Source organism: Mucilaginibacter dorajii, assembly GCF_024808255.1.
Classification (GTDB): domain Bacteria; phylum Bacteroidota; class Bacteroidia; order Sphingobacteriales; family Sphingobacteriaceae; genus Mucilaginibacter; species Mucilaginibacter dorajii.
Genome location: NZ_JANTYS010000021.1, coordinates 57,672 through 115,342, shown reverse-complemented (window position 1 = coordinate 115,342; position 57,671 = coordinate 57,672). Strand labels below are relative to the sequence as shown.

Below are 57,671 nucleotides of genomic sequence, written 5' to 3'. Positions count from 1 at the left end.
AACTCTGGTCACCCTACCCTTATCGAACATAAGGACGAGTTCAATAAAATAGTTGACGACTTTTTTCAACAACCGTTTAATAAACGGTAATTGACCCAACAGTTTATCAGCCTATAAGCTGATAAATATTTAATTTTATAAGTCTATAGTATTAAATAAATTTGCTTATTTAAGACTATAGACTTATTTTTGTTTATAATTATCAATAAGAACATGAAAAACAGGAAGCAACAGTTGGTTATAGAGCAGATGGATAAAAAGCTTAACGTTTTTCAATCTGTTGAAAATGTTATTGTACCATCAAAGGGATGGTTGAATGCTGTACGGGTATCGCTTAAAATGACTTTACAGCAATTAGGGAACCGTTTAAATATTACTCCCCAAAGTGCAAACGACCTGGAAATGCGGGAAGCTATGGGTACCATTACGCTAAACCGTTTGCGGGAGGCCGCAAATGCCTTAGATATGAAACTGGTGTATGGAATAATTCCTAAGGATGGCTCTATCGAATTAATGATTGAAAAACGGGCTAAAGAGCTTGCCAAAAAAATTGTGTTACGAACATCTAACTCAATGAAACTGGAAGACCAGGAAAACTCGGGCGAGAGAATAGAAAAAGCAATACAGGAAAAAACGGAAGAGATCAAAGCCGAGCTGCCAAAATACCTATGGGAGTAAACTTTGAATACCAGGATGGGCAAACCCCTTTAGATGAAGAGGAAAAAGAGGGTTTGCTTATTACTACCATTACTACACGTGCAGAATTGGATGAGTTTGAACAACTCAATATTCAAAAAGCCATTGAGTGGACTTTAACAAGAAAATTTAACCCCGGCAGAATACTAACCGAAAAATTTGTAAAGGAACTGCATCGCCGTATGTTTGGTGATACCTGGGCCTGGGCTGGCAAATTCAGAAACACCAATAAAAATATTGGCGTAGATCGTTTCCACGTGAGTATAGAATTAAGGACGTTATTAGATGACACCCAATTTTGGATCAAAAATGCCATTTATCCTCCCAACGAAATCGCCATTCGCTTTAAACATCGCATAGTTAAAATCCATTGTTTCGCTAACGGCAATGGCCGTCACTCCAGGTTGATAGCCGATATTTTAATTGAACATATTTTTAATGAGCCCGTATACTCATGGGGAAGCTCAAACCTCATTAAAGCCGATGAAGCGCGCGAACAATATCTAAGGGCAATTCGTAAGGCTGATAATGGTGATATCGGATTATTGATGTTATTTGCCCGATCTTAAAACCAATCCAATCGGTTATGCCATTGCACCTGTAAAACCGCTATGTACAGCGCGAGACGGAAAATATTGCGTCTTTACACAAAACAGTTCCCCGAACCTCACCACCCACTCCCCGAACCTCATCCCCCCAAATTCATGACAGACAAGGATAGTTCCTTAATTTATATCTCCTAAATTAGCTTTACCAATATATAAACCAATTAAGAGTATGCAAGTAATTTTTGGAGTGTTCTTCCATTTCATCGGCGGTTTTGCCTCGGGGAGTTTTTACATCCCCTACAAAAAAATTAAAGGATGGGCCTGGGAAAGCTACTGGATAGTAGGTGGCATTTTTTCGTGGTTCATTGTACCCCCGCTGGCTGCATGGTTAACTATCCCGGGCTTTGCAGATATTATTAGCCACACCAATGCATCCATCATCGGGTGGACGTACCTAATGGGCTTGCTTTGGGGTATAGGGGGCCTTACTTATGGTTTGGGGGTGCGATATTTAGGGGTATCATTGGGCAGCACTATTATACTGGGATTATGCTCCGTATTTGGCGCATTGATCCCATCGGTATATTATGATCTTTTCCCTAAAGTGGGCAAGGATACCTTAAGCATGATGCTACATAACCAATGGGGCCAGTTTGTATTAGTAGGTTTGCTGTTATGTGTTGCGGGAATCGTGATCTGCGGCAGGGCCGGCATGCTTAAGGAAAAGGAGCTATCAGCAGATAAAACCATAGCCCAGGAAAATAAAGATTACAAATTTGGCCTGGGTATCCTGGTGGCTGTAGTATCGGGCATATTAAGCGCCTGTTTCAACTTCGGCATTGAAGCCGGTAAATCAATGGCCGATACCGCCAATCAAATTTGGCAAGCCGGGCACCCGGGGCAGGGAAACTTTCTGTTTCAAAACAATGTTACCTATATTATTATACTATGGGGTGGTTTAACAACCAACTTTATATGGTGTATGGTGCTAAATGCACGCAACAAAACGTTTAGTAACTATACCGATAAAAAAACGCCATTGCTTAAAAACTACATTTTTGCAGCATTGGCAGGCACCACCTGGTTTTTGCAGTTCTTTTTTTATGGCATGGGTGAAAGTAAAATGGGTAATGGTGCCAGCTCCTGGATTTTGCACATGGCCTTTATTATCCTGGTAGCAAACACCTGGGGCTTGGTATTAAAAGAGTGGAAAGGCGTAAGCAAAAAAGCGTTTACCACTGTAATAGCGGGTATAGCTGTAATTGTACTATCAGTTTTGGTAGTAGGTTATGGTAACTCGCTAAAATAATTATTGAATTATTGATTGACTGAATTATTGATTGAGCTTCAATAGTTTTATCAATAATTGCATTCAGTAATTCAAAAAATAAATAATTCACTAACTCAATAATTCAGTAATTCAATAATTAAATATGTCACAATTTAAGCATGTAAGCTACCTGTGGGACGATGCAAAAGCGGCCGAACTCGCGGGCGATGAAGTTGCATTATTAATATATAGATCAAACTTATTAGGTGCCGATTTACGGTTAACCAACTATGGCGGGGGCAATACCTCCTGCAAAGTAATGAGCAAAGATCCGCTTACCGGTTCCGAAGTGGAAGTAATGTGGATCAAAGGATCGGGGGGCGACATTGGCACCTTGAAAAAAAGCGGTTTGGCTGCCCTTTACGTTGATCGCCTGCGCAGCCTTAAAAATGTTTATCGCGGCGTGGAGCATGAGGATGAAATGGTTGAACTGTTTAACCACTGTATTTATGACCTGGCATCCAAAGCTCCATCAATAGATACCCCACTTCACGGCTTTTTACCTTTCGCGCATATTGATCACCTGCACCCCGATGCGGCCATTGCTATCGCGGCAGCAAAAGATGGTAAAAAAATAACCCAGGAATTGTTTGGCGGCACCATTGGTTGGGTGGAGTGGAAAAAACCGGGCTTTGAATTAGGCCTGCAATTAAAACAATGCCTGGATGAAAACCCCGGCATCCGTGGCATTATGCTGGGCTCGCACGGCTTGTTTACCTGGGGCGATACGGCTTACGAAAGCTATATCAACACTTTAGAGGTTATTGAAAAATGTGCCGAATACCTGGAAGAAAATTACGGCAAAAAAGCCCCCGTTTTTGGCGGACAGAAAATTGAAAGCCTTGATGAGGCCGGTCGCAAAAAACAGGCTGCAGCAATTGCCCCTATCCTGCGCGGTTTTTGCTCAAGCCAAAAACACATGGTTGGTCATTTTACTGATGATGCCCGTGTACTGGAATTTATCAACTCCAACGATCTTGATCGCCTGGCCCCTTTGGGTACCAGTTGCCCGGATCACTTTTTGAGAACAAAGATCAGTCCCCTGGTATTGGATCTGCAACCCGGCGAAGACCTAAGTGATGTAAAAGCATTACAGGAACGCCTTACCCCTGCATTTGAGGCTTACCGCCAAATGTATACTGATTATTACAATACCTGCAAACACGATAACAGCCCGGCCATACGTGATACCAACCCGGTTATCATTTTATATCCCGGCGTAGGCTTGTTCTCTTTTTCAAAAGATAAACAAACCGCCCGCGTTGCTGCCGAGTTTTATACTAACGCTATCAATGTGATGAAGGGTGCGGAAGCCATATCAGAATACACTTCATTACCCCGCCAGGAGGCATTTGATATCGAGTACTGGTTATTGGAAGAGGCTAAACTACAGCGTATGCCAAAACCAAAAGCTTTATCGGGCAAAATAGCACTGATCACCGGTAGCGCAGGTGGCATAGGTAAAGCTATTGCCAAAAAGTTTGTTGATGAAGGAGCTGTTGTGATCCTTAACGATATGAACACCGAGCGTTTAGATGCTGCCGGCGAAGAGTTTAAAGCACTATATGGCAAAGATTCATACGCCACCGCGGTGCTTGATGTTACCAACAGCGAGCAAATTAGTGCTGCTTTAGATACTGCTGCCCTGGCTTTTGGCGGGGTGGATATTGTGATCAATAACGCCGGACTTTCTATCTCTAAATCTATAGGTGATCATACCGAGAAAGATTGGGACCTGTTATACGACGTGTTGGTAAAAGGCCAGTTTTTTATTACCCAGGCGGCCGTAGGTATCATGCAAAAACAGGCTATTGGTGGCGATATCATCAACATTGTAAGTAAAAACGCCTTAGTAAGCGGACCAAACAATGCCGGTTACGGATCTGCAAAAGCGGCGCAATTACACCTGAGCCGTTTAAATGCTGCCGAGTTAGGTGCCGATCATATCCGCGTAAATGTGGTGAACCCGGATGCAGTGATCAGCGACAGCAACATCTGGGCTGGCGGCTGGGCCGAAGGTAGGGCTAAGGCCTACGGTATTACCGTGGCCGAACTGCCTGCTTATTACGCCAAACGTACTTTGTTGAACGAGGTAATATTACCGGCCGATATTGCCAACGCCTGCTTCGCCTTTACCGGCGGCCTGCTCAACAAATCAACCGGCAACGTGTTGAATGTTGATGGCGGTGTGGCAATGGCGTTTGTAAGGTAGGGGCCCCCTCTAAATCTCCCCCTGAAGGGGGAGACTTTTATATAATGAAAACTTTTAGTTGTCCTTTTTAAGCCCTCCCCTTCAGGGGAGGGTTTGGGTGGGGCTTAAATTTTAAAACATGCAATTAGAGAAGAGCATAATCGAAGAAGCTAACCATCAGCAACAAGCTGCGCACCAGCGTAAGTATGATTTTGTTGCCGGGGATATAAACGGGTTGGATACCATCCTGAAAAAATTAGGTGATTTTAATATAGCTATACCAAGCTGGGCTTTGGGCACGGGTGGTACACGTTTTGGTCGTTTTTCTGGTGGTGGCGAGCCACGCAGCCTGGAAGAGAAGATTGACGATGTGGGGTTGATCCAGGCTTTAAACCGCAGCAGCAATTCTATCTCGCTACACATCCCCTGGGATATCCCTAAAAATGCGGATGTGATCAAAGCACATGCAGCTGCGCTGGGCCTGCATTTTGACGCGGTTAACTCCAACACCTTCCAGGACCAAGCCTCGCAAGAGTTGAGCTACAAGTTTGGCTCACTACACCATGTTGATAAAGCCGTACGCAAGCAAGCCATTGCTCACAATATCGAAGTAATAAAATATGGAGTAGCGTTGGATTCAAAAGCATTATCAGTTTGGTTATCTGATGGATCGAACTTTCCGGGTCAGCTAAATATGCGCGGCGCATTTGAGCGTACGTTGGAAAGCCTGCAGGAAATTTACGAAGCCCTGCCTGCCGATTGGAAAGTTTGGGTAGAGTACAAGCCATATGAACCAAACTTTTACTCAACCACTATTGGCGATTGGGGACAATCATACCTGTTATCATCTAAATTAGGTGACAAGGCACAAACATTGGTCGATCTGGGACACCATTTACAGGGGGCTAATATTGAACAGATAGTTTCTTTATTGCTGATGGAAGGCAAACTGGCCGGTTTCCACTTCAATGATTCTAAATATGGCGATGATGATTTAACCGTTGGCAGTATCAACCCATATCAGTTATTCCTGATATTTAATGAACTGGTTGAGGGTATGGATGCCCGCGGCATGAACCACGCAACAGGCATCGGCTGGATGATTGATGCATCCCACAACATCAAAGATCCAATTGAAGACCTTATTCAATCTGTAGAGGCTATCAAAATAGCATACACCCAGGCCTTATTGGTTGATGTAACCGCTTTAAAGCAAGCCCAGCAGTACAATGACGTAGTATTTGCCCAGGAAATTTTACAGCACGCTTACCGTACAGATGTACGCCCATTATTGGCCGAAGCAAGGCTGAGAGCAGGCGGCGCGTTAAACCCGCTGGCCTTATATCGTGCCCAAGCTGTACGTAACCAATTGATAAAAGAACGCGGGGCAAAGGCAGTATCAACCGGATTATAATATGGCGCAAATACCTGTTATAGCTGTTTTTGATGTGGGTAAAACCAACAAGAAGCTGTTTCTGTTCGATGAGAACTACAAGATAGTTTTTGAACGGACAGCACGCTTTATGGAAACCCACGATGAAGATGGCGATCCTTGTGAAAACCTCGACAGCCTGCGCCTATCCGTATTTGATTCGCTGCGCGAGATTTTCAAGCATAAAGAATTTGATTTAAAGGCGGTTAACTTTTCAACCTACGGCGCAAGCTTTGTTTATGTTGATGAAGATGGTACGCCGTTAACCCCGCTTTACAATTATCTTAAACCATATCCAACAGAATTGGGCAGGCAGTTTTACGATACTTATGGCGATGAAGCCAAATTTGCACGTGAAACCGCTTCGCCGGTTTTGGGTAATTTGAATTCGGGTTTACAGGTGTACCGACTTAAATACCAGCAGCCCGAGATTTTTAAAAAGCTCAAATACGCCTTGCACCTGCCGCAATACATGAGCTACCTGTTAAGCGGGCAAATGGTGAGCGATTTAACCAGCATAGGCTGCCATACCGCCCTTTGGGATTTTGGCAAAAATGATTATCACCAATGGTTAGCTGCTGAGGCTATCCTACCCAAAATGGCGCCGTTAAAGGCATCCGATAGCGTGCTGTCATCGGTTTTCCCCGGCACTACTTTTTGCGTTGGTGCGGGGCTTCATGATAGCTCTGCCGCGCTTATCCCCTATTTGGTAAGCTTTCATATGCCTTTTGTGTTGATCTCAACCGGTACATGGTCTATCAGCTTAAACCCATTTAATCAAACACCGCTTACAGCCGATGAGCTGAAGAATGATTGCCTTAATTACCTGCAATATAAAGGCAGCCCTGTCAAAGCATCGCGTTTATTTACCGGTTACGAGTACGAGCAGCAGGTAAAACGCATAGCAGCTCATTTTAACCAGGATGTGATCAGGTATCGCACCATTAATTACGATCCAGTGTTAGCAGCTAAACTAAGCACACAAACCGCGCTGCATAGCCAAAAGCAGGATGGCGAACTGCAGAAATCGGCTTTTGAACAACGGGATCTGAATGATTTCAGCAATGATACAGAAGCTTACCACCAGTTGATGATAGATATTGTTAACCAGCAAACCATATCAACCAATTACGTATTGGAGGGCTGTAAAGTGCAGCGCATTTTTGTGGACGGCGGCTTTAGCAAAAACAGTGTTTTTATGCATTTACTTGCGCTGGCGTTTCCGCAATTAGAGGTATTTGCGGCTTCTATGGCACAGGCCACAGCAGTAGGCACAGCCCTGGCCATTCACCAGGCCTGGAACAGCAAAACGCTGCCGCATGATTTGATCGAGCTGAAATATTATTCGGGCGTGAAAGAGAAGCAGGAGCTATAAGGGACTAACGTCTATAAACTTTTTAAGTTTAGGGATATATAATTTGTCATTGCCAATTATAAAATCCGGGGACTCTGAAGGTGGAAATGACAATAAAAAACTATGTCATTGCGAGGCACGAAGCAATCGCGAACTATGCAGATCCGCCCTGTAGAGTACGAGATTGCTTCGTGTCTACCCATGACGTATTGTACTTTACACAAACATTGGCTTTGAACGCCGGCAAAGACTCACCCGGCGAGGCTACGCCCGCCCCCCTCTCTTCACCTGCGGTGGAAAGAGGGGGTTTGATTGTTAATCAATTGATTACAAGCGATATAAATACAAAAATCTTCAAATCCCTCTTTCCGGCGAAGCCGAAGAGAGGGTGCCGCGCGTAGCGCTGGCGGGTGAGTCTTCGCCGCCATGCGATCTACGTCATTCCCACCTTCACTGTCCGCCGGATTTTAAAACTCGCAATGACATGGTGAACTTGTCACGGGTAAGCACGAAGCAATCTCGTAACCAAACTAATTCGCTCTGTAGAGCTACGAGATTGCCGCGCTACGCTCGCAATGACATAATACTACAGGGCAGATTAGGATTAAATCGCACTTACCAACTTCACAATATCCGCCACAACGCCTGCATCCTTAATAATGCGTTCGTGCCCAAGGCCTGTGTATTCCTTAATGATTATATCCGGATGCAACGCCAAAAACTCCTCAAGAAACGGGTAAGGCGCAATCTTATCCTCCCTATCAAAAGCCAGCCAATGTTTATTGGTAGCACCATTTTTATACAAATCGATCAAATTAAAACCGGATGCCTGCATTTCAAATAGCTCTTCAAACGTTTCAAAGAATTTATCCTGTGCCGGTTTAGGAATGGCAACCATATCCATAGTAGCTATAAAGTTTTCTTTAAGCTTTACAAGCGGCGCTATGCTAATTTGTAAAGCGGGCTTGATACCGGTTTCATTAATGGCGATAACATTGGCCATAGCCCCTAACGAGTGCCCTATCAATACATCCGGCGCGCCGTACTTTGTAATAATTGCCTGTGCTGCCTTAGCAAACAGCAAAAGATTAGATAATTCCCCGTCCGAACTGCCGTTCCCCGGCGCGTCAAAGGCGATGATCTGAATATCTTCAATTGTTTTCAGCGCGGTTATCACCTCATCAAAATCAATGGCCTTTGAACCCCAGCCATGGGTAATGAGTACTTTCCTGCTGCCATCGCCCCAAATAAAACCGTTGAATGTTAAGGCAGATTTAGCAAAATGTGGATCATCTACCTCGATGGTAAACTTCGTTGCCTCATCCAATAACTGCTGTTGCTGCAACCTTGGCGACATTTTGGGCGAATAGCAGATCAAATCCCACAGGGTATCTGCCAGGTCTAAACTATCTTTATTTTCTAAAGCGATGAGGTGACGGTGCAGCAATTTTAATTTTTTCATGAAGCCGACGGTAGTTACGGTCGCTAAGGTAGTAAATGACCTTTGCGATAAAATCATTTACTACCTAAAAACTTACGAAGTTTTGAAAACTTCGTAAGTTAAAGAAACCGTCGACTTTACTTCTTTCCCCTCCCCAACCAAAGCAGCGCGTTAATAAACAATTGGTTTTGAGTGTCACTACCAAAGGTAGATGACAATGTACGATTGGTACCGCCATCATAATCCATATCATTGTGCCCCATATTAAAGTAAACCATGCGGTACTTTTTGTTTGTCCAAACTACCGGGTAATAGCCGCTATGCCAGATCTCGTAAAGCTTTGGCCCGTTGCCCAACGGAAAACTGGTTGAATCAACAGCTAACAAAATATCGATATCCGGATTTTTGCGCAGATCATGCTCCCAGCGGTACCATTCGTTAGGTTGTGTTTTAAAGGTTGTGGGCAAGCCTTTGGTTACCTGGTGTTTGGCATCCTCCACATGTAAAATAGCCGAAGTGGGGTGCCAGGTATTACTCACATACTGGCCGGAACCCAAAAACTCGTTATGGTACCAATCCCAGTTTTGAGGAAAGTCCGACGGGGTAAGTGCAAAGGCCGAAAAATGGAAACCCATCCATCCACCTCCGTTTTTCATATATTGTTCGAAAGCTGCACGTTGGGCAGGATCATCTGGCCGGGTATCTAAAAAGAGTACCACCTGGTACCTGGCTAAAAAAGCGGGGTTCATATTACTCCAGTTGCTGGTAGAGTCGTAAGTAAAATTGTACTTTTTGCCCATCTCCGGGAAGCGTTTATTGGCCTCATGCATAAAGCTAATATGCGCCTTATCATTACGGCCCGTGTAAAAGGCTATTACTTTAAACGGTTTACCAGCCTGTGCCCTGGCTGTATAAAAGCAAAAACAAATAATAAAAAGCGTTATTATCGTGGCGGCGACTCTGAAAATTCGGGTATTCATAATTAGTGGGTTGATGATTGTATGATAAAACTAATTCATTTTTAATAAAAGTGAATATCATCACAGCCCTTGAGTGGTAATGTAGGGGAAAGACAGATTAAGGATAGAAGGATTAAGGAACAAGGACAGGAAATGAAACGCTTGTGTATGTTACTAAATAGTCCAAATTCAACTCAGAAAAATTATCCCTACCAACAACATCACCATAAATCGGTGAAATCATTCCCCATCAGTGAAATCAATTAAAATCGGTAAAATCAAAAAAACAAAAAACAGCCGTTACATTGCTGTAAACGGCTGCCGCTAAGTTATTGTCCCTGATTACATAACCTATTGGTCAAATGTACAGCTGAAAAGCAGTTTTGGTTACAGTGATATTACCCGATAGGCATTCGGAATTTACTGTTTTTTTTTGCGGATTTTACGCAACCCGCCTGCAAATAAAAATGCCCGGCGTAAAAAACAACCAGGCATAGGGGTATTAAATATAGGTATATAAGTTGGGGGAGGACAAATATATATTTACTTGCAGGCCATGTTCAAGGGGCCATACTATTCTATAAACTAAGTTTCACATTACCGCTACTGTTTTTTTGCTGCTTTTGAGCATACCAGAGACCTACAGTACAAATAAATTCGCTAAGTAATAAAAAAAACTCGATGTAAATATGGTCATCTGGAATCTGCCTGTGTGGAGATACCAGCAACAACGAAAGGTCTGGCAGCAATAGTCCAAATAATGGGAAAGCGGCAAAAATTCTAAAAATCAGTAATTCTTCCATTCTTAATTATTTGATTAGTCCAATTTAAAACTTTTAGGAATACAATCCAAGAAGTTTATCTAAAAAGTAAAAAAATATTTCAATAAAGTTAAAATATGAATAAATGCGGGGCAGATTTTAATTAATAAAAAATAGCTATAAACCTAAATATTCATCAATGCTCAGCCCAATTTGTTGTACCGGAATCTGGTGGTTACCAAAGCGGTGCTCAATTACCTCCCAGTAGCCAGAATTAATTTTCACAATGGTGTGAAATGACGAATGATTAAAAACATTATAGGTACTGTTACCTCCTGTTGTTTTTACTACTTTATAATTTTTGTCGTCAACTTTTAACTCAAATGCTTCCATTGTAATTGTTGTACAAAACTATTATGTAGCGGTATTATATGCAAGCCAAAAACACCCCGTGTTTTAACCCATAGTAAATACCGTGTTTTAACGGATTGAAGATTAGAAAGGCATGGCCTTTACCAACGCAACACTACTTTGGCGTACACCGGGATCGTTGTCAATAATTTGGCACAGTTCTGCATCTAATGATACATGGACAATAATAAAATTACTTGCGCGGTTCCAAAAAAACTCCCAGTCAGGAGCCTACTGTGTGCACACATCTTTTGGAATCGTATCACTAAACAAAAACGTTGTCATTTCGAACCCTCGGAGGGAAGGATTTTGCAAGGCAAGGGTGAGAAACTATCTCTTGAGCGCAGCGAAAAATCTTATACAACAGGCTACGTTTGCTTGTCGCTCGTAGAAGATTTCTCTTTCGCGCCCTCCTCGTCCCACTCCCTCACTCTATCGAAATGACATTTTTCTTTTTTCGAAAGATGTGTACACAGTAGCTCAAGAGCAGGGAAATCGCTGTCATGTTTCATCAAAAAAAGCCTTATTTTGGAGACATGAATATTCTTCGCTCGTTCGCTGTTTTTATACTTGCCGGTTTATGCGAAATTGGTGGTGGCTATCTTATTTGGTTATGGCTTAAAAACGATAAACCTTTGTGGTTTGGCATACTTGGCGCGGTGATCCTGGCCTTTTACGGTGTTGTGGCAACGTGGCAATCGGCAGGTTTTGGGCGTGTTTACGCTGCCTATGGCGGCATTTTTATATTAATGGCTTTAATATGGGCCTGGCGAATTGATGGCTTTAAACCCGACAAATACGATGTGATAGGTGCGCTCATAGCAATCATAGGTGCCTGCATCATTATTTTTACTCCCAGGAATAAATAAATACGCCTCACTAACCAGCTTTCTCTTTATTTTTTTACCATAATGGCAATTCCTGTCAGAAACTTGCCCAGGCTATTAGCATTTCTTCAAAACTTAAAAAAAAGTAACCGTTAAGCAAACAATCTATTATATAGTTTGTATTACAATCGGAGTTTAACTTTTATTTAAATTATAAGAAAATAATTACTATCTTAGCATTATCATACTAAATGTTAATAATTATGGAGAAATTAATAATATTAAGAATGTTTTTTTACTTCCCTCTCTTTGGGTTGTTATTGCCAGACGCAGGTGTTCTGTTAGCCAGAGCCCCTGGTAGTGTACCATTAATCCACGTTGGCATCGAAATTGGTCTTATCTTTTGCATCCTTATTTGCACAGCAGCTATCGCCATTATGAAAAAGCGCAATTCACATACAGGCGATCGAACAAATGAGGCATTGTACTCGTAAAAAGCGCAGTATTGGTTATCCGTATCAAAAACTGATGATCAATAGGCCCATATAATAATGTGTGCGTTTGGGGTTTTTATGCCCCAAATTTCCTGCAAGATTTATTTCAACGGGCATTTTAACTTAAATTCAATACACTAACTTATGGTATGGCCTTTGCTATGGTCATTATTGGTTTTTATTGATATTTAATTAACCGCTATTTGCTAAATGAAAAAAATCTTACTCCTGTTCCTTTTACCAATATCTGCATTTGCTCAAACGGCCGGCACCTATATCCAAAATGGAAATGCAAGGGCCACTGAAAAGGATTATAAAGGAGCTATTCAAAACTTCAATAAAGCAATAGAACTTAACGATAAAAATGGGGATGCATACTTTTACCGTGCAAATGCCAGCGGCAACCTCAAAGACTATAAGTCGGCAATTGAAGATTACAGCAAAACCATAGCACTAAAACCCGATTTCGCAACTGCATATTACTATAAGGCCAATGCCGAAAGCAATTTGCAAAATTACCAGGCTGCCATTGATGATTTTAACAGAGCTATCGCCATAGGGCCTAAAACCGGCGAAATGTTCCTCTATCGCGGTAATGCAAAATCAAACCTTAATGATAATGCAGGTGCCATTGCCGATTTTACCATAGCCTTGCAGTATGCACCCAACAACGCCGAAATTTATGAATACAGAGGTTTAGCCAAAAACAACAGAGGGAATTATGCCGCTGCGGTTGATGATTACAACATAGCAATTAAGCTAAACCCCAAAAAAGACGCACTTTACCAGTATCGCGCCGGTTCAAAAGCCAGCATGGGCGATCACCAGGGTGCTATAGTTGATTACACAGCTGCCCTCACTATAAATCCTCAAAATGCTGAAGCTTATTTTTACAGGGGCAACAACAAAAGTGATCAGCAGGATTATAAAGGGGCCATTGAAGATTATAAAAAAGCAGCAGCGATAAACCCACAGCTTAAAAACCTTTTCCTTTACCTGGCCAATGCCGAAAGCAACACGGGCGACAATAAAGGCGCCCTTGACTATTTTAACAGCGCCATCAATCAGCGTCCGCAGCTTGGCGAATTATATATTTACAGAGGTATTGTTGAAAGCAATATGAAGGACTATGGGAACGCCATGACCGATTTCAATAAAGGAATTGCCCTTGGCAACCGTACTTCAGAAGCTTATCAAAGCCGCGCTTACGCAAAACTATCAACCAAAGATGCTCCGGGTGCTAAATTAGATGCAGATACCGCAATATCACTCGATCCGCATAGTTTAAACGCCTACATCAGTCGTAGCAAAGCCAAACTGGCTATGAAAGATACCAGCGGTGTAATGGCCGATCTGGCCCTGGCTATATCCATCAATAACAAAAGCGACGAAGCTTACCTGGTACGAGGTGATACGCATCGCGACCTGGGTGATATGACTGCCGCCATTACTGATTACACCAAAGCCATACAAATAAACCCAAACTATACTTATGCCTACTTAAACCGCGGTATTGAAAAGGATAAGATGAATGATAAAGCCGGCGCGGTAAAGGATTTTGAAAAGCTGATATCCATATCGCCGAAGCGCGAGGATGCCTATACACGCCTTGGTAAAATTGATAACTTTTATAAATATACACCCAATGGTGTAAAATTATTTACCGCGGCCATTGCCCTAAATCCGGCTAATTCAAACTTTTATCTCTACCGCGGCGAAGCCAAAGCCGCCGCAGGCGATATCAAAGGCGCTATGCTTGATTACGACGCCGGACTTGTAAAAAACCCGAAAAACACATCAATACTTTTAAAACAGGGCATTGCCGAAGCAAGTATAGGCGACTATGCGGGTGCTCTTGAGGATTATAACGCATCCATAAAAATTGATTCGACATCTGATGCTTCGGCACTTTCGTTTCAATATCGTGGTTATTTGCAATATAAGCTTGGTAACTACAAAGCAGCCATGAAAGATTTGGATAAAGCTGTTTCTATATTTTCAAACGATGAAACGTTTTTATTCAGGGGGGATGTTAAACTGGCACTAAAAGATTATGCAGGGGCTACTGATGATTATCATAACGCTGTTTACTTAAACCCGACATTTGCAAGGGCCTTAGCACATAGCGGAATAGCCAAAAGCTACCTCAATGATGCACAAGGTGTTAATGACGATTTTGCAGCCGCGCTTAAAGCCGACCCGACAAGTGCCGACACTTATATTGACCGCGCCGCCGCTAAAGTGAATTTAAAAGATGCCGCAGGTGCCGTAGCCGATTGTAACCAGGCCATAAAACTAAGTCCTAAAAACTCAAGAGCTTATTTGCAACGTGGTCTTGCAAAATTTGCGCTTAATGACAAAACCGGAGCCTGTACCGATATGAAAACCGCTGTTAACAGCGGTTCAAAAGAAGCTCCAGCTATTTTGGCGAAATACTGTAATTAGGACTGCGGAACTTTTGGACAATGGGACTTTTGGATAAAGGCTATTGGAAATCTAATAAACAAAAAGAGGTTGGGCCTAATGCCCAACCTCTTTTTGTTTATATTTCTTATATTTAGCAGTTCAGTCTGTAATTGTAAAGCATTTCAAGTTTTATAAATCCAAAAGTCCGCCAGTCCCCAAAAGTCCTAAACAGCTTTCTTTTCCGCACTCCCTAAATGCGCTCTTAATTCTTTTAATTCTATTTCATAGGCGCGCATACGGGCTTGTAAAATATCTACTTCGGTACGCATCATTTGTATTTCGGTGATCAACTTGGCCGATTCGGGTTTGTTAATTTGTTTTTCACCGGTACCCAGGATTAGCCACTCTGGCGAATATTTAAGCTGAAAGCAAAGTTTACGGATAAGGTAATAACTGATATCCTGCTTTTTATTGATCACCTTGCTTATAAAACCCTGATCAACACCAATAGCTCCGGCCAAACCCAACTGGCCGCCGTGCTCCTTCACAATTACTTTTAACCGTTTTATTATTGCTTCGTCAGACATATTGCGCTGCAATAATAAACAAATTGTTTATTGGTTCATTAGTTCACTGGTTTATTTGTTCATTAGTTACTAAATAGTGGTCGCATAAATGAAAATAGCGGTACCGATACACGTGTACCCAATCAACAAGGATTCTAACTCACTCATCAGAAAAGACTAATGAACCAGTGAACTAATGAACCTTAAATTAATGAACAAAGGAACTACGGAGATGCTCTTCGGTCATGTGTAAAAGCTGGTTAAGATGCCTGTTATAGGTATCCATATTGATTTTGCCCGATTTATAATCGGCTGTAGATTTTTGGAGTTGGGCTTCAATTTTAGGTACAGACCCGGCCTGTTTAATGGCTTTATTTAACTTCTCAAGCTTTTGGCTCATGCTCTGCATCATCAGCAAGGGTTCAACATCATTGGTTTGCACCAATGTTTTCTTTACTTTACGACGTTGCTGAGTATCAAAGTAAATAATAAGCACCACGACAACGGATCCGAGGATAGCAAAAAAATAAAAAGAGTCCATATAGCTTAATGATAGCAGTTTATAATACAGCCTATTACGGATTGTTTAAATTATTGTTACGTCGGGTTTCAACATATGGGGTCATTTATTTTAGCACAATTAACCTATCTGTATATCAATCCCATCACAATATAATTTGTAAGCAATACTTTTAAATTGCGTCTAAAAAGCGGTACTTTGTATTGAGTTAAATTGATGTGAAACAAAACATCTGTTTAAAATGCTATAACTATGAAACCAGGAGATAAGGTAATTTGCATTAACGATAAAATTGATCCCGAAAAAAGCGAAGAGATAAGACGTGATTTTGAGATCTGGATTACCCGCGACAAAGAATATACTATTCGCGAGATACTGGATAACAATGGCATTGTTACCGGGGTATTATTGGAGGAGGTACACAACTTCCCCAAATTTTTCAAGTTGATAAACCGTTTCCAGGAGCCGGCCTTTGCACAATGGCGTTTCCGCAAACTTAATTATGCCAGTAAGCCTGCAGAAGCGATTAGCGAGGTAGAAGAGCTGGTAGAGCAATTGGAACAGGAACAACAACAGGTAAAAGTTAAGTAGAGTTGCCCCTGCGTTAAAATAAGTTAAACAGTTGCATAAATAATTCAGGTAGCAGATATTTATATAAATATCTGCTACCTGAATGAAAAACCTATCTATCCTGCTACCCTTATTGGCGATCTCCTTGTTGCCGGCATGTAATAACACTGCAAAAAACACAGCCGCTTTACCCATTAAAATTCAAAACAACGGCGTTAACATTGCTTATACAGACACGGGCAAAAGCGACACCACCCTATTGTTCGTTCACGGTTGGTGTATCAATAAAAGCTATTTTACTGATCAGAGCACTTACTTTGGCAAACGTTACCGTGTAGTCACTATAGATCTGCCGGGCTACGGTCAATCGGGCAAAAACCGCGCCTCGTGGACAGTTAATGATTTTGGAAAAGATGTTGCTGCGGTGGTTACCCAGCTCAACCTAAAAAACGTAATACTGATAGGGCATTCTATGGCAGGTGCAATTATTGTACAGGCCAAAATAGATGTGCCTGGTAAAGTGATAGGCCTTGTGGGCATCGATAATTTTAAAGACTACAACGCTGCCCAGGATACCGCCAAGCCCGATCCTGAATTTGCCAAGGTTATTACTATGCTGAAAAAGAACTTTAAGACAGTAGCAACCGGCTTTTTTAATCAATACCTGTTTTATAAAACTACCGATACGCTGGTCCGTAAGCGTATCTTAAATGATGTTACTCACGCAGATAGCGCAATAGCCATTGCCAGTATGGAAGATAATAGCTTTAAAACCGGGCCAAAACTTAAAGCGGCCAACATGAAACTCCACCTGGTAAATAGTGATTATTTCCCTAATGATACCACAGGATTTATAAAAGCTGGTATCCCCTACCAATTATTGGTGATTCATGCCACCGGCCATTTCCCAATGGTTGAAAAGCCAAAGGAATTTAATGTATTACTTCAAAAAGCTATTGACGATATAGGTAAACATTAAACCCCAAAACTACCTTGTTTGATGCTTTTGACACACTTACATAAATATGAACAAAATGCCATTTAGCATACATAAAATCCGGCGAAAAAGTTTATTCATAATCTCCTGCGGCCTCGGTTTCAACCAATTGGGTAAGTACGGCTTTTAAAGTTGCTTCACGGGCCCATTGTTGCTCATTTATAGATGCATCTTCCTGGTACCATTTAATAGGTGTGTTTATTTCAATGCGTGCCCTATAAACAAAGTTTTTGGTTGGGTGCATTTTACTCCCCTCATAGCTATTGAGGTTCTCGCCTTTTATTATCTTGGCAAAGTCGCGTACTTTGATATCAAGCTGCAGGCATTCGTCGAGTGAATTTTTAAAATCCTGTTTATCCTCAAGCCAAAGCGTAAGTATTTCATCGGTAAGATCATGGTCGGCAATACAAATGCGACTGTAATCATAATCAACGGAGATAATCATCCACCAAAGCTGATCTCTTAATTTTTGTGAGATTTTCATTTTGTTAGTTTATTGGTTCATTTGTTCATTAGTCTTTTGCGGCGGCCTATTGCAAACCCACAACTGCCTACTGGCAACTGCAGACTGCTATCTGAAAGCAGGCATCCAGCCAGGGATGTATTTTTGGATGGCGGCAATTTCATGGCTTAACTTTTTGCAGGCAGCCTGGTAAGCCTGGTAGCGTAGCAAAGGTTCAGGCATTTCAGAGTTAGGCCCGGTGGCTAAGTCGTCAGCGTGGTTTGTTGTGGGTATTTGCTTAAGGGCTGAGTAAGCGATGTACATATAATTATTTAATGGTTAATAGTTCTGTATTTAAAATTCTGTATATTCTTGATATTTATATTTGTTACTATCAAAATTTGTAGTACATTAGCGTAAATCAACGGAACAAATATAAAGAAATATCTTTATTTAAATCAAGAATAATCTTTAATTTATTTTCACAATGGATAACGAACTAAAACCCAGTAAGATAAAAACAATCAGGCCAGAAACCCTGGAGTTTATCATACTTTACAGTCAATTAAAAGGAAAAGCCTTTACCGGAAATGCGCAGCTGGCTGAGGTATTGGGATTTAATTCGCCAAGTTCTATTACAGAAATAGTAAAGAGCAGGCAGAATATTGATCCAGAAAAGCTTCGCATCTTTAAAGAAAGATATAAAGATTACATTGAAGGCAATAGACCCGCACAAAATCAAGAAAATACTGTAACAAGAAAAATTGAGGAGGGGATTCCGATGTATGAAATTATAGCTACCGCATCGGGCGTAGAAGTGTATAATGATATTAATGATTCGCAGCCGGTTGGGCGTATGAACTTTCCGGGGATAGAAGATTGCGATTTTGCTTTGCCAGTTTGGGGACACTCCATGTACCCTTATCTGGAGAATGGCTGCTGGGTAGCCCTCAAAGTGATTCATGATAAAAAAATCCTACCCGGCGAGGTTTATTATATTGAATGGGGCGACTACAGGATGTACAAACGCCTGCTGGCCGGCGATAACGCCGATGAAGTGATAGCCCACTCTGATAATACCACCGAAATGGTTGGAAACAGGCTTAAATACGCTCCCTTCCCTATTAATATTACAGACATCAAAAAACTTTGCCTGGTTAAAGACATCCATAAAAAACACAATCATTAGGCAGATGTGCAAATTTCAGATATGCAGATTTCAGATGCACAGGTAAGGAAAATAAATGCACACACTCCAGGTGTGCAGATTTATGAAAGATAGATGTACAAATTCCAATCTACGGATGAAAACAAATAAGCCGACCTGTTAACGCAAGTCGGCTTATTTGTTATAAAGTGTCTGATAATCTTAGTCACAAACATCTGCGCATTTAAAATCTGCACATCCGTACATCTCATTCCTTGGGCGGATCTATTTTAAATATTATACAATCGAGGTCGGTTTTGAGGTTTTCAATGAGTTCCTGCAATTCCTCCTTATTAAGATCATCCCTAAAATCATCGCGCTTTGTTTTACCAATATATTGTAAATACGGAGCAATCATTAAATTATGCTTTTTATTAAGACGCTCGCCGTTATATGCAATTATTTCAAACAGCAGATTGAGGTGTTTATAGTAATTACGCTTACTTAAGTGTTCAATATCAATTGATTCCCTTTTTATTTGTTTCAAAAATTCTTCGAGAATCATAATTAATTATTTATATTTAACACCCGCTATTTATGTACCCTCGTAAATATATAAAGAATGCGGGCAATACCCCCGTTAATACCCAGATGATTTAGAAATTAACGGCGCGACCTAAAATAAAATTATTTAAATATCCCTAAAGGTTTTAAAACAGTTTATTAGTATCGTTGTTAGATCACTAAATATTCACAGCAGATGGTAGTCAAAGCCCTACATTTTGTTACACAACAACTAAGCGTTGGCAATGCATTCCAAAACATCGCTTTTTACGGCTTGATGACCTGTATGGTTTGTTTAATAATTGCGCAACTTCAAACCAAGCCCTCCCTTGCAAAGCGCAGGTCATTCGTCAAATAAAGCTTTCCTGGCGCCTATCACGCTGCTATATTAGCCGGATGTTATTTTATATTAATTTATGAACATCAGACTTGGTACTTTAACCGATATTTCGCAGATTATGCAGCTTATTGCCCAGGCTGTGCCCATCATGATTGCGTCGGGCAATAATTTACAATGGGATAGCACCTACCCTAACACTACGGTTTTTGAAAACGCCATTACACTAAACCAGCTTTGATTAGTCGATATTGACGGTACATTGCAAGAGTTGCTGCCATAACTACCCGCCAGGAGGCCGAGTATTCAGAAGTGGTGAGATATTACCCAGGCTGCAATTGTTGCCCACCCGCCTGCGGTTAGTCGAGGAAACGGCATCGCTGGTTTACTACCACAATAAACCGAACTGGAAGCCATACACCGGGATATAAAAATATTGCATATAAACAATACCAACAACGGGGCTACACAAAAACCATTTCCAAAATCAGGTTACATATTTGCGGAGAAATAGCCTTGAGTTTCAAACGTAGACTACGATTTTATTGTTATGAAAAAAGACTTCATTAATACTCGTTAACTACAAGGAAAATAGCATACAAAACAGCCGCTCAAAGCGGTAAAACCCTGCAAAGAAACACATCTGCAAGCTATAGATTATTAACAAGGCCACTTTTGCTTAATAGTTATCAACATTTGAGCATTTTCCTAACAATACGAAAAATATTTCCGTATAACACCCTATATTTATTACAACCAATACCGCGGTAAACACCCCCACTACCGCGCAAAAGAATTGTAAAACGCTGAAGAAAGAATAAGATGGACCCTGTAATGACGCTTGTAATTGCCGCTATTGTAGCCGCTATTATTTTGGTTTTTTTTAATAAACAACAAGCCAATAAGGTAAACAACAACATGTACGTTGATGATGTACAGCACCTTTATTTACTTACCACCGCCGAGTACAAGATTAAAGCCCTTGAAAACCAGCAATACCTGGCTATCGATAACGAATTAGCCCGCCTAACCGCCAATTACCGTATGGGTGAAATTCAATTAAACGAACTTAATAACAGGCTTGACTATTTATTAGCCGAGTTTAAAATAAACGCTACCGAATTGGCAGAGGCTATTTAAAATCTCCAACTAAATAGTTATTATTTATTGGCAGGCTTTACTTATATGGAAACTTACGGTATTGTAAGGGCATAATCCTAAAGTTAGCACCATCTACAAGCAAAAATATCTCTTGTATCATTATTAGTGCCGCAATTAGCCGCAAATGCACTTGAGATCGCTACGGCCACAATTACGCAACCTATTTGTGGTTAAGACTTATAGCTATGCTTATTTAACAAATAAGCATTCATTTTGAATGAACGCAATTGAAATACCCGGTAATTATTTCATTCAATAAAAAAGCCGGACTATGCCGGCTCATATTCAAAAAGAATAATTTTTTATTATTTGTTAGTTACGTCTAAAACCGCCTTTACCACCGCCGTTGTTGCCACCGCCGTTAAAACCTGGCCCTTTGTCTTCGGCAATATTTACCGTAATTCTGCGACCGTAATAACTTGCGCCATTCATACACCTTATCGCTTCCTTCGCTTCGTTATCGTTCACCATTTCCACAAACCCAAAACCCTTACTCTCTTTTGTTTCGCGGTCTTTAATGATTCTGAGCGATTTAACCGGCCCAAAATCTCCAAACACAGCTGTTAATTCGGCCTCATCTACTTCTAAAGGAAGCCCTGCAATAAATACTTTCATCAATGTCTTTAAAATTTGCATAAAGGTACTAAAAATTAAGGGCATTTAGGCGAATGGCGTGCTAATTGCCCTTGCATAACGGCATTTTTACCTTTCAATTACGCAACACCATAGGGTATTTGTATAATTGGAATTTAGAATACAGGAGTGGCTATTTATTATTTAAGCTGGAGTTCAAAACTACCTTCAACGCGATAAAATGGAGAGTTTTCTTTATCGTCTTTAGCCAAAAAGGTAAAGAATGTTCCTTTGGCTATCATGTTATCTTTGTTGTATTGTTCAATGGTAATTTTACCGGTATCATCCTTGCCAACAAATTTGGTGAGCGTGTACTGCAGCAAAGGCTTTTTCTCGTCAACAGTAAAAAGAAACTGGCCACCGGCTACCTTGCTATTAACTTTAGCTGCTGCAAACCCTTCTGAACTGATGCCAAAACTCATGGTGTGGGCCTTATTTATAGCTGTAATACCGTAATATTTATTGTCTCCATTATGTACGTTGATAAACGCTATAGAATCTGTAGCAGCATCAAATGTATAGGTTGAGTCCCCGATTGTTATTTTCAGGGAACCTTTACCTGCTAAGAAGTTTCCTGGGGTATTGATAATATTAAGAGCGGCACTATCTACGGCTGGCTTAGCGGTTTCCATAGCCTTTACGCTATCATCTTTCTGGCAGGATGAAATTGCCACCGAAATGATTAAAGTGCAAAAGATAAACCATTTAGTTAACCGGATACTGTTCATAGGTAAATTGATGGTTAAAGCTAACAATAAAAAATTTAAAAGTTTATTACTACATTAAATTTAATAAATAAATTAATGCTTTTTAACTTACGTATGATAAACCGAGCTGATACCTGCTCCTTACTGTTATTTAAAAAATACTATCAAAATATTATTGATAGTACCACTTTTCCAATCTAACCATTAACAGCAACCTGAATGCAGTAAATAGTATTGCTACTACTATTTAAAAAACCTCCCCAACGTTGATGAACAAGCCCTTTGAACCTTGTTTACCAAATCCATAATCAATAGCGATATTGGTTTTGGATACTTTATTAAGCTTAATGCGCAAACCAGGCCCATAGCCCGGCTGCGCCGCCTGCAAACCGGTGCCCGGCGCGGCCGAAAAAGATTGACCGTTTACAAACACCACACCACCTAATAAGCCGTTACTGGTTATTTTAAAGCGGTATTCGCTTTCTAAGTAAATCATCTGGGCGCCTCTAAACCGTCCCTGAATATAACCACGCCCAGTTGTAAAATTCAGATCGTTACCGGTAGCAGGCAAATCGAGGTAAGCAGGGCGGCCATTAAGTACCAGCCAATCGTACGACCAAAAGGCCAGGATGTTGTCAGAACTTGCCGGAAAACGATAATATTTGCGCACATCAATAATCAATGATCGCCAGGGTGCTGTACTGCCCAAAAACCTGAAATTATCACGGTAGGTAACAGAGCTGTAAAAACCTTTAGATGGATTGATAGAATTATCCCTGCTATCAAAAAGTGTATTAAAAGTTAAACCTGTGGATATGGCGCGCGTTACCGGCCCGTAGCGTTCATAATCAGATACCCTTCCATTTAACTGCCCTTTTTCTGACATATTCCACCTATCGTCAAAAATATAACCAAGGCCTACAAAAAAATCACCGTCAACATTCCTGAGCGCAGTTTCGTTAATGCGTACAAAAGAATATACCAAAGGGTTTTCATTAGCTATATCTGATTTCGACCCCAAACCAAAACTACTTTGCGGGTATTTGTAAAACCGCAAATCGCCAATGAAGGTGTACTTATCATCTTTAGTCCAGATGTTTGACTGTAGCGGGATGATTACCTGTTTTTTTTGAGTGTACGCCGGATTTACCGTGATGGTAGAAATACGGGCTTTAGGCCCGGTGCGGAAGGCGATATTACCAGATATCGTAGCGGCCAAAGCTGTTTGCAAGGTATAACCCACTGCGGGTAAAATAGATATTACCGGCTTTGAAGTTATAGAGTCGACTGTTTTTTTAGGTTTGGCTTTGGTGAAAATGGAGGATATTGCATCGAAGATATCCTTTTCATAAGCAGTATCGGCCGGGGCAGCAATAACGGTATCTTTAAGTTTCGACCGGCCTATAGGAATATACCTCTTATCCTGCGCATGCAGTTTAGTATAACTGGATAACAACACAAGGAAAGCAAAACCAAAAAGGACTATTTTTTTGCCCGGCATTATAACTATGCAATTAAATATAAGGTTATCTAAAATTGCAAGTATAAAATAATTAATCAACTTACGGAGCAACATCCGCTTAAATACAACCCTTTATTGCGCTTTTAAACGGGGATCAAAGGTAAACTTGCTAACGCTTGTTATTTTTATTTTATCGTAATCGGGATGGGCCGGGTTAAGCAGGTAATTATATTCCATGTCGATAATGGCCGATGGCACTTTTAAAACCGCTGTTTCCGCTTTTTGCAACCAGGTATCGCCCAATTGCTGGGTATAAGGATAATTGATAACCTTATGCCAGTTTTCGTCAAGCTTTACTAATTGCTTAAGGGTGATTTCTTTAATAGCCACATTGTCGGGAATGTCAATAATAACCACCGAAAAATTACCTGTATATAAAGATGTACCTACACTATGCACCACCTTCTCCAGGCATGATAATGCCAGCGACCCGCCCGTATAAATAACATATTGCCCAAGCGAATTCCAGCGCCCGTCAATGCCCGAACCTTTGCGGTCATACGCGTATTTTGTTTGGCTGATGCGGTATACTTTCAATTAATTATTGAATTAATGATTTATTGAATTAGTGATTTTTATCGGAGCCGGGTGAATTGACCTGAGTTATTAAAGATCGATATAGCATTAATACAGGGTTTAATTCATTAAATCAATAATTCAATAACTCAATAATTCCTATCACCTTAAGCAAGTACACCATAATCAATACGGATAAGCTGGGTTAATACAATGCTGATGCCGGTAAGGGTATCGAGCAGATCAAATGGAATGGCATCAATACCAGGGTTATAGTGCTTTAACCAGCTTTTAAACTCATCAAGGGAGCCAAAGGTATCAAGGCCTTTATCAAAAAGCTCAAATAATTGTATGATGTGCTCACTTAAGCCCTGGTTTAACTCCCGTGAACCCTGGATATGTTTACGCAAAGTTGGCTCGGTAATATCAAGCCATTTGGCAATATCAACCTGGGTGGCACCTGTAACACGCAAAAGATCTGTGAGGGCACCAGCCTGCAAGCCCTGTTTTATAGCGCCTAACTTAGCCAAGGGCGACTTAAAATAGGTTTCATAGGGTACCAGTAAATCATTTACCATAAATGTTGCGGTACTTTCATAAACATATGGCTTTACAGGTGCCGGGGTACTTCCCCGTGACGCTACATGGCCTTTAATTGATTTGCTCATATACAAATGTAAATATTTTCTATTTAAAACAAAAATAATTTGCTAAACTGTTCATTAGTTCATTGGTGAAGAGTTCAATAGCTTGTATGTCCAACCAAACTCGCCAACATATCGCTTTGCTAACATAACCCTGCAAAAACAACAGACAAGACCAATAAACTAATGAACCAGTGAACTAATGAACTAAATTATTTGCCAAAAAAATTAGCATATTCAAAATATATTTCTTACATTTGATCTCACTCTATGCCAATCGGCATTTTAAACATAAACATGAAAACTTCACTCAAATTTAAAACTGCTCCGCAGCTGGTGCAGTTAATCGATGCCTATTTCTCACATATCAAGGGAGAATATAAACTTAAAACAACAAAATCAACTACCGAAACCACCAGTCGTAAAGTTTGGACCCGTGATCCGGAACAACCTACATCCTCCAGCCTGGCGCTTTTTCTCGGGTTTGATAGCATGGAGAATTTTAGGATATATGAACAAAAATTGAGATATCTAAAACCCTTCAAATACGCCAGGCTTCGCATAGAAGCCGCTTATGAGCAACTCTTGTTTGAGAAGCCCACAGGTGCCATTTTTGCGTTAAAGGCTATGGGTTGGAAAGAGAAGCCAGATACCAACATATCGGCTACTGAAAATAAAACTTTTAAAGTTGAAATCAACAGCACAGGCCCTACCCCGGCAGGAAACGAAAAGGAGGTAAAAATGTGACCTTTTGATTTAAGGATTTGAAAATTTAAAAACGCCCTTTCCTGTTGCCTATTCCCCAAGGCAACTTTCAATTGCACAACACACTTACTAAATGGCAGTAATGCGAAATGACTTAATGACGCGAAGCAAATGACCCAATGACAAATGAATAATGACCAATCACCCACCCCAAAATTCGAGGTATCAATCCTTTTTGGGCAAAATTATAATACAGAGGCCCATGTTATCGTCAACCAGGGCGGTACAAGCTCGGGAAAGACGTTTGCGATAGAGCAAGTGTTATTCTGCCTGGCTTGTGAAAATCCTAAACAGATAATAACTATAGTGGGTCAGGATATACCTAACCTTAAAGCCGGCGCCCTTCGCGATGCGCAAAAGATCTACAGTGAATCGGCAGTATTAAAAACCCGCGTAAAAAACTTTAACAAAACCGATAGGGTTTTTGAGTTTTATAATGGCAGCCTTATTGAATTTAAAAGCTACACCGATGCACAGGACGCCAAGTCGGGCAAACGCGATTATTTGTTCATCAATGAAGCCAATGGCATAAGCTATGCCATTTACAGCGAATTGGCCTTGCGTACCCGTAAGCGCATTTATATTGACTACAACCCTAATAATACCTTTTGGGTACATGAGCAGGTTTTGGGCAGGCCAAATGTGCAGCTTATTATATCAGACCACCGGCACAACCCCTTCCTTGACAAGGGCACGCGCGATAAAATTGAGGCTATCAAAAACGAAGATGAAGAACTGTGGAAAGTTTATGCCCGTGGTTTAACCGGCAAAATATCGGGCCTGGTTTTTACCAACTGGTACGTTTGTGAACAAATACCGGGGGATGCACAATTGATTGCTACTGGTCTTGATTTTGGCTTTACCAACGATGAAACGGCCTGCCTGCAAGTGTATAGGCAAAACGGCGAACTTTGGGTACACGAACTATTTTACCAAACCGGGTTAACCAACACCGATATCGCCAGGAAGCTAAAGACAGCCAACGTTAGCAAGCAAACCGAAATTATTGCCGATAGCGCCGAACCAAAATCGATAGAGGAATTTAAACGCCTTGGCTGGTACATCAGCGGAGCAAAAAAAGGCCCCGATAGCATTAAAAACTCTATAGATATATTGAAGCGTTACCACATAAACGTAACCCGGGGCAGCGTTAACCTGCGTAAAGAACTGGAGCGTTACAAATGGCGTGTAGACCGGAGCGGCAAAACTATTAACCAGGTTGTAGATTCTTATAATCATCTTATTGATGCCCTACGTTACGTGGCCTTAAATAAGTTAAGCGCCAGTAACAATAACAAAAAGATCAGGTCGCGCTTACCCTTTATACCACGGCCTATGGGCAGAAGTGTTTATGATGAGCTGATTAGCCCCCTAACCCCCTGAAGGGGGAACTTGCAAAGCAGGTGGCTATTCTTTAAAACAAAACAACTTAAAAACACCCCGTAGGGGGTTGGGGGCTATATGATAGAAAAAACATTAAAAACAATCCATGGAAAATTGCGGGTTAAAATACCTACGCAATTGAATGATGTAAACCTGGGGCAAATGATGGCCATGCAGGCTAAGGCAAATTTAAATGATATCGAAGCGATTAGCATTCTATCGGGAATAGCTCTTGCGGAGCTTCAACAGGTAAAGGATGTAAAAGACTTCCAGGTTTTTGGCGATGCGGTGCTTGCTTTATCGTACCAAATTAAATATTTGTATAACAGCGATGTGATACCCAAACAGATAAGCTTTTCGTTGCCAGGCAGCAATCGCCCCAAAACAATAAAAATGATACAAAACCTGGCTATTGAGCCGGCGGGGGCATTCATGGCTGTAAGAGAAATTATAGCCGAAGAAGTAAACAACCACATTAAACAATTTGGTGAAGGTGACTGGCAGGAAAGCTTCAACCCATCATTAAATACATGCTGCCAGGTTTTGGCGCATTACTTTTACTGCAAAACAACCGGCAAAAAATACAACGAATACGAGGCTGAGGAATTTATAACCGAAATAAAAAAAATGCGGGTAACGGAGGCACTGCCCATCGCTAAACATTTTTTTACCTGTTATCCCAGCTTATCCACACCGAAAATAAGCTTCTGGCATCGGCTGCAACAGTTATGGAAAAGCGGGCAGGTATCCAATCCTTCGAAAAATTTAAATACATCAACACCATAAATTCCCTTGCCGGCGGCGATATCACCAAATGGGATACCATTTTAAACATGCCTTATGAAAGGGTGCTTACCAAACTGCTGCTCAATAAAACAGAAGCAGAGTATCAGAAAAGGTATATGGAATTAAGCCCCCTAACCCCCTAAAGGGGGAACAATAGTTCAATAAAATCAATATCGTGTATCCCTGCAAAGCAATCAAATCAATAAAAAGCTCCCCCTTCAGGGGGTTGGGGGGCCTATATAACTTTTATGCGCAACCAAATAGAAGCCATTGTGCAAACACTTACGGGGAGTCCCTCGTTTGCTTATGGTACCCAAAACGAATTAAATACGCTGGCCGATAGCGTCGCCGCTTTTCCATGTGTGTTCATGTACCCGCTGCAGCCTATTGACGTGTCGCCGCAGGTGAACGGATCGGTTGATAATACATTCACCATATACCTCGAATTTTTGTTTAAAACAGATTTTGGGCAATATACTGCAGATAACGAAACTTACGTAAACCAGGCCCTACAGTTAGCAAACGAGTTTATTGTAAAAGCATCGCGTTACCGCGAAGGCGAAGGCAGGTACTTTAGGGTTAAAGCCGGTTTAAAAGCCAAATGCCTGCCGGTTTATAACAAGTTTGATGTAAACACCACCGGCATTGGCCTGACTATCACTCTCGCAACTATGTATTTTGATGCTTTTGTATAAATCATTTGCCACGGTGCAATCGCTTTAAAATTCAATTTAAGCTTTCATTATAGCGATGGTTTTAAAACCCATCACATATTTGCCAATATGCCATGCCCCACAAATTCAAAAAGCTATTCACAATTAAATACCCAAATCAATGAGCATAATTGCAAGTTTTCAATACACAAACGGTTACTCCACATTTCCGGACCAAAATGGTGGTGAAATCTCTTACGCCGATGTATTCATTGCCCTAACCGATAGCGTAACCCACCAACCTGTTAACGGTAATAACGTTGTTGTAACCTATACCGATGATACCGAAACACACCAGGTAACTATACCCGGCCAAAGCATCCGCATACTGGAAAATGCCACGTTACAGGATAACAGATACAATGAGCTTGGGGAGCAAACCCAAAGCTATTACCGCGTTTTAGCTATTGTTTCTGTATCTGGTGGCGGAGGTGCAGCCCCTACTCCTACCGTTTGTGACCTTAAGATCAATTTTATCAATATCGATAAACCCGAATCGTCGGTTGGTGCAGCGGATGCTCAAGTAACTATTAATGCATCGTCAACTTATGGCCCTATTCAATATAGTAATGATTTTGGCAGCACCTGGCAGTTATCGCCTACATTTAGCGGCCTGAGCGGTGGGCTGATACAGCCGGTAGTAAAAGATGCCAATCCATTAGGCTGTACACAACAGGAATTTATTACCATCCCCATGCTGTCTGATCTGCTCACAAGCGACCCTTCCGTTACGCTAACCGGTGGCAACATCTCCCGTTGGAACGCGGCTTTCAACCCAATAGTATTTACCTATCAACGCAAAGATTTTGGGGTAACCAATGTTACCGTAGATACTGAAAAGGGTTATGCCTGCGTAACAGTAAATACATCGCTCATGAGCTCTATCACAGCCAAATATTTAGTCGCCTCCGGCGAAAAGGTTTACCTGAATGCCGGGGTTTATAAAGGTGTTTATGAAATTGATAAGCTAAGCGGCTACAATAACATTATTATTAAAACACTTTTTGTTGGCAATGCAACCGGGTTTATCAATATCAACAGTGTGCGCCCGTATTATAAGATCATTACCCAAATTACTTATTTAGATAAGTTAACGGGCGTGCAAAACACCATTGCAGCCAGCAACAGGCCAGACGGCACCGGACTGGTCAAAGCAGATCTATCTAACTTTTTGCAAAGTCTGTTACGCCCGGCAGACAACAGTGGCTACACGCAAGCTAATTTCAGGGACGATAACCTAAGCGCCAGCTACCAGATACAATACGCCGAACATTGGGACGATGGCAGCACCGATGGGCATACAACCACCTTTATAAATATGCCACACCCTTATTATGTGGTGTACGCGGCAAAACAGTTAGGTGACCGTTATGGCGGCAACCTGGCAGCTTATGTTCCGTTTGCAGACGTTAGCGATAATAGTCAATTGGCAAAATGGGTAACGGATTTTGCCGAGCCGGCTTACTCCATAGGCTACCCTTTTGATATTGGCTTCATTTATAGCGACGAAATAGTTGGCTTGCAACTATATGCCGAAACCACGCTTTTGGATATTAACAGGCAACCCCTGGCCGGCGGTCCGCAGGTAAGCTACTTACTTAATGATGATGGCTCATGGTTGTTAAACCAGGATGGCAGTAAATTCATTATTGCCGATCAAACGCAGGTAAACACATCCATCCCGGGGCAATTAGGGTTAAATAGGTTAATGATCAGCGGCAGCTTCCCGCGCGAAGCTTTTTACTTTAACCTGGCTCTTAAATATGCCGATGAGCATGGCACACATACCGTAACCCAAACCCAGGTTGTAAGGATTGATGACGCGGTTGACGACCAGAGTGTTTACCTGCGCTGGATAGGATTAAGCGGATCATGGAATTATTATCGTTTTGTTTTTAACCAGGAGATTAGTTTGGATGTACAAAACGCTACCATCATCAAAAACTTTGTAAATGATTGGGAAAACCAGCAAGGTATTGAAGAAGTGATTAGCAAAACAGCCGGGCAGAAAATGAAGGTAGTGGCCGAAGATCTATCGGTAGCCGATATTAAAGGTTTGCAATCCATCAAATACTCGCCCAAAGTACAAATGCTGGTGAACAAAAACCCGGTTAAATGGCAAACTATAGTGATCAACACGGCTACCTTTAGTGAGTATGAAACCCGTAACGGGCAGGCACCATTCAGCATCACGTTTAATATGCCTTCAATCAATATCCAAACTCAATAGTGTGTTATTTTTTACTGAGGACGATCTCTTCGATACCGCGATAGCTATCGCCATCAATAACAGAAGCGCTTTCATAATGAATTGCAAGACTATCTGCCGTGAGTGATACCACCGTGTAATTGCCCGCATAAAAAGTGGGTGTATCCCGGTTGATTTTAAGCCTAATACCATTAAGCGTATACCTATATTGAATGATAGCTACAGTGCCCGATGAAGTACTGTTTGAGGTATAGCCTGTACCATCATCGTTAAAAAACTCAAAATCAGATACCAGGTAATCGGTACGTATTTTATCGGCTATAACCATATTGTTTTTACTGTGTTGTATCCGGTGGCTTTTCATAAACCATTTACCTACAATGGTAGGTGCAGGTGTGGCGCCTTCATTATCCTTTTTACAGGCCGATAGGCAGCACATCGTAACCAGGATAAGCAATCGGCACTTCATCAGCATAAAACAATAACAACAGGTTTACTGGCACCCGGCCCATCATAAGCCAAAGCAATATTTAAACTTAAGTAAAATATTGATAATAAAGCACTTTAAACAATTAATTATGAACGGGGACACAGCGGTGAGCATATAGTTTTACCAACCAGACCAGCCCAATGAACTAATGAACGATTGAACTAATGAACCAACATGAACCAAATACAATTATATATAAACGATAACCTGGTTGATTTGAGCGACGATAGCCCAATCGCCCTCACCTTCCAAATCAACAACCTGGCCGAAGTAAAAAACCAGCAGGGCAATACCAGTAACCAGTTTAAGCTACCGTTAACGGAACGCAACAGGCAAATTTTAGGTTTTCCGGATGATATTGCCTTTACTACCAATTTACCTTACCAATATTATGATGCCCGCATTATACAGGATGGGCTGGAGATTGTGCCCTACGGTATAGCCCAGTTAAACATGATTGAGCAGGATAGCGCGAGTATTACGGTATTAAGTGGCAACGTCGATTTTTTTGACGCGTTGGATGTGAAGATCTATGATATGGGCGATAGCACTACACCAATAGGCGCGCTAAAAATGTTTGATGCCTATAAACACAACTGGGATTTGGCCACCGTAACACAATCGCAGTTAAATACAGAGGGTTACATTTGGCCGGTGGTTGACTACGGCAAAATAGCAGCCGACTATAAAACCTCGCCGCAAATTGATGTACACTACCTGCGGCCCGGTTTCTTTTTAAAAACCGCGATCAATCTTTTTGCGCAAACAGCAGGGTATAAAATTGATCCCGATTCCTTTTTATTGAAGCAGCCTTTATATGATAAGCTAATAGTGCAGTTTGCCAATGATAATTTTGAGCACAGTGTTGACTATCAAACCACGCAGGGCGATTTAGGCATGTCGGCATCTTTACGTGATGAAAGAAGGGTTGACAGCCCACGCAGAGATGCAACCGTAAGCGGGTTGTTTACATTTAAGCAAGTGCAAAGCGATATTAAAAATCAATTTAACGGCACCACGTTTACTGCTGCAAATGTATTTACAGGTACTGTACAAGTTAACGTACCTAAATTATACCTGCAAGGAGGGCTACATGGTGATAACACCAATTTAAACATAACCATTTATCTGCATACGCCGGATGGAGACCTCTCCTACCCCTTAACCTACCAGGTTGAGGAAGGCGATCCAAGGATTGGGTCGGGCATTGGCGGTAAAGCAACAGTTTACCATAATTTCGAACCAAGAAAACTAACACAAGATATTGATTTTAAGCCAGGCTACCAGGTAACCGTGGGCTTTGAACTTAGCAAGTGGGCCCCTTCTTATTTTATTATATCGGGCGATACTACCTTAACCATTACAGCCAAAGACAATAACATTTTGTATAACCAGGATGTGCAATGCGAACGTATTTTCCCGGATATCACACAAAAAGATTTGCTGAAAGATACGCTGCAGCGTTTTGGTATTATTTGCCAGAGTAATAATACAACACGCATGATCACGTTTTCTTCATTCAGGGATATTGTGAATAATATTCCGGTTGCATATAACTGGACAAGCAAGTGCCTTGATCAGGGTAAAACGATAAGCTTTCAGTTGGGTAATTATGCGCAGGTAAATACTTTAACCTATAAAGATGATGATGCCATTTTAGATAAAAAGTTTGGCAACTCGCAAATAAGCATCAACGATAAAACCCTGCCTTTAACAACGGCACTTGTTGAAAGCCAGTTTGCCCCTACGCTTAACAGGCCGTACATAGGCGGATCGATAGCACAGATCTTAAAGGTTGATACCGCAAATGACGATACCGCTACAGATTTTAGCATCAACACACAGCCACGTATTTTAATTGACCAAAAGATCAACCTGCAAAATATAGAGGGCAAACCATCTATCGCATTTATTGACGGGGAAAGCGCGCCGGTGGTAATAAATGACACCATCTCGATACCCTACTTTTACAAGCCGGATGCTGAAGATGGCATGAGCCTGCTTTGGGAGGACTTACGTAAGGCATATTACCCCGAACTGGAAAAAATATTACAACAAACCAAAAAGGTGGTAAGGTATTTTTTACTTACGCCGAGGGATATTTTAGAACTGAATCTGCTTATACCTGTTTACCTGGAGCAGGATAGCTGTTACTATTATATTAATAAAATTGATAGCTGGCGTAAGGGGCAGCCAACTAAGGTGGAGTTGGTAAAATTAGGATAGATAGGTAAAAGCTGTATCTACCCTAATTTAGAACTTGAAGTGCCTGTTTTATTTTTTTCTAATACTGGTTAAAAGCAAATCGATATTCCAGGGAAGATATTGATCATAAAACGAAGCGAAGTTCACTTTTCCTTTATCATCAATATGCGTTAAAGCACCTGAAACAATAACCACATCGTTTTTGGTTAGCGTTTTAATTAAATCTAATTGCTTTTTTAAAGCATCTCCTTTGGGTTCTTTAGGTATACTATAAACAAAGTCAACCCTGTTGCTTATGGATATCGAATCAACCGAATTATCAACCTTAATAGGCGCAACCAATATTAAATTATAAACAGCATCGGGGTTGCCCATCGTTTTAACCAAACTGCTTGCATCAGAACTATTATCATTAACCTCGGTAACTTTAAATTCCCAATCTTTGATACTCTTTAAGCTGTCCAAAGCATATTTATTGAAAGCTATAATATGCGCATCCTTTTTCGCGGCATTTGAGGTAACATCATAGTCAGATTCGGCGGCTATTCTTTTGAAAAAGGCAGCCTCATCTTTGGGCCTGGGATCCGGAGTCTCTTCACCACGTTCCTCGGCTAATAGTTTGGCATGCCTGATCGAGTCTGCAGCAGATTTAAATCTTTTCTTCTGCTGATTTTGGCAGGCAAATACAGTAACGCTTAAAATAAATAGGAAACACGGTTTAAATTTCATTTTTGATAAAGTTTATATTTTTTTTTAAAAATGCTAAAAAAATTGGCAAATAAAAATATTTTTTATTGTTTTTATGCCATATAGCACTTAAAGCATACTTAACAAGTATAATAGCAAAATAAATAAGATAATTTCGAGTATCAATTTATTCTTTTCTACACATAATCCTGTTTTTTTCTGCATTTTGAAATTGCTTATTTAGCCAGTGACCAGTGTTTAACCTTCGCAGTGCAGACTATAATAATAATGGAGATTTAAAACCACAGCCCGCAGAGTGGTTTAACCTGTAACACCTTGCTAATAATAACAGAAATTTATTTGCAATTGACTTTCTGATTTATTATTTTTACCAATAAAATTAGCAAAACCTAAATGAGCACAGTTACAAACTACAAAACAAATACTTCACCCGATAATAAATCTGAAAAAAAAAGTGTTAAAAAATATAAGATCCTGGCGGGCATTGGTTTAGCAGTTGTTATAATTATAGCACTAATATTTTTGAATAGGCAGTACCTTTCATTGTATTATGCCAACATAAAATATAATGACTTTAAAGTTGGTGATAAGCTTTACGCAAAAAACTGGTTGGTTAATGAAACATCTAAATATGGCTCATACAACTTGCATTTATATAGAAAAATCCGCCCGTTGGATAACTCAAGCTCATCTAATAAGCCGGCCATAATTCAATCTCGCTTTAGTATTAGCAGCGATAGCTTATGCAAATACAAAACTGCGTGTATAGGCAATTATACGGGATCAGAAATTTTAGAGGCAAAACTTGGTCAAGAATATTATCCCATGATCTTTTTTTCGATAACTACCAATAAAAAGGCACTGATAAAAGAGGAAGAAAGCTATAGTAACCAACTACCATTTGGCTATGTTTATGACGACGGTCCATTTTATGTAGTAATGATCGAAGTTACTCATCATGAACTCCACCAGTTCAGAAAACTATCTAAATAAAATCATCTCAATTTACATTTAAAGCTCAATAAGCTTTAAATGTTTTTTTATCACATTTAAATGCCAATTGGCATTTAAATCATAACATCAATTTATGTCAACACAAAACAACAATAGCGGTATAACCGATGATGAAATTAAAAGAGCGAAAGATTACGCTGATGCATTAGATAAACTTAAAGCTTCTATAAGTGGGGTAAATAGTAAACTTCCTGAATTTTCCGATGGCTTGCAGGCTGGCTTGAAGGCTCTTGGCGAAAAATTACCAGATGTAATAGACTCTATAACTAAATTGAACGCTCAGAATAAAGAGCTTGCGGCGTCGGGCCAAAAACCTGTGAGTATATTATCACAGCTGGCATCTTCCATGTTTTCGTGGAATTCCCTGATATCCGTAGGAGTTACCTTACTGGCAACTTACAGCGGGGCAATAATTAGTTGGGTAAGTGAATTGATAAAAGGCGAGACACGGTTAACTGCCTTAGGCAAGGTGATGAAAGATACAAAGATCATTATGGAAGCCGTCAATCAATCCCGATCGCAGGGCTTGCAAAATGCACAACCGGAATTAGCACATCTCAAATTATTGTATAACGCCACCCAAAATCAAAATTTAGCTTCAAAAGAACGTAAAAAAGCACTTGATGAAATCCGTGATTTATACCCGGATTATTTTAAAGGCATATCAAATGAAACCATTCTTAATGGCAATGCAACCAAACAATATAATGATTTAACTAACGCCATAATCGCAGCCTCAAGAGCAAGGGCTGCCGAAGAGATAATGACTAAGAACCAGGTAAGGCAATTAGGTAATGATGATAAGCTTACGGGCTTAGCAGCAAAACTCAAACAATATGAAGCTCAACTCAAAATTGCACAAAAAGAAAATGAGGATGTTGTAAGCCACCCGGTTATTGGCGGCAGCTCATTTGCTCCCGGATCTGATTCAAGGGAACAGGCTGCTTATTCTAAACTTTCGGAAATACAAGATAGGCGAAATGAATTAAAAAAAACAGTGGCGGATATTACTACTGATTCTAAACTTCTTGATGGCCAAAATAAGGCTCTTATCAAATCAGTAAGCGATTACACAGAAAAATATGGCATTAAAGTAATCACAGGGCTCAAAACAACTGAATCGGTACGGCAACAATCTCTAAAAACGGGAAATAAAGATACCACAGATTATCTTTCTGAGGCCGAAAAAATTCGTAAAGATTCGCTCACCCGTCAGCTTAAAACCACTTTTGACGCCTACGGCACCGAAGCATTGGCCGAAAACAAACGTTACAAGCAAGAAGTTGAAGGCCTTAATACACTTTTTGATAAGAAGCACATCAGCGCCGAAGAATACAACAAGGTAAATTTGCAGTTAGAAAGTGAGCACCGAAATAACCTGAGCCAGATTATAGAGAAGTATAACCGGGAGGATAAAGTAAAAGCCGAACAAGCACAGCAGGAGTTAATCGCCCTCCAAAATAAAGGAATGGCAGAAGGGGCCGAAAAACAGAAGAATATCCTTATCCAACAAAAGAATGAAAACCTGCAACTGATACAAAAAAGTGATGACGAGATCATTTCACAACAACAAAAATTAAAAATACAAATGGCTTTAGCGGTAGCTGCCGGATACCAAAATGACATTGTCGATTTAAAAAAACAGTTGGAAGCAAAAGAAAATCTACTAACAATCAACAAAGACAAACGGGTTGAGATTGAAAAGCAGACCCAGGTTGAGCTAGCTAAGATTGATGCGGAAAGTGTCAAAAATGAAAAGCTGAAAAAAGACCAGCAAGCGATAAATCAGGATCAGGCAAATGTTGATGGAGCTGATAGTCCATCAGCAAAGCTGGCTGCAGAAAAACAACTGATTTGGGACAAAGCCCAATATGAAATTGATACTGCCGAGGGCAATAGTGTAAAAATCAAAGAAATTGAAACCAAGCGAAACAAAGATATCGCCGCGTTGGATAAACAAAATCAAAAGCAACGCGCAGAACAGGCTATTCAAATAACACAACAGGTTGCGAGCGCAGCGTTTTCTTTGATAAGCAACAGCATAAAATCTGCCAGTGAAGCCAAAATAAAAGGTTTAGAAAATGATAAAGCCCGCGAACTAAGCAACACCAACCTCACCAAAACGCAAAAAACGGCCATTGAGGCCAAATACAAAAAGAAGGAAAACGATGAAAAGATAAAAGCCTTCAAGGCCGAGCAGAAAATACAGATAGCCCAGGCGGTAATTAACGGTGCTATTGCGATCACGAAAACTTTAGCAACCACAGGTATGCCATTTGCCATTCCACTCATAGCTGCCGATGTTGCCATGACAGCTATCCAGATAGCAACTATCGCCTCACAAAAACCGCCGCAATTTGCCAGGGGTGGGCGGTTTGTATCTGATGGCCGCGGGGCTTTGCTCCCTGGCTATAGTCGTACAGATAACACCAATGCTTATTTACGATCTGGCGAGGCGGTTGTGGTTTCAGAAGCTATGCGTAATCCCTGGGCGCGTAACCTGGTGAGTGCCATCAATGTAGCGCACGGCGGCAGGGATTTTTCGATGCGCAATCCCGGCAACGGTTATGCTATAGGCGGCATTTATACCGATGGCGGCAATACCAACCGCTATTATAACCAGCCGGTGAACGATGTAAAAGAACTGGCAAACACGATTGCTTACCAAATGATCAACAACTTCCCTCCTATTTATGTAGATGTGAAGGATGTAAACAACCAGCAAAATATACTGGCCCAAACGGTGGATAGGGTGAACCTGTAGGGGCAGTATCAAGTAGTTAGTATCAAGTCGCAAGACTTTTACATGGCTACTTGATAACGAAAACACTATCGATACTACTTTTCTATAATCTTGATACCTGATACCAATTACTTGATACTAAAAAAATGGATATCACACTCGCAAACAACTTATTTGACAACGGCGTATTTTCGGCGATGTACAAAGCTGGCTTTATTACCGATAAAATTTTTACCTATCGGGAGATTTATCTTTGGATAACCGCGCAGATCCAGATACGTGGGATAACTAAAAACCAGGCAGTACTGGAGGCCGAATTGAAATTTGGCAAAAACGAACGCACCATATGGCGCGCCTTGAATTGTTTTACCAATGGTGACAAAACAGTGTCACCATCAGATTGAAATATTGTACCGATATTTGTATTGTTCGATCAGAATTTGCAGAATTTATAAAATTCTGCCTACTGACAAAACACTGTCACCACAAGAACAAAAATTAATGCCGATATTTGTATTGTTCAAACAAATTTCAGATTAAAAAACTGCCGGGAGCAAATCAAATCCCAAAAATCTGCTAAATCGTAAAAATCCTGGTTCAGAAAAAAATTACAAGCACTGACAAAACAGTGTCACCACCAAAACAAAAATTAGTTCCGATATTTGTTTTGTTCAGTCTGAACCAGAATTCTCAGAATTAGAGAGCTAACAGAACTCTAAAAATTCAAGCAATTCGCTTAATTCGCGCTCAGCAAAAAAATCAAGCTACTGACAAAACACTGTCACCATCAAATAAAAAACAAATACCGACCTTTGAATTATGCCAATCGGCATTACAAACATCAAGCTGATGACTATTCAGATTGATCAATTCAAAGCTTCTGGACTTTTCAACCTTTCGGACTTCCGGAAAAAATCTTAAATCTCATATATAACATCTCAAATCTAACCAAGATGAGTTACAAAATTTATTTATACGATACAGAAACCGATTGCATCGGCTCAGGCAATTTATCATCAGCTTATATCCAAACTCAACTACAGGAGGCGGCCGGGCAGGACCTTGAAGTACACATCAGCTCGGTGGGCGGTAGCGCCTTTGATGCCATCGCCATTTATGATCTGCTTAAAAAATACCCGGGCAACGTTACTACTTATATTGATGCTTTGGCTGCTTCGGCGGCATCTGTAGTGGCCATGGCCGGTAAAACCATTGTGATGAGCAAGTATGCCTTGCTCATGATTCACAAACCAATGGTGGGCAGCGGAGGCAATGCAGATGAGCTTTTAAAAGACGTGCAGATGTTAAATGTGGTGCAATCGCGCCTGGCGCAAATCTACATGGACAAATCCGGGTTGGACGGAGTTACCATAAACAGTTTAATCAACTCCGTTACCTGGATGACTGCCGACCAGGCCCTTGACATGGGCTTTATTGACTGGGTAGAAGATTACCAACCCGAAGTAACCAACATAGCCCTCATCAAAAAATACACCAACAGCGCCCCCGCCCTTTATCAGCGATGCATTAACAAAATCTTAAACAATAAAAACAACATGAACATCGAAAACAAAGACCTTATCGAGAAAACCACGTCGGTTTTGGATAAGATTATGAACTTCTTTAAAAAAGTAGTGAACAAACAAACCATTACCGACAAAGGTACGTTGCACCACGCCGGCGAAATGTGCGAAGGCACCGAAGTGTACAATGACGAAGACATGAGTACCCCGGCAGCAACCGATACCTACACTGCTGCCGATGGCAAAAAGATTGAGGTAAAAGAGGGACAGGTGCAAAAAGTAGCGCCAGCACCAGAGACCGATCCCGATGCAGAAGACGATGACGACGATGTGCCAACAGCCAAAGTAAGTATGGGTAAAAAAGCCACGGAAATCCAAAACCGGTTACAAACCTTAAAAGCCAGGCTGCATGCCCAAAACGCGCTATTGGCCGAGGCCCGCACAGCATTGGAAGAAGCCGGGAGCCGCTTACAGAAAACAAACACCGAAGTTAAAAACGAGATCAAATCAACTTTTACACCAGAAGGTTCTAAACGCAGCAACAAAGCAAAAACCGAAACGACACCCTTCTTCGCCCCGCAAAGCGAACTTGCTAAAAATGCGGTAAAACGGGCAATAGCCCCCTAATCCCCTAAAGGGGGAACAATAGTTTTAAACCTAAACCATATCATATATCATCCCTATAATTAAACCACATTAATCAAAAAGCTCCCCCTTTAGGGGGCTGGGGGGCAAATCTTTTTATGGCTCAATTTACATTTACAAACAATACCTATGCTGGCGAAGCGCTGGCTGGGTTTATGGCAAGCACGCTGCTGGAGGCCGACTCTGTTAAACGTGGACTGCTCACCGTTATTAACGACGTTAAAGCACGCAAAGTAATACTTGATGTTGACGATGACGTAGTATTACAAGACCCATCGGGTATTTTTCACGACCAGGGTACAACCGCACAGCAAACCGAAAGCTACCTTGATCCCGTGATTTACGAATTTATGAAACAGGAACAATGGGATAAGCTGGCACAAAGCTGGGAAGCCCAATCATTAAAACCGGGCGCATTCATGGACTATGAGGGTATTGTAGACCTATCCGACTTTATGGTTCAGCGTTATTTAACCAAAATACAGGTAGCCAACGAGCGCTTGTACTGGTTGGGAAAAGGCTCAACCAAAGAAGCTACTTTCAGCGCGGCATTTCCTGGCTTGTTGCCTACTATTGCCGCGGCAGGTGGCGTTTACAAGGTAGGCCTGGGTAAACCAGGTACATCTATGAGCGCTACTGCAATCAGTTCGTTAGGCGTAGTTACCGTAGCCGATACATCAACGTTGGCCGATGGCGACGTGGTAACAATTACCCAGGTTACAGGCACCAGCAAGGATACTACCAATGGTGCTTCGGGTATCGATTTACCCGGTCAATCATACTTTATCCAGGTATTAACCTCTACTACTTTTAAACTGGTGCGTAATTACAATGAAGTGAATAGCCGTAAGCCGGCAACTTTCTTAAACACCTCATCGGGCGCAACCATCAGCTACATCAACGTAAGCAACGTATTGCAGGTATTAGGCAGCGTTTACGCCCAACTTGACCCCGCCGACCGCATCCAAACCGACTTTAACCTGCAAATTCCGTTACATGTGGGTTACGCTTACGCCCAGGCACAGGCCAACAAGGCGCTAAATGTTATTAATGCGTTCACCGATATGAAAAAGATGGATTACCTGGGTATCCCGTTACAGATCATGAACCATTGGCAAGCCAATACCATTTTAGGGGCCCGTTCATCAAACCTGTTTTTAGGTGTAGATTTATTGGGCGATGCATCTGAGCTATCAACCGTGTACATGAAGCCCTACACCAACGATAACGTAGTACGCATGAAGGCCCGCATGAAAGCAGCCGTAAACTTCAAATTTGCTAACGAACTGTTTTACTTGTCGGCCTAACAATAGTGAGTGGTTGATTGGGTTGATTAAGTGAATGGTTATTAACCCCACTTAAAACCCAATCAACTTAATCAACCAATCTAACTTAATCAACTAATAAACATGTCAATTTACAATAAAATAAACGCCGGCTTTCAGCTGGGTATAGATGAGCCTATAACATCGGGCATAGAGGATGTGGTATACATATTTAACCAGGATGATATCGCTTTAACTTATGATATAAGTAACCCTTTAATCATTACCGGCTTAAGCGCGGTTGGCGGTGCAAAGATCTATAAGTTTGAGGGCACTAATAACAGTTTCAACACCATGTCGAAACTTACCAAAACCCAGGTAGGGCCGCGCTATACCGAGGAGATAGACTTTAACATTGCCGGCTTATCGGTAGATATTAAAGCCCAATTAATGGCCATGGGCTATGGCAGGGTAAGGGCTATAGCGGTTAACAACTATAAATCAAGCGATTCGGCCATTGAACTTTTTGGCGCGGTGAATGGATTGATCCTCACCGATGCCGAACGCAACGCCACCGATGAAACTTTAGATGGTGGTTATAAATTAAAACTTACCAACCCCGATAAGCTGAAAGAGCCTTATCCACCAAGGGCTATTTCAATAGCACCACAATCTGGCCCCGCAACTTATGCAAGTACAATTGCAGCTATTGAGCTTTTAACTATAACCTCAGGATCGCCGGCTTAACGCCTCCTAACCCTTATCACTTCATATACACTTACCCCTGAAGGGGCCTATCAGAAAAACAACAGAATGAATTTCAACAATCAAACAAAAGAAGTTAGCAAGCTAACTCCCCCTTCAGGGGGTAAGGAGGGCAAATGAAAACCTACCTGCCACAAATTGAACGCCGGATACTGGTAAGACCTAACCAAACCTATGGCATCTTAAATTACGACCTGGATAACGCCTACCCGCAACGAATGCTGGAACTGGTTGCCGGATCGCCAACCGCCAAAGACTGTTGGAATAAAAGGACCAAGTTTATAGCGGGCAACGGCTTTGAAGCCGCCGGATTGGGCAAGCAAATAATCAACACCAATGGGCTAACGATAGCCAAACTATTAAAAGCCTTAGCAACAGATAAAGCACTATTCACCGGCTTCGGGATCCATGTAAATTATAATGCCAATTTTAAAATATCATCAGTAAACTATGTAAAGTTTGAGGATATAAGAATGGGCGATACCGATTGCCCCGAGACAGCCGATAAGTTTGCCATTTATAACGACTGGGGCCGCAAAACCTGGAAAAACATTATGCGCAGCAAGATCACCTTTTTAGATAAATATGATCCTGATGCCGCTGTTATTCAACAACAGGTTACCGCTGCGGGCGGATGGGAACATTACAAAGGCCAGCTGCTTTATTTTAATCCCGAGGTTGATGATTACCCGTTAATTGAAGCCGATTCTGTTTGGGAAGATTTTGAAACCGAGGCTGGCATTAAGATATTTAACAACAGAGAAGTTACTACAGGTTTTTTACCCTCAACCATGCTGTTTATGCAAGCACGCCGGGAAGAAGCGGATAACAGCAAGCCAGATGCCGATGAGTTTGCAGGGATAAACACCCCATCGCAAATGGAACAAGACCTCGGGGCTTTCCAGGGTGTTAAAAGTGCGCAAAAGATCATCGTTATTGAATATGAGGATGAAAATTCCAAACCGGAGTTTAAGGCCTACCCTATCCAAAACAATGATAAGCTATTTGAAACCACCGAAAGATCTGTTGAGTCCCGAATCATCAAAGGGTTTTCGGTACCAAAGGAATTGATCAATGCCGAAAAATCATCTGGATTGAGTAATGGCAGCGAGAAAAAGCAGGCAATCATAGAGTTTAATGATAATACAGCCGCCGACAGAGCAGACCTTGCCGAGACGCTTGCCGAAGTATTCAGTCACTTTTATGCAGATATTAATTCTGCCAATAATTGGGCTATCAAACCTGTACCGGCAATAGCTGCGGATGATAACCCTGGTATTAAGGCCGGAAATGCCATTAACACGCTACTGGCTTCCACCATCCCGGCGAAAAATAAGATAGCCGCCCTGGTTTATGCCTACGGCTTTAAACAGAACGAGGCCGAAGCGATGTGTAGCTAAACAGTCCCTCCTAAATCTTCCCCGAAGGGAGCACTTCGAAAACAAAGTCTTGATATCCGAGGAAAACCCAAAGACTAACTACACACTCAAAATCAATTTTTAACCGTCCGTCCTAAAGTCTCCCCTACCGGAGGAGATTTAGAGGGGGCTTTAGAAAACTTTCCTATGATCTATCTCATCAATCAAACCACGTTTCAGCCATTTGAGGATATCGCTGTAAACATCAAACCCGAACGCCTGAGGGTTTTCATTAAAAAAGCCCAGGAGCTGGACCTGAAACCATTTTTAGGACACGCCTTATACTATGATCTTTTGAGCCATTTTAACGAAGATGGAACTTTAAAAGAAGATGCACCGCAACCATACAAAGACCTGGTGAACGGCACCGAGTATTTAGACGATTATGGACATATTGTATTATACGAAGGTATAGCGCCCACGATGGTATACTTCACCTTCGCCAGGTTTATTGAAAACGATGCCGTGCATTATACAGCTACCGGTCCCGTTATTAAACGTCACGACAATGGCGACGCCTTAACCTCGCCCGAAGTGGTAAAACTGGTGCAGCAACAACGTAGTATTGCCAATGCTTATGCCAATGATATTGAAAAGTTTTTGTGGGATAACAAAGCAGATTTCCCGCTGTGGCGCTATAACGCCAAAAACAAAAGCAGCAGGCAGGCCGGTCCGCGGATAAGAGGAGTTGATAAAACCAGCTTTAACTATCCCGCTAATTACAACAATTACAATTTAACCATTACCGAATTTTTAAACTGATGGCAACCGATAAAAAAATAAGCGATCTGCCCGTAGCATCGTCCATAGATGCATCCGATACCTCTATCCTGCTAAAAAACGGTACTGATTACCAATTTGCCTTTAGCACACTACTTGAATTAATAGGGGCTGAATTGGCCGTTGGAGCCTCAATTTCGTTTGGCAATGCCCTGCCCCCAAACATATCCGGCAAAAACGGCGATGTTTTCATCAATACCACAGCAGGTGCCATAGCGCAAAAAATAGCCGGTACCTGGACCGTCTTCTACTCCTTCCCCTCCGGCAACAACGGCGACGGAACGGTGTTATACGGCACAAGTGTACCGGGCGCTGTTACTGGCAAAAACGGCGACACTTTTATAAACACACTTAGCGGTATCTTTTATAAAAAATCGGCAGACGCATGGAACCAGGTATTTTCCATGCAAACCGGTCCGGCGGGCGCTACTGGCCCGGCCGGACCAACGGGAGCAGCAGGTACCAGTGGCAAAACCATTTTGAGTGGCACCGGCGTACCTTCAAACCTATACACCGGCACCAACGGCGATTATTATATCAATACAACTACCTATGTTTTTTACGGGCCTAAAACAAACGGTGTATGGCCTGCCGGTTTCACGTTGGATAATTCCGAAGGGGAAGCAATAGCGTCAGAGACAGCAGCAAGGATTGCTGCTGACGCGGATTTGCAGGGGCAAGTGAATGTTCTTTCTGAAAATCAAAATACTGTAGGCCCAATCGGACCACAGGGTCCGGCTGGCCCAACCGGTGCGACCGGTGCGACTGGCCCGCCTGGTACCAGCGATGCGGCCATCAGTAACCTAATGCCTAATCAATTGATTTATGGGAAATCGGACGGCACCTTAGAGCAAAACCCATATTTGTTATTTTCTCCCGCTACAGAAACACTAAACATAAATGCTAACACTACAGATGTCAGTTCTCTAAGCGTAGTCTTTTTGGGCGACAGTATCGTATCTGGCGGAGGTACAACCGATAACAAGCGATTTACCAAACAAGTCGCTGATGGCCTATCTATGACAGAGGTCAATAACGGACAAGGAGGTTCAACTGTTGTTACTTTTGACTTATCTGCAATTCCCATTAAGACGTCTTCATTAAAATATTTATTTGTAGCACTTGGAGTTAATGACGCTGCCTCATCCACTACAAATACTCAGTTTAAAACGGATTATATTACGTTTTTAAATGCCATAGTTGCTAAAGGTTGGGCGTATGTGGATATAACCTTACTTAGTATAAATGGAGCGTCTACTAACGGCACTTCAGCCGCTAAAACAATTGCCTTTAATACGGCTATCGAAGAGGTCGGCGTAATGTATGGAACAAAGTTTATTGATATATATAATCCAATGCTCAACGCTGGTTATGGCCAACAGCTTTTAACTGCTGATTTAGTTCACCCTAATAATTTAGGTGCGACTATAATGGCACAAATTATATTGGGAGCTTTCGGGGTAACGAATTTCAATGCTTCAGGAAAAAGAATGTTGGTTGATGGGCCTGTCGAGTTTTCTAAATTAGTCCTCAAAAACCCCCAATTAAGCAGCGGACAGAGGTTAATTTTATTAGATGATTCAGAAAATCTCGTTAGTTCATATGCCTTACCTGACGGTGTTACAACAAACGGAATGATGTACTTAGATGGTGGTTTAAAACAAATTGGGGCTTCTGACTTTGTTGCGTTTGACTCAACCAGGGATGTGTTTTTAAAGGCGGATTCAAAGATAGGCGCAGGGAATAACCAGGGAGCGTTAATTTTGCTTTACAATGGCACAACTGGTTCAACGGAATATAGAAACTATTATAATTCTGGACAACACGAGTTTTACGTTTCAAATGGTGTGAATGGAACGCAGGTTTTAGGTTTTTATATTGATAATTTAGGTATCGCTACAACACCAAAAGGCATCGCAATTGGACAAACAAAAGCTATACAATCGTTCAATGGCGGTAGAGCTGGAAGGATAACATTGTTTGATAACGATGGAATAACTACCGTGGAAAACACCTATTCGGAAGGGCGTTTAGATTTCAAATTGTCCAATGGTACCGATGGTATAAGTATTAAGATGATGCAGATCCAATCATCTGGGCGACTACAGATTGGTAGTAATATTTCTGATTCCGATATTCCATCAGCGCGGGTAGCCATTAGCAGCACTACAGAAGGTTTTTTAAAACCTCGTATGACTAGTATGCAGCGAGATGCTATATTAACGCCTGCTGAAGGCTTGGAGATTTATAATCTAACTACACATAAAATGAATTTTTACAATGGAACCGCTTGGGAGACGATTACTTCAGCTTAATATCTAAATCATTTTTAGCGATTATCTGCATTACATGTTTAGGCAGGGAATATTTATCGGGATCTGTAACCTTTTTTAGGAACATATGCAATTATGTCTTAATTCTTTACATAGTTGTAAGTCCATATATAACGGCCAAAAATTGGGCCAGATAAATAGCTTTTTTAATATTCCAGTCCACTGTTGTCTGGAAAATGTTTACAATGATTTTTATCCGATTGATTTATTTGCCACGCAAATCGTAAAAATATGTGCATCAGTTTACGTGCAAATTCCCAAAAAACACATTTAAAACCTTTAATATTTACCCCATGGAAAAAAAACTTTCACTATGGCAGCGTATCATGGCTGATACTCCTGCATTTTTTAAAAAAGCCCAGGTTCTGGGCGCCGGCTTGGTTACCCTGGCGGTTTCATTAAGTAAAATTGGCATTGTACCACCGGCAATCTCGGCAATAGCCACTGCTATTGGCGCCACTATAGCTACAGTATCGCAGTTTGCGGTAAAACAAACTGAGCCTAACACTATAGATAGTGATAAGGCTGAACCAACTATTCAACAAACTGTAACTCAATAATCATGACAACTCTTGAACATCGCGAGATTAGGGGTATTACCTTGAAGAACATTGTGGTAACAGTGGTAAGTACTATCAGTATTGTAATTACCGTGATGACTTCCTATTTTCAATTGAAGAGCAATTTGCAGGAGGTGAGGGCTATCCAGGAGACACAAAACCGGGTAAATGAGGTAAGACTCAAAATACTGGAAAACCAGGTTTCTGTTCTTCAGCAGGAAGTAAATGAGATCAAGAACGGAAAGAAAACGTAAACATACTCGAAATTTCATTTTAAGATTTATCTTACAAACAAATTCTTACTATAAAATCAATATGGGTTTCTTACGTTTTTTGCTGGCCTTATCTGTTATAGTTACACATAGTAAACCTTTGTTTGGTACAGATTTAATACCAGGAAATATAGCTGTAGAATCATTCTTTATAATTTCGGGCTTCTACATGGCCATGGTTTTAAAAGAAAAATACTTTAAGATCGATAATTATTACAAACTGTTTATTACAAACCGTTTTTTGAGGATATACCCACTTTACTGGGTTGTACTTTTGATATTTATTGCCTACTACTTCATATATGGGTATAAAACAGGTAATTTTCAAACCTTGCAATTATATGCCGATTATTGGCATACGTTATCTCCGTTAACTTTTGGCTATTTGTTGGTAACAAACATTATCATAATTGGCCAGGAATGTACTTTTTTCTTCACGGTGGAAAGCAACGGGACTATTTTATTTACAAATCATTTTCTACAAACCAGGCTCCCGCTTTTTAGGTTTATTCTTGATATTCCGCTATGGTCGGTAAGTTTAGAATTGATATTTTATATTATCAGCCCTTTATTGGTGAAACTTAAAAACAAAGGCCTCATCATGTTCATTATAGTGCTGTTAATAATCCGTTTGATTGCGAAAGTAGCCGCCGTGACTTACGATCCCTTTATATATAGGTTATTGCCTTATCAAATCATTTTTTTTCTGCTGGGAATACTTAGCTATAATGCCTATGATTATTTAAAAACGATAAGGCTACCAAAATATGTTTCTATTTTTTTGCTGATTTATATTATTGCCTTCACCGTGTTTTACAGCTATTTTGATGCGTCGGAAAGCAAAGATTTTATCTACCTGGCATCTGTCGCCATTGCAATTCCGTTTGTATTTGAGCTATCAAAAAGCAGCAAATTAGACCGCTATATTGGTGAAATGTCATATCCAATCTATATTTCTCATTTGATATTTTTGGACATAAGTAGAAGAATCATAATACATTTTGGTTTAAAAGATAGCTATCAATCAGCGATGACAGCATTGCTTTCCATAGCCTGCTCTGCAATTTTAATCAAATTTGTTAGTCAAAAAATTGAATATTTCAGAGTCAAAAGAGTGGTCAAAGCGCTTAAATAGGTAGTAACCATCAAATAAGGCGGCTTTAACACGACTTGATCATTGATGAATAACTATTTCAGTTTCAAATTGTCCAACCTCGCGTAAATCTCTAACATAGCGGCCTGGTCAATTAAAGCCTTCACTTTTTTGGGGCCTAACAAATTTTGGTCGTCTTTTTCCTGTTGCCAGGTACGGTCGGCGTCATCAATTATAAACTGCAGCTGAGCTTTGTTTTTATCAATTTTATATAGCTCGATATAACCGCGCAGCAAAACTGCATTAAACCAGTAATTACCAGGTAGTCTGCCCTGTTTGTAAAAATGCTTTTCGGCGGCTTTGGCTACATTTTGGGCATCATTAAGATATGTTTTGTTTTTGGTGATGTTATAAAGGATCGCTCCAGCCTGTAGCATAGTTCCGGCATTGTAGGTATAATACGCCGAATCAATTCTCATTGACGGCACCCTGATGGCGTCATAATAAACGCCATTTGCCGACAAAAGATGCTGTTTAGCCCAGTTATAAGTTAATAAAGCGGTATCTAAATAAGCCTTTTGATGGGTTGCCTGGTATAATTGCAAAGCCACCAATATAGCTGGTCCGTTTGAACAAGTGTTTTTGCCTTTTTTATCGCCTTCAACCCAATAAAAACCACCACCGCCAACCCTATCTTGGCCCGATAACAGGAAACGATAAATGGTTTTGGAAACATCCAGGTACTCCTTTTTATGATTGCGGGCATAAGCGTCCATCAACGCAATGGCAATCCATTCATTGTCGTCATAAAAACGGGAGTCGGCTTTTTCTTTGAGTACCATGGCCTGGTAACCGGGCACCGGTGGCTTATTTGAATAATACTGATCAATTGCCTTCATAACCGGAGCTATATAACTTTTTGATGGGTTACCAGCCTCCATTTCGTTCGCCGCCTGCACAAGGGCGCATAAGGGCCACAAAAAGGAATGGTTCCCTTTATTGGTTACCGGGTCATTGGTTTCGAAATAAAGATTAGCCTTCGCGTCATAAAATTGATCATAAATATTTTTATTAATGATAGCAATGCGGGTTTTATAATCAGGAATAGTTTGCGCCACCGATTGCAAAGCAAAAGAGAAGCAAATAGAAAGCGTTAATACAGTGTTTTTCATAGCATAAGTTGGAGAAAAAACTCTTCCGGGGTAGAAAACCCGGAAGGGTTTTTCAAATTTAGAATTTACCTGCGGTTTTCAAAGTTGCCGCGGCTTCGATCATCATTACGCCGCTTAACTGCGTAGTAAGATCAGTAGTGCCCGACGGCAAACTTTTCCAATCGGGGCTTACAAATAAAGCCGGGCGACTGATCCCTTGGGTATACAAGGTTTGCGCATTATATTTTAAGAACTTGATATAAGCATTACGGTCATTATCGTTAACAGCAGGTTCCTGGACCAATAAAGTTAAATACCTTACCAAAATCCCTTTAAATAAGCCGCCATCGCCCTGCCCTTCTGATTTCAGCAGTCCACCGGGTGATATGTCGGTATCGTTGATGGTGGCGGTTGCATTACGAACTGCGTCGGCCAGGTAGTCGGCATTATTGGTTACTTTATATAGCTCAAGCGCCGCGCCCATGTAAACGCCCTGGTTATAGGTAAATTTATTTTTGCTGATCTGCCCATCGTGGTTACCATTGATGCCATCCCAAATGATACCGCTCGATGGATCAACCAAGGTAGCTCTTAACCAGGTATACAAACTTTTAGCCAGGCTTAAATCTGCATCATTTTTTTTCAATGCATACAAACGACAAGCAAAGATAATGGCAGGAGCATTGGCGGGCGTGTTTTTATAATCAAGTTGAGATTTTCGCCAGGCAATACCGCCACCCTGGTTGTTGTTCAGTCCGGTTTTAATATCCGTCCATAATGTGTTTGCCGCGTCCAGGTAATCATTATCGTTTGTAGCCTGGTATCCGCGCAAACTGGCCAGGGCAAGCCACTCCATATCGTCATAAAATTCATTTGGGTATTTATTTCCGTTGGTAATGCGGGTACCGTTTAGCAATGATTTCATGCGTTGCTTGTATACTTCATTTTTCGTCCGCAAAAAGGCATCGGTAAAAATATCTAAAGTATGGGCTTGCGGCCAGTAATTATAGCCGGTGTTGCCAGCATTATCCTGCACAAAATAGTTCCCGTTTGCAGATAGGTATGTTCTATATGTTTTTTCCTGTAATGAATCGGCAGTTTCGGCATATTTATAATCAACAACAGCTGTTACTTTATTTGGATAAAGCGGAAATGGCTTATCCTTAAGACATGAGGTTAGCATTATAGGAATTAAACCCATGAATGCCGCTTGTTTTATATGATGGGTGATGATTTTCATAATTGTTTTTTAAGATCTGGCACTAATGAAATATCACCAGCACCAGATTGATAAATTATTACTTAACGGTAACAACGTGGGTGTACGCAGGCACATCGGCAGTCCAGATGATTTTGATATCCGCTTTACCATTATCGGCACGGTGATCAAATTTAAAGCAGTAATCATACTGCGAGCTGTTAACCGGCACCATGTAATAATAAGCAGCGGCTGTTGCTGCTGTAGCCGCATTATTATCGGAGTTGGTACTGCCATAATATTGGGTAGATGTAGTACCGGCAGCATCTTTAAGGGTAAACATAAATTTGTATCGTTCATCGCGCCCCCATGATTCCTGGTGGAATACAATGGATGCATTGTCAATTTCCCAACTGCTGCCGCCAACATATGGCAGGTTAAACCAGATCTTATTATCTGCGGCAAACCATAATCCTACAGATACCACCTGGGTCATTGATGCAGAAGCGGTGGTAAAATCAACCACGATCTTTTCAACCTTAGTATCACCGGTTACAGTTGTGCTTCCGTCTTTTAACAACTTAACACCATCAATAGAATAAGCTGCAGGCGTGCCTGTATTACGTTCAACAAAGTGATAAGCACCCGCTTTTAATGAAGTATAAGCTTCAAAAACTCCGGTAGCTGTTTGTTTAAGGTGCACGGCTTTGCTTAAATCATCGCCGCCTTCGGTAGCTGTTCCGGTGATGTATAAATCGGCAGGAATTTCGCTGAAACCGGCAGCACGTTGAACCTCAATGGTCCGTGACAGGCTACTTTTTTGAACATTGATCCCTTTTGACGACATCACAGTCCATTTCAATTTGCCGGTTTCCTGTGGCTGAATGCCCGCGAGATCGGCAATTTTATTTAAGTCTTTGTAGGAGATGGTTAACTTGTTGTATAAGCCGTTACCATCAGATGGCATAGTATATATCGGCTTTGAAAAGTTGCCGCCGTCTTTATCGAAGGCAACTTCATATAATACCAGGCCATTGTCTTCGGCCGATGCCTGCTCCCATTCAAACGATGCGGCACCAGTTGCCGGTTCAAGCTTGATGAATTTATTGTCAGCGGGGGCAAAAAAATTATTTACAGCTGATACTTGGGTATGGTTAAGGGTTTTATCTTTTTTGCAGCCCGATACAATGATCAAAGCCAATATGCCTGCCACAAGGCAGAATGTAATTTTTTTCATGATCTTAATTGATTATAATTTTTTATAAATAATTATTGAACTACCAACCTGGGTTTTGTGTAAGATTTGGGTCGACGGCACGCTCATCCCGTGGCACAGGCCATAAATAAGCTTTGCTTTTGTCAAAACTTCGCTGGTTAGCGCGTATATAACCATTATCTACTGATGCCGGACCAAATTTGGCACCGTGCGCCCAACCGTTTAATACCGTCTCGGCGGTTTTCCAACGGCGGATATCAAATATGCGCAAACCTTCCATCGCCAATTCGGTGCGGCGTTCATTGCGCACTATGTTACGCAGATCGGCTTGAGCAACGCCACTAAAATTTAACGCGGCGGCATCAGTAAAACCGGCACGGGCACGAAGCGCTTTGATAGTTTTATCCCATACGCCGCCATCTAACTGGCCTAACTCGTTTTTGGCCTCGGCATACATCAATAGCACATCAGCATAACGGATCATGATCAAATTTAAACCCGACTGAAAATTTACGGCAGATGTAGGATCGTAATATTTGCGGATGTAGTAGCCTGTTGGCGAACTTACCTTACCCGGTGCATATTCATCAAGTTTATCCGTTCCGGGATCTGATCCGGGCTTCGTGTAAATGGTAACTACACTGTTATCAGGCTTTTTCCATTTATAAAGATTATAAACAACGGTATTAGTAAGGCGCGGGTCACGGTTAACATAAGGGTTGTCCTCATTATAACCAGATCCTGCATCGCTTATCTTTTTACCATTTGTCATCAGGTAACTATCTACCAGTTCCTGAGTTGGAGCAAGGGCATTTAAGCGTGCGCCAACGGCCAACGGTGCAAAATCAAAAAACTGGTTGTATGTTTTAATGATAGGAACAAATTCAAGATCAAGGATCACCTCGTTATTATACTCGTTTTCTGGTAAAAACAAACCTTCGTATGATGAGAATAAGCCATAGGTACCATTGCTATTATCGTTCATCAGCTTTTCGCACGTAGTGGCAACATCCTGCCAACGGCTATCATATAGGTATACTCTTGCTTTAAGAGCAATAGCTGCTCCCTTGGTAATACGCCCTCTATCAGCGGCCGCATAGGCGGTGTTTATAGGCAATGCATCGGCAGCGGCATCAAGCTCCTTTAGCACAAAATCAATCACTTGCGCCCTTGGTGTGCGGGCTATAGTTTTTGAATCATCAATAGAAATATCCTTATCAAATAATGGTACATCGCCAAACCAGATAGCCAGCTGAAAATAATGAAAGGCCCGAATAAACCTTGCTTCGGCTTTCATCCTGTTTTTAAGGGTGGCATCCATTGCTGTTACCCTATCCACATTCTCCAAAAATATATTACAGGTTTTTATACCAGAATAATGATAATCCCACTCCTCTTTAACGCGTCCCAATGATGCATCATAGGTCCCGGCGGCAAGGGATGCAACACCGTTGTTATCACCGCGACCGTTATAGGCGTTATCGGACATCCCCTCGTTATAAAAGAAATAATCGCTGCGGAACATTTGTGAATAAGCGGTATTAAGCACGCTGCTTGCTTTTTCGGTAGTTGTCCAGAAATTGGAATCGGTAAATTTATTTACCGGCGCCAGATCGAGTTTTTTACAGGCTGAAACCATAGCGGTTAACAGGGTGATAGAAAACACGATCCTATATGTTGTAAATTTCTTCATGTTGATCAAATTATAGTGTTACATCAATACCAAACCCATAATATATTGGTGTAGGGTATGACCTGCCGCTGTTTGCGCCGCCGCCATAAGGAACACTCGCATTATTATTGAGTTCGGTTGTTTCGGGGTCGAGGAACTTCAGGCCAGAAAAAGTGAGGATATTTTGGCCGGATACATATGCCCTAACCTTATGCATCCCAATAGCTTTGGCCACTCCCTGTGGCAACGTATAACCAAAGGTTACATTTTTAACCCTCAGGTACGATCCGTCAAAAATGTACATATCAGATCCGCGGCGGAAATTATTAGTATTGGATTGACTGCCGCTGGCAGCCAGGCGCGGATAACGCGCATCTGGATTTTGCGGTGTCCAATAATCTAACTGGTGCTGGTAAATTACCTGCGAATAATTGAAATGGAATGGCTCAACCTGCTCACCGCGAATAAACACGCTACGTTTACCTACGCCTTGCATAAACAAGTTAAGATCAAAACCCTTATAAGTTACGTTATAGGTAAATCCAAATGTTAATCTTGGGAAACCGTTACCCAACACAAACCTGTCATTATCATCAATTACCCCATCTTTATTAACGTCCACATAGCGGTTATCACCCGGCGAAACAGTTAAACCCGCAGGTTTTGCTCCATTCTGGATATCATTAAGGTTTTGAAAATAACCATCACGTTTCAGGCCGACATACGAACCGATTGGCAAGCCAACCTTGTTGATGATCTGTAATTCGTCGTAAGTGCTAATCTGGTCACCGCCTTCAAGGTATAAAACTTTATTTTTGGTGTCGGCTACGTTAAATGAAAAGGTGTGGTTAAAGTTTTTGCCGGATAAGCGATAGTTTAACGTAAGTTCCCATCCCCTGTTTTGAACTTTACCCGCGTTATAATCTGGCAAACTTGCGCCAAATGTACCTGGCACTATCGGTGGCAACAGGATATCTTTGGTTATCTTATTAAAATAATCGGCAGAAATGCTCAGCGTGTTTTTAAAGAAACCCGCGTCCACACCGACGTTAAAGGTAGCAGCGCGTTCCCAACGGATATCAGGATTGGCAAATGATATCGCAGCACCACCAACGCCTGCGTTATTAAAGCCATAAGCATTCTGGAAGGGGCCATAGGTACGCTGATACTGGTAATCGCCTACGTTTTGGTTGCCCAAAATACCGTATGAGGCGCGCAGCTTCAAATCGCCATATTTATCGCGATAGTCTTGCATAAAATCCTCTTCGCTAAGCCGATAACCAACGGAGCCCGAAGGAAAAAAAGCGTTACGGTTTTGCGTGTTAAATTTTGATGAGGCGTCTATCCTGAAATCCAACTCGCCATAAATTTTATTTTGAAAATTATAACTGGCACGACCGAACAACGAATTCAAACTACTCTCGGTAGTGTTGTTGTTTGTTGCCGACGACGAGGGATCAATAACGGTACCTGTTACTGGCGTACCTAATTCAGGATCGGTATATTTAAGGTGAAGATAATTGGCCTGGTTAGTTGTTGATTCGTTTGCCACGCCTATCAACACATCTACATTGTGTGATTTATTGAATGTTTTAGCATATTCGGCAAGTACCTGTGTATTCAAAAACAGGTTTTTGTTATTCTCGTCATCTGTGTTCCTATCAGCACCGTACGTCCCCTTCGGAAAATAATCAACCTCAATCACCCGTCCAAACATGTGATTTGCTAAAAGCGTACCGCCAAAAACTCCCTTTAATTTAAAATCTTTGGTAATGGCCAACTCGGCATTCAGGTTTCCAAAGATGTTATCATTATCCCTTTTTCGATAGCCCCCTTGTTCCAGGATGCCCAAAGGATTAAACTCCGTCAACACATCGTTGGTTAAATAGCGGCCCTGGTCGTCTTTAATTTTGTAGTAAGTTGGGGTACGACCTGCATCGACAATCAATGTTGATGTATTATAAGAGTGCTCTTTAATTTCGGTACGGGAGTAAGCCAAAATACTGGTTAGCTTTAATTTACCGTATTCGCTACTTAAGTTAATCCTGTAATTATAGCGGCGTAAGCCATAATCTGGCCCTACCAGGTTGCTGCGCTGATCTGTTACGCCGGCCGATACCAGGTATGATGATGTAGCATTACCACCCGTTAAAGCAAGGTTGTGATTTTGCAGCACCGCGTTCTTTAAAATAGCGTCCAAAAACCACTGGTTATCGCCCTGCGTTTGAAAATCGCGGATTTGCTGTGGGCTGTAAATTGGCTGCAAACCAGCATTAACGACGGCCTCGTTACGTAGTATCGCATTTTCATAGCTATGAACAGGTTTATAGCCCACATGGGGTTCCTGTACACCGCCCTGCCCGTTATAGGTTAGCTGGGTATTTGAGTTTTTCTTTCCCTTTTTAGTAGTAACTAAAATTACGCCGTTTGCAGATCGTGAACCATATATGGCAGCACTACCGGCATCTTTCAATACCGATACGCTTTCAATATCCTGCGGATTAAGTAAGTTAATATCGCCACCGGTTATCCCATCAATAACCACCAGCGGACTATTATTCCCCAAAGTACTTACACCACGAATATTAATATTTTGGTATGCGCCCGGCTCAGAATTGGTTTGTTGAATAATAAGGTTGGGCGATGTGCCCTGCAAAGCCTGGGTTAAATTAACCGATGGCTTTCCCTCAATTGCTTTTGACGAAATCTGGTCGACAGCGCCGATAATATTAGCGCGTTTTTGGGTTCCGTAACCCACCACTACTACTTCATTTAATGATGTACGCTCGGGCAGTAATTGCAAGTTGATAATTGCCTGGCCGTTTACAGCTACCTCTTTAGAGGTATAACCAATAAAGCTAAAAACCAGTATCTCATCGCTGTTTACATTGTTAAGCGTAAATGTTCCGTCGGTACCGGTAATTGTGCCTGTTGTGGTACCCTTAATTTTTATACCTACGCCGGGGAATGGCTGGTTGTTCTCGTCGGTAATTTTACCTGTTATTTTTATGGGTACAGGTGGGGCTTGCTGAATGCCGCCCGTACTGCTTTCCAGCTCGGTTTTTTCGTCGATAACTACTACATCATCAATAATTTTGTAGCTGAGGTTAAATGGAGTAAGCACCTCGTAAAGCACTTCTTTGATGCTTTTATTTTTGGCGTTTAAACTCACCCTAAAGTCCGGCTTAAGTACATTATCAGCATAAGCGAATTTGATATGTTTATCGGCCGAAATTTTATCAAGGGCATCGGTAAGCTTGGTATTTTTGAGCTTAAGCGTAACCGATACCTCCAAAAATTTCTGGCCAAATGAGTCGTTTGCCACGGCCGAAAGGCACATAAAGCAAACCACGAAGCAGGCGAGCGAGGTAAATTTCATTAATATTAATACATAACGAACTACTCCATTTGAAAATAGAGATATATTCATAGATTTGAGATAATTAAAGTGTTTGAAACTGAAGTGCTTTGTTCTGAATTGGACCTCTAAACGTTGCACTTATGAATAACCTGGCATTTTAAGCACCCTGTTCAAATCCCTTTGATCAGGGTTTTTTATGTATCTATGTCATCATCCTTTATAATTTG

The 57,671-nt window shown here is 41.3% G+C and carries 54 protein-coding genes (1 of these 54 only partly in view); 33 read left to right on the top strand and 21 right to left on the bottom strand.

The features are described from left to right. The 7 genes from FHS10_RS22980 to FHS10_RS22950 form a co-directional block, all read left to right on the top strand. Positions 1–90: the 3' portion of an alpha/beta fold hydrolase gene (locus FHS10_RS22980; protein WP_259095625.1), read on the top strand. It extends 741 nt beyond the left edge of the window; only the last 90 of its 831 coding nucleotides appear in the window; its start codon lies beyond the left edge, outside the window; the stop codon is at positions 88–90. 123 nt (positions 91–213) lie between these two features. Beyond that, positions 214–678, top strand: coding sequence for a mobile mystery protein A (locus tag FHS10_RS22975; protein WP_259095624.1), 465 nt, complete (start codon positions 214–216; stop codon positions 676–678). After that, positions 669–1,265, top strand: coding sequence for a mobile mystery protein B (locus tag FHS10_RS22970; protein WP_259095623.1), 597 nt, complete (start codon positions 669–671; stop codon positions 1,263–1,265). The genes FHS10_RS22975 and FHS10_RS22970 overlap by 10 nt, the downstream gene beginning before the upstream one ends. Positions 1,266–1,473: 208 nt before the next feature. After that, the gene (rhaT, locus tag FHS10_RS22965) at positions 1,474–2,553 is read left to right on the top strand and encodes an L-rhamnose/proton symporter RhaT (RefSeq protein ID WP_259095621.1); all 1,080 of its coding nucleotides are present in this window, start codon (positions 1,474–1,476) and stop codon (positions 2,551–2,553) included. Positions 2,554–2,677: 124 nt separating this feature from the next. Further along, the gene (locus FHS10_RS22960; protein ID WP_259095619.1) at positions 2,678–4,786 is read left to right on the top strand and encodes a bifunctional aldolase/short-chain dehydrogenase; all 2,109 of its coding nucleotides are present in this window, start codon (positions 2,678–2,680) and stop codon (positions 4,784–4,786) included. Positions 4,787–4,904: 118 nt separating this feature from the next. After that, entirely contained in the window at positions 4,905–6,179 is a 1,275-nt protein-coding gene (locus FHS10_RS22955; protein ID WP_259095617.1) for a sugar isomerase, read from the top strand. Between the two features lies 1 nt (position 6,180). Then, positions 6,181–7,572: an FGGY-family carbohydrate kinase gene (locus FHS10_RS22950; protein WP_259095616.1), complete on the top strand. Its 1,392-nt coding sequence runs from the start codon at positions 6,181–6,183 to the stop codon at positions 7,570–7,572. Positions 7,573–8,155: 583 nt separating this feature from the next. Here FHS10_RS22950 and FHS10_RS22945 read toward each other — a convergent pair. The 4 genes from FHS10_RS22945 to FHS10_RS22930 form a co-directional block, all read right to left on the bottom strand. Beyond that, on the bottom strand, positions 8,156–9,013 hold the full coding sequence (locus FHS10_RS22945) for an alpha/beta hydrolase (RefSeq protein WP_259095614.1): 858 nt from the start codon (positions 9,011–9,013) through the stop codon (positions 8,156–8,158). A gap of 116 nt (positions 9,014–9,129) precedes the next feature. Then, complete coding sequence (locus FHS10_RS22940; RefSeq protein WP_259095612.1) at positions 9,130–9,972, bottom strand: ThuA domain-containing protein; 843 nt, start codon at positions 9,970–9,972, stop codon at positions 9,130–9,132. A 557-nt stretch (positions 9,973–10,529) separates the two neighbouring features. Next, a complete protein-coding gene (locus FHS10_RS22935) occupies positions 10,530–10,754 on the bottom strand; it encodes a hypothetical protein (RefSeq protein WP_259095610.1) in 225 nt (74 codons plus the stop codon). Between the two features lie 135 nt (positions 10,755–10,889). Beyond that, positions 10,890–11,105, bottom strand: a complete 216-nt coding sequence (locus tag FHS10_RS22930) for a hypothetical protein (protein ID WP_259095609.1) — start codon at positions 11,103–11,105, stop codon at positions 10,890–10,892. Positions 11,106–11,659: 554 nt separating this feature from the next. Here FHS10_RS22930 and FHS10_RS22925 point away from each other — a divergent pair. Together FHS10_RS22925 and FHS10_RS22920 are read left to right on the top strand one after the other, a co-directional pair. After that, a complete protein-coding gene (locus FHS10_RS22925) occupies positions 11,660–11,992 on the top strand; it encodes a YnfA family protein (protein ID WP_259095608.1) in 333 nt (110 codons plus the stop codon). A 662-nt stretch (positions 11,993–12,654) separates the two neighbouring features. Beyond that, positions 12,655–14,889, top strand: a complete 2,235-nt coding sequence (locus FHS10_RS22920; RefSeq protein WP_259095606.1) for a tetratricopeptide repeat protein — start codon at positions 12,655–12,657, stop codon at positions 14,887–14,889. A 185-nt stretch (positions 14,890–15,074) separates the two neighbouring features. Here the strand turns inward: FHS10_RS22920 and FHS10_RS22915 are convergent, their stop codons facing one another. Together FHS10_RS22915 and FHS10_RS22910 are read right to left on the bottom strand one after the other, a co-directional pair. After that, complete coding sequence (locus tag FHS10_RS22915; RefSeq protein ID WP_259095604.1) at positions 15,075–15,437, bottom strand: helix-turn-helix domain-containing protein; 363 nt, start codon at positions 15,435–15,437, stop codon at positions 15,075–15,077. A 187-nt stretch (positions 15,438–15,624) separates the two neighbouring features. Further along, entirely contained in the window at positions 15,625–15,957 is a 333-nt protein-coding gene (locus tag FHS10_RS22910; RefSeq protein WP_259095602.1) for a hypothetical protein, read from the bottom strand. A gap of 231 nt (positions 15,958–16,188) precedes the next feature. Here FHS10_RS22910 and FHS10_RS22905 point away from each other — a divergent pair, with 231 nt between their 5' ends. Together FHS10_RS22905 and FHS10_RS22900 are read left to right on the top strand one after the other, a co-directional pair. Continuing rightward, positions 16,189–16,527 (top strand): hypothetical protein, encoded by a 339-nt coding sequence (locus FHS10_RS22905; protein WP_259095600.1) that lies wholly within the window; start codon positions 16,189–16,191, stop codon positions 16,525–16,527. An 82-nt stretch (positions 16,528–16,609) separates the two neighbouring features. After that, positions 16,610–17,485 carry an alpha/beta fold hydrolase gene (locus FHS10_RS22900; protein WP_259095598.1) on the top strand — a complete coding sequence of 292 codons (876 nt, stop codon included), beginning with the start codon at positions 16,610–16,612 and terminating at the stop codon, positions 17,483–17,485. 91 nt (positions 17,486–17,576) lie between these two features. Here FHS10_RS22900 and FHS10_RS22895 read toward each other — a convergent pair whose 3' ends face one another. Beyond that, positions 17,577–17,987, bottom strand: coding sequence for a hypothetical protein (locus FHS10_RS22895; protein WP_259095596.1), 411 nt, complete (start codon positions 17,985–17,987; stop codon positions 17,577–17,579). Between the two features lie 87 nt (positions 17,988–18,074). Then, positions 18,075–18,269: a hypothetical protein gene (locus FHS10_RS22890; protein WP_259095594.1), complete on the bottom strand. Its 195-nt coding sequence runs from the start codon at positions 18,267–18,269 to the stop codon at positions 18,075–18,077. Positions 18,270–18,432: 163 nt separating this feature from the next. Between FHS10_RS22890 and FHS10_RS22885 the strand changes: the two genes are divergently transcribed. After that, a complete protein-coding gene (locus tag FHS10_RS22885) occupies positions 18,433–19,134 on the top strand; it encodes a S24 family peptidase (protein ID WP_259095592.1) in 702 nt (233 codons plus the stop codon). Positions 19,135–19,360: 226 nt separating this feature from the next. Here the strand turns inward: FHS10_RS22885 and FHS10_RS22880 are convergent, their stop codons facing one another. Further along, entirely contained in the window at positions 19,361–19,657 is a 297-nt protein-coding gene (locus FHS10_RS22880; RefSeq protein WP_259095591.1) for a hypothetical protein, read from the bottom strand. 415 nt (positions 19,658–20,072) lie between these two features. Between FHS10_RS22880 and FHS10_RS22875 the strand changes: the two genes are divergently transcribed. Both FHS10_RS22875 and FHS10_RS22870 read left to right on the top strand, forming a co-directional pair. Next, a complete protein-coding gene (locus tag FHS10_RS22875) occupies positions 20,073–20,234 on the top strand; it encodes a hypothetical protein (RefSeq protein ID WP_259095589.1) in 162 nt (53 codons plus the stop codon). 593 nt (positions 20,235–20,827) lie between these two features. Then, entirely contained in the window at positions 20,828–21,133 is a 306-nt protein-coding gene (locus FHS10_RS22870; protein WP_259095587.1) for a hypothetical protein, read from the top strand. 333 nt (positions 21,134–21,466) lie between these two features. Here FHS10_RS22870 and FHS10_RS22865 read toward each other — a convergent pair whose 3' ends face one another. From FHS10_RS22865 to FHS10_RS22845, 5 genes are all read right to left on the bottom strand, one after another. Next, positions 21,467–21,769, bottom strand: a complete 303-nt coding sequence (locus FHS10_RS22865; protein ID WP_259095585.1) for an RNA recognition motif domain-containing protein — start codon at positions 21,767–21,769, stop codon at positions 21,467–21,469. A gap of 158 nt (positions 21,770–21,927) precedes the next feature. Next, complete coding sequence (locus FHS10_RS22860) at positions 21,928–22,515, bottom strand: hypothetical protein (protein WP_259095583.1); 588 nt, start codon at positions 22,513–22,515, stop codon at positions 21,928–21,930. A gap of 226 nt (positions 22,516–22,741) precedes the next feature. Then, positions 22,742–23,995 carry a BamA/TamA family outer membrane protein gene (locus FHS10_RS22855; RefSeq protein WP_259095581.1) on the bottom strand — a complete coding sequence of 418 codons (1,254 nt, stop codon included), beginning with the start codon at positions 23,993–23,995 and terminating at the stop codon, positions 22,742–22,744. Positions 23,996–24,088: 93 nt separating this feature from the next. Continuing rightward, positions 24,089–24,553: an RES family NAD+ phosphorylase gene (locus FHS10_RS22850; protein WP_259095579.1), complete on the bottom strand. Its 465-nt coding sequence runs from the start codon at positions 24,551–24,553 to the stop codon at positions 24,089–24,091. A gap of 146 nt (positions 24,554–24,699) precedes the next feature. Beyond that, positions 24,700–25,200, bottom strand: coding sequence for an Xre family toxin-antitoxin system antitoxin (locus FHS10_RS22845; RefSeq protein ID WP_259095578.1), 501 nt, complete (start codon positions 25,198–25,200; stop codon positions 24,700–24,702). A 273-nt stretch (positions 25,201–25,473) separates the two neighbouring features. Here FHS10_RS22845 and FHS10_RS22840 point away from each other — a divergent pair, with 273 nt between their 5' ends. The 6 genes from FHS10_RS22840 (at position 25,474) to FHS10_RS22815 (ending at position 31,053) form a co-directional block, all read left to right on the top strand. Further along, positions 25,474–25,923, top strand: coding sequence for a DNA-packaging protein (locus FHS10_RS22840; protein WP_259095576.1), 450 nt, complete (start codon positions 25,474–25,476; stop codon positions 25,921–25,923). 144 nt (positions 25,924–26,067) lie between these two features. Continuing rightward, the gene (locus tag FHS10_RS22835) at positions 26,068–27,324 is read left to right on the top strand and encodes a PBSX family phage terminase large subunit (protein ID WP_259095574.1); all 1,257 of its coding nucleotides are present in this window, start codon (positions 26,068–26,070) and stop codon (positions 27,322–27,324) included. A gap of 78 nt (positions 27,325–27,402) precedes the next feature. After that, positions 27,403–28,110 carry a hypothetical protein gene (locus FHS10_RS22830; RefSeq protein ID WP_259095572.1) on the top strand — a complete coding sequence of 236 codons (708 nt, stop codon included), beginning with the start codon at positions 27,403–27,405 and terminating at the stop codon, positions 28,108–28,110. Continuing rightward, positions 28,053–28,253 carry a hypothetical protein gene (locus FHS10_RS22825; protein ID WP_259095570.1) on the top strand — a complete coding sequence of 67 codons (201 nt, stop codon included), beginning with the start codon at positions 28,053–28,055 and terminating at the stop codon, positions 28,251–28,253. The genes FHS10_RS22830 and FHS10_RS22825 overlap by 58 nt, the downstream gene beginning before the upstream one ends. Positions 28,254–28,358: 105 nt before the next feature. Beyond that, entirely contained in the window at positions 28,359–28,805 is a 447-nt protein-coding gene (locus tag FHS10_RS22820; protein ID WP_259095568.1) for a hypothetical protein, read from the top strand. Between the two features lie 139 nt (positions 28,806–28,944). Further along, complete coding sequence (locus FHS10_RS22815; protein ID WP_259095565.1) at positions 28,945–31,053, top strand: hypothetical protein; 2,109 nt, start codon at positions 28,945–28,947, stop codon at positions 31,051–31,053. A 4-nt stretch (positions 31,054–31,057) separates the two neighbouring features. On the opposite strand, the gene FHS10_RS22810 is transcribed toward FHS10_RS22815, so the two are convergent. Beyond that, positions 31,058–31,501 (bottom strand): hypothetical protein, encoded by a 444-nt coding sequence (locus tag FHS10_RS22810; protein ID WP_259095564.1) that lies wholly within the window; start codon positions 31,499–31,501, stop codon positions 31,058–31,060. 195 nt (positions 31,502–31,696) lie between these two features. On the opposite strand from FHS10_RS22810, the gene FHS10_RS22805 reads away from it, so the two are divergent. After that, entirely contained in the window at positions 31,697–33,748 is a 2,052-nt protein-coding gene (locus tag FHS10_RS22805; protein ID WP_259095562.1) for a hypothetical protein, read from the top strand. A 48-nt stretch (positions 33,749–33,796) separates the two neighbouring features. Here FHS10_RS22805 and FHS10_RS22800 read toward each other — a convergent pair whose 3' ends face one another. Beyond that, a complete protein-coding gene (locus FHS10_RS22800; protein ID WP_259095560.1) occupies positions 33,797–34,456 on the bottom strand; it encodes a hypothetical protein in 660 nt (219 codons plus the stop codon). Between the two features lie 372 nt (positions 34,457–34,828). Here FHS10_RS22800 and FHS10_RS22795 point away from each other — a divergent pair, with 372 nt between their 5' ends. From FHS10_RS22795 to FHS10_RS22740, 12 genes are all read left to right on the top strand, one after another. Beyond that, on the top strand, positions 34,829–35,428 hold the full coding sequence (locus tag FHS10_RS22795; protein ID WP_259095558.1) for a hypothetical protein: 600 nt from the start codon (positions 34,829–34,831) through the stop codon (positions 35,426–35,428). A gap of 94 nt (positions 35,429–35,522) precedes the next feature. Continuing rightward, the gene (locus tag FHS10_RS22790) at positions 35,523–38,213 is read left to right on the top strand and encodes a hypothetical protein (RefSeq protein WP_259095556.1); all 2,691 of its coding nucleotides are present in this window, start codon (positions 35,523–35,525) and stop codon (positions 38,211–38,213) included. Positions 38,214–38,338: 125 nt separating this feature from the next. Then, positions 38,339–38,596, top strand: coding sequence for a hypothetical protein (locus tag FHS10_RS22785; RefSeq protein ID WP_259095554.1), 258 nt, complete (start codon positions 38,339–38,341; stop codon positions 38,594–38,596). 549 nt (positions 38,597–39,145) lie between these two features. Beyond that, positions 39,146–40,342: a head maturation protease, ClpP-related gene (locus FHS10_RS22780; RefSeq protein WP_259095552.1), complete on the top strand. Its 1,197-nt coding sequence runs from the start codon at positions 39,146–39,148 to the stop codon at positions 40,340–40,342. Positions 40,343–40,458: 116 nt separating this feature from the next. After that, positions 40,459–41,667, top strand: a complete 1,209-nt coding sequence (locus tag FHS10_RS22775; RefSeq protein ID WP_259095550.1) for a hypothetical protein — start codon at positions 40,459–40,461, stop codon at positions 41,665–41,667. 102 nt (positions 41,668–41,769) lie between these two features. Next, positions 41,770–42,372: a hypothetical protein gene (locus FHS10_RS22770; RefSeq protein ID WP_259095548.1), complete on the top strand. Its 603-nt coding sequence runs from the start codon at positions 41,770–41,772 to the stop codon at positions 42,370–42,372. Between the two features lie 134 nt (positions 42,373–42,506). Then, on the top strand, positions 42,507–43,790 hold the full coding sequence (locus FHS10_RS22765; RefSeq protein WP_259095546.1) for a hypothetical protein: 1,284 nt from the start codon (positions 42,507–42,509) through the stop codon (positions 43,788–43,790). Positions 43,791–43,955: 165 nt separating this feature from the next. After that, positions 43,956–44,570, top strand: a complete 615-nt coding sequence (locus FHS10_RS22760) for a DUF6712 family protein (RefSeq protein ID WP_259095544.1) — start codon at positions 43,956–43,958, stop codon at positions 44,568–44,570. Continuing rightward, positions 44,570–46,903 carry a GDSL-type esterase/lipase family protein gene (locus FHS10_RS22755; protein ID WP_259095542.1) on the top strand — a complete coding sequence of 778 codons (2,334 nt, stop codon included), beginning with the start codon at positions 44,570–44,572 and terminating at the stop codon, positions 46,901–46,903. The genes FHS10_RS22760 and FHS10_RS22755 overlap by 1 nt, the downstream gene beginning before the upstream one ends. Before the next feature lie 311 nt (positions 46,904–47,214). Next, a complete protein-coding gene (locus FHS10_RS22750) occupies positions 47,215–47,481 on the top strand; it encodes a hypothetical protein (protein ID WP_259095540.1) in 267 nt (88 codons plus the stop codon). Positions 47,482–47,483: 2 nt separating this feature from the next. Then, on the top strand, positions 47,484–47,735 hold the full coding sequence (locus FHS10_RS22745; RefSeq protein WP_259095538.1) for a hypothetical protein: 252 nt from the start codon (positions 47,484–47,486) through the stop codon (positions 47,733–47,735). Continuing rightward, the gene (locus FHS10_RS22740) at positions 47,707–48,888 is read left to right on the top strand and encodes an acyltransferase family protein (protein WP_259095536.1); all 1,182 of its coding nucleotides are present in this window, start codon (positions 47,707–47,709) and stop codon (positions 48,886–48,888) included. The genes FHS10_RS22745 and FHS10_RS22740 overlap by 29 nt, the downstream gene beginning before the upstream one ends. 53 nt (positions 48,889–48,941) lie before the next feature. Here FHS10_RS22740 and FHS10_RS22735 read toward each other — a convergent pair whose 3' ends face one another. The 5 genes from FHS10_RS22735 to FHS10_RS22715 are packed head-to-tail and all read right to left on the bottom strand — an operon-like array spanning position 48,942 to position 57,513. Then, positions 48,942–50,018 (bottom strand): glycoside hydrolase family 76 protein, encoded by a 1,077-nt coding sequence (locus FHS10_RS22735; RefSeq protein ID WP_259095534.1) that lies wholly within the window; start codon positions 50,016–50,018, stop codon positions 48,942–48,944. A gap of 58 nt (positions 50,019–50,076) precedes the next feature. Continuing rightward, positions 50,077–51,237, bottom strand: a complete 1,161-nt coding sequence (locus FHS10_RS22730) for a glycoside hydrolase family 76 protein (RefSeq protein ID WP_259095532.1) — start codon at positions 51,235–51,237, stop codon at positions 50,077–50,079. 58 nt (positions 51,238–51,295) lie between these two features. Beyond that, positions 51,296–52,432 (bottom strand): SusE domain-containing protein, encoded by a 1,137-nt coding sequence (locus FHS10_RS22725; protein WP_259095530.1) that lies wholly within the window; start codon positions 52,430–52,432, stop codon positions 51,296–51,298. Between the two features lie 40 nt (positions 52,433–52,472). Next, complete coding sequence (locus FHS10_RS22720; protein WP_259095528.1) at positions 52,473–54,104, bottom strand: RagB/SusD family nutrient uptake outer membrane protein; 1,632 nt, start codon at positions 54,102–54,104, stop codon at positions 52,473–52,475. A gap of 10 nt (positions 54,105–54,114) precedes the next feature. Next, positions 54,115–57,513, bottom strand: a complete 3,399-nt coding sequence (locus FHS10_RS22715) for a TonB-dependent receptor (protein ID WP_259095526.1) — start codon at positions 57,511–57,513, stop codon at positions 54,115–54,117. Positions 57,514–57,671: the final 158 nt, after the last annotated feature.

Coding starts and splice junctions, on each gene's coding strand:
- FHS10_RS22975 (WP_259095624.1), top strand. CDS start 214: ATGAAAAACAGGAAGCAACAGTTGGTTATAGAGCAGATGGATAAAAAG.
- FHS10_RS22970 (WP_259095623.1), top strand. CDS start 669: ATGGGAGTAAACTTTGAATACCAGGATGGGCAAACCCCTTTAGATGAA.
- rhaT (WP_259095621.1), top strand. CDS start 1,474: ATGCAAGTAATTTTTGGAGTGTTCTTCCATTTCATCGGCGGTTTTGCC.
- FHS10_RS22960 (WP_259095619.1), top strand. CDS start 2,678: ATGTCACAATTTAAGCATGTAAGCTACCTGTGGGACGATGCAAAAGCG.
- FHS10_RS22955 (WP_259095617.1), top strand. CDS start 4,905: ATGCAATTAGAGAAGAGCATAATCGAAGAAGCTAACCATCAGCAACAA.
- FHS10_RS22950 (WP_259095616.1), top strand. CDS start 6,181: ATGGCGCAAATACCTGTTATAGCTGTTTTTGATGTGGGTAAAACCAAC.
- FHS10_RS22945 (WP_259095614.1), bottom strand. CDS start 9,013: ATGAAAAAATTAAAATTGCTGCACCGTCACCTCATCGCTTTAGAAAAT.
- FHS10_RS22940 (WP_259095612.1), bottom strand. CDS start 9,972: ATGAATACCCGAATTTTCAGAGTCGCCGCCACGATAATAACGCTTTTT.
- FHS10_RS22935 (WP_259095610.1), bottom strand. CDS start 10,754: ATGGAAGAATTACTGATTTTTAGAATTTTTGCCGCTTTCCCATTATTT.
- FHS10_RS22930 (WP_259095609.1), bottom strand. CDS start 11,105: ATGGAAGCATTTGAGTTAAAAGTTGACGACAAAAATTATAAAGTAGTA.
- FHS10_RS22925 (WP_259095608.1), top strand. CDS start 11,660: ATGAATATTCTTCGCTCGTTCGCTGTTTTTATACTTGCCGGTTTATGC.
- FHS10_RS22920 (WP_259095606.1), top strand. CDS start 12,655: ATGAAAAAAATCTTACTCCTGTTCCTTTTACCAATATCTGCATTTGCT.
- FHS10_RS22915 (WP_259095604.1), bottom strand. CDS start 15,437: ATGTCTGACGAAGCAATAATAAAACGGTTAAAAGTAATTGTGAAGGAG.
- FHS10_RS22910 (WP_259095602.1), bottom strand. CDS start 15,957: ATGGACTCTTTTTATTTTTTTGCTATCCTCGGATCCGTTGTCGTGGTG.
- FHS10_RS22905 (WP_259095600.1), top strand. CDS start 16,189: ATGAAACCAGGAGATAAGGTAATTTGCATTAACGATAAAATTGATCCC.
- FHS10_RS22900 (WP_259095598.1), top strand. CDS start 16,610: ATGAAAAACCTATCTATCCTGCTACCCTTATTGGCGATCTCCTTGTTG.
- FHS10_RS22895 (WP_259095596.1), bottom strand. CDS start 17,987: ATGAAAATCTCACAAAAATTAAGAGATCAGCTTTGGTGGATGATTATC.
- FHS10_RS22890 (WP_259095594.1), bottom strand. CDS start 18,269: ATGTACATCGCTTACTCAGCCCTTAAGCAAATACCCACAACAAACCAC.
- FHS10_RS22885 (WP_259095592.1), top strand. CDS start 18,433: ATGGATAACGAACTAAAACCCAGTAAGATAAAAACAATCAGGCCAGAA.
- FHS10_RS22880 (WP_259095591.1), bottom strand. CDS start 19,657: ATGATTCTCGAAGAATTTTTGAAACAAATAAAAAGGGAATCAATTGAT.
- FHS10_RS22875 (WP_259095589.1), top strand. CDS start 20,073: ATGAACATCAGACTTGGTACTTTAACCGATATTTCGCAGATTATGCAG.
- FHS10_RS22870 (WP_259095587.1), top strand. CDS start 20,828: ATGACGCTTGTAATTGCCGCTATTGTAGCCGCTATTATTTTGGTTTTT.
- FHS10_RS22865 (WP_259095585.1), bottom strand. CDS start 21,769: ATGAAAGTATTTATTGCAGGGCTTCCTTTAGAAGTAGATGAGGCCGAA.
- FHS10_RS22860 (WP_259095583.1), bottom strand. CDS start 22,515: ATGAACAGTATCCGGTTAACTAAATGGTTTATCTTTTGCACTTTAATC.
- FHS10_RS22855 (WP_259095581.1), bottom strand. CDS start 23,995: ATGCCGGGCAAAAAAATAGTCCTTTTTGGTTTTGCTTTCCTTGTGTTG.
- FHS10_RS22845 (WP_259095578.1), bottom strand. CDS start 25,200: ATGAGCAAATCAATTAAAGGCCATGTAGCGTCACGGGGAAGTACCCCG.
- FHS10_RS22840 (WP_259095576.1), top strand. CDS start 25,474: ATGAAAACTTCACTCAAATTTAAAACTGCTCCGCAGCTGGTGCAGTTA.
- FHS10_RS22835 (WP_259095574.1), top strand. CDS start 26,068: ATGAATAATGACCAATCACCCACCCCAAAATTCGAGGTATCAATCCTT.
- FHS10_RS22830 (WP_259095572.1), top strand. CDS start 27,403: ATGATAGAAAAAACATTAAAAACAATCCATGGAAAATTGCGGGTTAAA.
- FHS10_RS22825 (WP_259095570.1), top strand. CDS start 28,053: ATGGAAAAGCGGGCAGGTATCCAATCCTTCGAAAAATTTAAATACATC.
- FHS10_RS22820 (WP_259095568.1), top strand. CDS start 28,359: ATGCGCAACCAAATAGAAGCCATTGTGCAAACACTTACGGGGAGTCCC.
- FHS10_RS22815 (WP_259095565.1), top strand. CDS start 28,945: ATGAGCATAATTGCAAGTTTTCAATACACAAACGGTTACTCCACATTT.
- FHS10_RS22810 (WP_259095564.1), bottom strand. CDS start 31,501: ATGAAGTGCCGATTGCTTATCCTGGTTACGATGTGCTGCCTATCGGCC.
- FHS10_RS22805 (WP_259095562.1), top strand. CDS start 31,697: ATGAACCAAATACAATTATATATAAACGATAACCTGGTTGATTTGAGC.
- FHS10_RS22800 (WP_259095560.1), bottom strand. CDS start 34,456: ATGAAATTTAAACCGTGTTTCCTATTTATTTTAAGCGTTACTGTATTT.
- FHS10_RS22795 (WP_259095558.1), top strand. CDS start 34,829: ATGAGCACAGTTACAAACTACAAAACAAATACTTCACCCGATAATAAA.
- FHS10_RS22790 (WP_259095556.1), top strand. CDS start 35,523: ATGTCAACACAAAACAACAATAGCGGTATAACCGATGATGAAATTAAA.
- FHS10_RS22785 (WP_259095554.1), top strand. CDS start 38,339: ATGGATATCACACTCGCAAACAACTTATTTGACAACGGCGTATTTTCG.
- FHS10_RS22780 (WP_259095552.1), top strand. CDS start 39,146: ATGAGTTACAAAATTTATTTATACGATACAGAAACCGATTGCATCGGC.
- FHS10_RS22775 (WP_259095550.1), top strand. CDS start 40,459: ATGGCTCAATTTACATTTACAAACAATACCTATGCTGGCGAAGCGCTG.
- FHS10_RS22770 (WP_259095548.1), top strand. CDS start 41,770: ATGTCAATTTACAATAAAATAAACGCCGGCTTTCAGCTGGGTATAGAT.
- FHS10_RS22765 (WP_259095546.1), top strand. CDS start 42,507: ATGAAAACCTACCTGCCACAAATTGAACGCCGGATACTGGTAAGACCT.
- FHS10_RS22760 (WP_259095544.1), top strand. CDS start 43,956: ATGATCTATCTCATCAATCAAACCACGTTTCAGCCATTTGAGGATATC.
- FHS10_RS22755 (WP_259095542.1), top strand. CDS start 44,570: ATGGCAACCGATAAAAAAATAAGCGATCTGCCCGTAGCATCGTCCATA.
- FHS10_RS22750 (WP_259095540.1), top strand. CDS start 47,215: ATGGAAAAAAAACTTTCACTATGGCAGCGTATCATGGCTGATACTCCT.
- FHS10_RS22745 (WP_259095538.1), top strand. CDS start 47,484: ATGACAACTCTTGAACATCGCGAGATTAGGGGTATTACCTTGAAGAAC.
- FHS10_RS22740 (WP_259095536.1), top strand. CDS start 47,707: ATGAGATCAAGAACGGAAAGAAAACGTAAACATACTCGAAATTTCATT.
- FHS10_RS22735 (WP_259095534.1), bottom strand. CDS start 50,018: ATGAAAAACACTGTATTAACGCTTTCTATTTGCTTCTCTTTTGCTTTG.
- FHS10_RS22730 (WP_259095532.1), bottom strand. CDS start 51,237: ATGAAAATCATCACCCATCATATAAAACAAGCGGCATTCATGGGTTTA.
- FHS10_RS22725 (WP_259095530.1), bottom strand. CDS start 52,432: ATGAAAAAAATTACATTCTGCCTTGTGGCAGGCATATTGGCTTTGATC.
- FHS10_RS22720 (WP_259095528.1), bottom strand. CDS start 54,104: ATGAAGAAATTTACAACATATAGGATCGTGTTTTCTATCACCCTGTTA.
- FHS10_RS22715 (WP_259095526.1), bottom strand. CDS start 57,513: ATGAATATATCTCTATTTTCAAATGGAGTAGTTCGTTATGTATTAATA.